Raw genomic sequence first — 40,597 nt, forward strand, 5'->3', positions numbered from 1 at the left:
CTGGCGATTCGGTGGTGGCCGTTATGCCGCCATCGCTGGCAAGCCAGCTCCTACAGGTCTTGGGCTGCAGGCGGATTGTTGGGTACGACACAAATCCGTAGGAGCCGGCTTGCTGGCGATGCGGTAGTGGCCGTTATGCCGCCATCGCGGCAAGTCAGACGGGGCCGGTCAAGCCGTATGGCCACCCAGGTTTTCGGTAACCCAGTCGGCGATGTACTGACCCGCGTTGATACTGTTGTCAAAGCTCGAATGCTGCACACCACCTTCGCGTTCGGTAAAGATCTTCAGTTCACGTTTGGGGCTGTTGACCAGTTGCTCGTAAGTACGTTGTGCCCACTTCAGCGGGATCTGCGAATCCTTTTCACCGTGGGTCACCAGGAACGGCACCTTGATCCGATCCAGCACGCCGTCCAGGTGGACGTTTTCGGCAATGGCCATGAACTCCTCCATATCTTTTGCACCCCACACCCACTGCACGTGCGCCCAATAGTGCGGTACGGGGAAGCTGCCTTCTTTTTCCAGGCGACGCTTTTGCACATCGCGCCAGTCATGGTTCGCCCCCCACACCACACCGCAGGCAAACCGTGGCTCGAAGGCCACGGCGCGCGGGCAGTAATAGCCGCCGAGGGAAACACCCTCCAGGCCGATACGCTTGGCATCCACGTCGCTGCGGGTTTCCAGCCAGTCGACCACGCGGCTGGCCCAGTGCTCGCTGTCGTAGCGGGCAATCAGATTGTGCAGGCGCAGTGCTTCACCGGTGCCGGGCTGGTCGATGATCAACGACGAGACGCCGCGTTTTGCCAGCCAGGCCGGCAGGCCGACGCGGTATTTCATTTCCTTGGTCGAATCCAGTCCGTTGACCTGCACCAGGATCGGCGCCGGGCCGCTCACACCTTCGGCACGCACCAGCAAGCCGGAAATATGTTTGCCCTCGTAGGGGATTTCAACGCGCTCGCAGTTCTCCCGCGACAGTTCGATACCGCGTTTGAAAGTCTGCAAAAAACGCTGGTACAACTCGGTACGGCCCGGCGCGCCATGGGCCTGCAAGCGTTCGCAGGTCAGGTAATAGGTGGCGGCACGGTTGTATTTCTCACCGGCGGACAGCAGCCGGCCATTGCCTTCGTCTTCCTCGGCCAGGCCGCAGAGTTTGTCGGCCATCTTTGCCCAGGTTTCGCGAAACGCCTTGGTGCCAGCGGCGTCGGGCTGCTGGGCGGCTTCCTGCAGTGGCGCGCACATCTCTTCGATTTCGCCGATGCGGGCGCCCATCTCGATGGCCAGGTTGACTGAGAGATTCCACACGTAATTGGTCGGGAAATAACGGAACATGATTGTTGTTGTCCTTGTGGTTGCCTTGAGCGTTCAAGGCACGTTAAGGACGCCCCGGCTAATTGACCAATCGTGACTCGGGATGCGAGGTATCGCGAGCGGCGATAGGATCCTGTTCCAGGTGCTGGATGAATTCGCTGATGCGCTCGCGCAGCCAGCGGTGCATCGGGTCACCGTCCACGCTGCGGTGCCAGAGCATGACTTCGCGCATGACCGGAATCTTCACCGGCGGATTGAGGATGCGCAGCGGCAGGTGCTGGGCATACAACCGAGCCAGGCGCTGGTGCATGGTGGCGATGCGTTGGGTGCCGACGACCAGTTGCGGCAGGGTGTTGAAGTCGTTGGTGATCACTTCGATGCGGCGGTTGAAACCGTACTGGTTCATGAACCACTCTTCGATGCTCAAGTGCCGGGTGCGACCAAAACCGACGGAAACGTGGCCCATGTCCATGTACTGCTCAAGGGTCAGGCTGTCGCCGACCTGGGTATTGCCAGCCCACACCACGCAGACGTGTTCTTCCTCGAACAGCAGCTTGTGGGGATGGCCGTCGATGATGTAGCGCTCAGGCACGATCATCAGGTCGACCTCGCCGCGAATCAGCAACTCGCCGGAGTTGTCGCCGGGGCCGAGCATCTCGAACGTGATGTTCGGCGCTTCCTGATGGATCTTCTGGATCACCTGGGCAAACAGCACGCTGATCAGGTAATCCGAGGTCACCAGGCGGAAGTGGCGCTTGCTGGTGGTGGGGTCGAACACCGGCTTGGCGGTGATCGAGGATTGAATCGTCAGCAGCACTTCGCGGATCGGTTTGGCCAGCTCCTGGGCGTAGGGCGTGGGCTGCATCTTGCGCCCCACCTGCACCAGCAGTTCGTCTTCGAAATAGCTGCGCAGACGCCCGAGCACGCCACTGGTTGCGGACTGCGTCATGTGCAGGCGTTCGGCGGCACGGGTGATGTTCTGCTCTTCGAGCAATACATCGAGTGCCACCAGGAGATTGAGATCCAGGTGGTTGAAACGCATCAGGCATGTCCGCTGTTGTATTTATTTTCACGATACATTCCGGTGAATTGATCGTCCCGTCAACCCCGTCTTCACGCCTTCATCCTGCGCCTTCAGGTATCGCGTTTGCCGATAGGTCGCATCCCCACTCGCGATTAGTCAGCTGCCAAACCGCACGTCACTCTTCGCCGCAGTCGGACCTCTGGCCGACACCACCACCGGATTCCATGCGCAGCTGAACGGCCTGGTCGAGCAGTCTCCGGATCATAATTTCAATGGAGTGGTAAGCCATGAACATCATTGGCCTTGATGCCCTGATCTTTGGCGTCGATGACATCCAAGCCTGTACCGATTGCCTGCGTGACTACGGCCTTGCGCCGGTTGACGTCGACAGCGATGGCGGGCGTTTTGAAGCACTCGACGGCACGGCCGTGATCATCCGCCGTGCGGACGATCCGACCCTGCCAGCGGCCATCGGCCCGGCGCCGTCGATTCGCGAAACCGTCTACGGCGTTGCCAGCGTGGCGGACCTCGACGCCATCGAGGACGAGTTGGCGCGGGATCGCCAGGTCTCCCGGGAGAACGGCGTGCTGCACAGCGTTGACGACATGGGCTTCGCGATCGCTTTCCAGGTCACCGTGCGCAAGGCGTACGACGCCCCGGACGACTTGACCAACGCCGCCGGCCATGCGCCGCAGCGCCCGCTGAACCAGCCTGGCATCACCCTCGACATGAGCGCGGTGCCCCGCACCTTGTCCCACGTGGTGTATTTCGTCCCCGACGCGGCCAAGGCCGAAGCGTTCTACGCCGAGCGGCTGGGCTTTCGGACCACCGACACCTTCATCGGCGCCGGGCCGTTCATGCGCCCGGCGGGTTCCGATGACCACCACTGTCTGTTCATGATCCAGACCCCACCGCACATGAAGGGCTGCGAGCACTTCACCTTTCACATGGGCAGCGGCACCGAAGTGCTGTTGGCCGGCACGCGTTTCGAGCAAAAGGGCTGGACCAGTTTCTGGGGCCCGGGCCGTCACCTCTTTGGCTCCAACTGGTTCTGGTACTTCAACAGTCCACTGGGTTGCCACATTGAATACGACGCCGACATGGACAAGCACGATGACGCCTGGGAGGCCCGTCGTGCGCCATTGTCGGCGGATAACTCGCAGCTGTTCCTGTTCAATTCGAAGGCGAAATGGGCACCCGGCGGCCCGCCACCCAAACAGGGTTGAACACGGGGGGCTGCCATGAGCCAACGGGATTTTTACCTGTGCCTGATTGACGAACTGGTGGAAGGGCAGGCGCGCGGATTCGATCCATTGCAGCGCGGCAAAGACAGTGTCTTTGCCTTGGTGCACGACGGCCAGGTGCGGATTTATCGCAACAGTTGCCCGCATCTGGACGTACGCCTGGAGTACCGCAAGGACCGTTTTTTATCCGCCGACGGCCAGTTGATCGTCTGTTACGCCCACGGTGCGCAGTTTCTGCCGAGTACCGGCGAATGCGTCTACGGCCCCTGTCTGGGCCAGAAGCTGGAGGCGCTGGCGTGGCGGGTGGAGGAGGGCTGGCTGGTGCTGCAAATGCCCGGCATTGAATGCGCGTCTCCCCGTTTTGAGGTATCGCGTTTGCAGATACATCGCATCCCTACTCGCGATTAGTCAAATCCCTGCTTTGCCGGGAAGCTGGACCCAACGACGCAGTGCCCGACGCTGCATCGAATCACAAGAATAACAAGTGAGAAAACCATGAGTGCAGTGAACAAAGTTCTGATCGTGGGCGGTGGCATTGGTGGTTTGTGCGCGGCCATCGCACTGCGGCGCAAGGGCATTGAGGTCGATCTGATCGAGCTCAAGTCAGAGTGGACGGTGTACGGCGTCGGGATCATCCAGCAAAGCAACGTGGTCCGCGAGATGGCCAAGCTGGGTGTGCTGGATGGGTATCTCGATGCGGCGTATGCCTTTGAAGACGTCGCCATCTATGGCCCGGCCGGCCAGCAACTGGCGCGCATCCCGGGACAACGACTGGCAGGGCCTGCGTACCCGGCCAACGTCGGCATTTCACGCCTGGCGCTGCACAAGGTCCTCAGCGAAACGGCGCTGGAACTGGGCGCGCAGGTACGCCTGGGTCTCAGCGTGGAGTCCTTGAACGACACGGGCGACAGCGTCGATGTGCTGTTCACCGATGGCACTGGCGCTGTGTACGACCTGGTGGTCGGCGCCGACGGTCTGTTCTCCAGGGTTCGCGACTTGATCTTCGGCGACACCTACACCCCGCGTTTCACCGGCCAGTCGGTGTGGCGCTACAACTTCCCGCGTGACCCGCAGATCGATCACCTCGCCAACTACCAGAGTGCCGAAGGCAACGCCGGCCTGGTGCCGCTGGCCGGTGACCTGATGTACCTGTTCCTCACGTCCCACGAACCGTCCAACCCATGGATGGACCCGGCGACGCTGGCCGAGCAGATGCGCCAGCGCCTGCAGGGTTTCACCGGCCTCATCGGCGAACTGCGTGAGCAAATCACCGACAGCAGCCAGGTGGTCTACAAGCCGATGGAAGTGGTCTTCGTCGACGAGTCCTGGTACCGCGGCCGCGTCCTGCTGATCGGCGACGCCGCCCACGCGACCACGCCGCACCTCGGCCAGGGCGCCGGCATGGCGATTGAAGATGCCATCGTGCTCAGCGAAGAACTGACCCGCGACGGCAGCGTCGAGCAACAGCTGCAGCGCTTCATGGCGCGCCGTTTCGAGCGCTGCAAGTTCATCAGCGAAAGCTCGGTGCTGGCCGGCGACAAGGAAATGCAGCACGACCGTGAGTTCGACCGCATCGGCCTGGTCAAGCAGATGCTCGCGCTGACGGCCGAGCCCATCTGATTCACCCACAGCAGTTACCACTATAAAAACAAGAGGTTAACGCGATGGTTAGTTCCACGACTGCGACGCCTGCGCGCCGCCCGGTCAGCACGTCTGCACCCTTTGGTTTCACCCTGGCCGCGGCCTTGGTGCTGTGCAGCCAGGCGGCCCATGCCTTTTCGGTGGATACCGGCAATCCGGATTTCAACCTGCGTTGGGATAACACCGTGAAATACAGCGCCGCCTGGCGCACGCAGAATCCGAGCAGCAAACTGAGTGAGGGCCAGGTGGCACTCAACCAGGACGACGGCGACCGGGCCTTCAAGAAGGGCCTGATCTCCAACCGCACGGACATCCTTTCCGAGCTGGACATGTCGTTCAAGGACGTCGGCGCGCGCCTCAGTGGCGCCGCCTGGTACGACACCGAATACCAGCAGGACAACGATAACGACGACCCGGCACGGGCCAACGCCCGTTCCGTGGCCTACGACGAGTTCACCGACGACACCCGCCATGTGCATGGCGGTAAAGGCGAATTGCTCGATGCGTTCGTGTACTGGAACGGCGCGCTGGCCGACCACGCCACGTCCGTGCGTGCCGGTCGCCACGGCTTGATCTGGGGCGAGAGCCTGTTCTTCGGGGCCAACGGCATTGCCGGTGGCATGGCGCCGGTCGACGTGGTGAAAGCGCAGTCGGTACCCAACACCCAGTTCAAGGAAATCACCCGCCCGGTCAATCAGCTGTCGGGCACCTTCCAACTGACCGACGACGTGTCCCTCGGCGCCTTCTACCAGCTGGAATGGGAAGAGACCCGCCTGCCCGGTGCCGGCAGTTACTTCTCCACCAGCGACACCATTGGTGAAGGCAACGAACGCCTGATCGTGGGTGCGCCGTTTCCTCCGTTCCTCGGTGGCAATCCCGCCAGCCCGGCGGCGTTCTTCCATGGCAATGACAAGGAAGCGAAAAGTTCGGGGCAGGGCGGCCTGCAGTTGAAGTACAGCGCGGAAACGGTCGAGTACGGCCTGTACGCGATCCAGTACCACGACAAGACCCCCAAGCTGTACCTCAAGCCGTCCACCGGCACACCGAACTTCAGTACCGGCCAGATCGGCGAGTACTACTGGGTGTACCCGGAAGACATTCGCGCCTTTGGTGCCAGTTTCTCCACCACCGTCGATGAGTACAGCTTCGCCGGTGAAGCCTCGATGCGCTGGAACATGCCGCTGGTTTCCAACGGCCAGACCGTCCTGCCCGGCGTGGTAGCCGACAACGATGACGACGCCCTCTACGCGGTTGGCCGTACCGCCCACGTCAACCTCAACGTGCTGGCTTCGTTCGGGCCGAACTTCCTGGCCAGGGAATCGGGGCTGGTCGGTGAGATCGCCTGGAACCGCCTGCTCAGCGTCACCAAAAACCGTGCCGCCCTCGACCCCAATGCCACCGACGACGGCCTCGGCTTCAAGGTGGTCTACACCCCGACCTACCGCCAGTTCTTCTCCGGCATCGACATCAGTATCCCGGTCGGCCTCAGCTACTTCCCCCTGGGCAAATCGGCGGTGGTCAGCTCCTTCGGCCCGGACAACGGCGGCGACATGAACATCGGCATCACCGCCACCTACCTGGATCGCGTCACCGCCGGCCTGACCTACACGCATTACTACGGCGCCGAGGACACCAACCTCAACGCCGCCAGCCAGTTCAATTACAAGCAATCGCTGAAAGACCGGGACTACCTGGCTTTCTCCGTCAAGACCACGTTTTAAGAGGACTTGCGCATGACCCACAACAAGAAAACCGCAGCCTTCACCCTCAAGGCCCTGGGCTTTGCACTGCTCGGTAGCCTGGCTCTGTGCAGCCAGCTGACGCTGGCGGCGACAGCGGAAGATGCCGCCAAACTGTCGAAAAACCTCACGCCTTTCGGCGCCGAGCGCGCCGGCAATGCCGACGGCTCCATCCCCGCCTGGGACGGTGGCTACACCAAGGTCGATCCTTCGTACAAGGAAGGCGGCAAGCGTTCCGATCCGTTCGCCGCGGACAAGCCGCTGTTCAGCATCACCTCGAAAAACCTCGCGCAATACGCCGGCAAACTCAGCGATGGCACCAAGGAAATGTTCAAGCGTTTCCCGGACTCCTATCGCATCGACGTCTACCCGACCCGGCGCACCGCCGCCGCGCCGCAGTGGGTGTATGACAACACCCTGAAAAACGCCACCCGCGCCAAACTGGTCGACAGCAGCGCCGGCCCCGTGCCCGAAGGCGCCTTTGGCGGCATCCCGTTCCCGATCCCGCAGAACGGTGCCGAAGCCATGTGGAACCACGTGCTCAACTGGCGCGGCACCTCGGTGTCGATGCATTTCCGTCACTACCTGATGACCGCCGATGGCAAGCAGGTCATGACCACCGACGGCCAGGCCATCCAGGAGATGCCGTATTACTACAAGGAAGGCACGCCTGAGTCGTTTGCCGGTGACTACTGGCTGTTCCGCCTGCTCAACGTCGGGCCACCGTTGCGTGCCGGCGAGCAGATCATGGGCCGCACCAACATCAACGGCGACCTGTCCCAGGCCCACGTTTACCTGACCGGGCAACGTCGTGTGCGCAAGCTGCCGAATGCCTGCTGCGATACGCCGACACCGGCGACCGCCGGGGTGATGTCGTTCGACGAATTGAGCGTGTTCCAGGGCCGCATGGACCGCTTCAACTGGAAGCTGGTGGGCAAGCAGGAGATGTACATCCCCTACAACACCAACAAAGTGCAAGCCGCCGCCAAACCTGAAGACCTGTTCCTGCCCCACCACATGAACCCCGATTACGTGCGTTGGGAATTGCACCGGGTCTGGGTGGTCGAGGCCGACCTGGCACCGGGCAAGCGTCATCAGTTGCCGAAGGGCCGTTACTACCTCGATGAAGACACCTGGCAAGCCATGCTGGGCGACCGCTGGGACGCCAACGGCCAACTGGCCAAGACCCTGTGGTCGTTGCCGGCGGTGATGCCGGATCTGCCCGCGCAAGCGCAATTGTCCTCGGGCTTCTACGACCTGACCTCCGGCGCCTGGTTCATCCAGAACGTCTACACCGGCCTGCCTGAGCAGTACGGCATGGTGGATCGCTACAGGGCCTCCGAGTTCTCGCCGGCGGCGATGGCGGGTGCCGGGGTTCGCTGAGTCAGACCGGATCACGGCTAGCCCGGCGTGATCCGGTTTCAAACGGTTTTTCGAGGTTGGTATGAACAGATTCTGTCAGGTGGTTGGTCGACTGATGTGGCTTGTGGCGCTGCCTCTGGCATTGCCGTTGAGCCTGGTGCAGGCCGCCGCGGTGGGCGATGCGCTCTCTACGCCGGCCATGCAGGCGCCGCAAGCCAAGTCCGCGGTGCTGCTGGACCTGGCCCGTGCGGGTGCGCGGCTGGTGGCGGTGGGGGAGCGGGGTATCGTGCTGCTGTCCGATGACAACGGCATGAGTTGGCGGCAGGCCGAGGTGCCGGTTTCGGTCAGCCTGACGTCGGTGCAATTTATCGATGCCAACACAGGCTGGGCCGTGGGTCATGGCGGTGTTGTGCTGGCCTCTCGTGACGGGGGCGAGCACTGGACCATGCAGCTGGACGGCCTGCGTGCGGCACAACTTGAGCTGGACGCCGCCAAAGCGCAATTGCCTTCGGCCAGCGACCAGGATGCCGCCGCCGCGCGGGTGCAAACGGCTGAACGGCTGGCCGGCGAGGGTGCCGACAAGCCGTTTCTCGCCCTGCAGTTCGTCGATGCCCGACATGGCCTGATCGTGGGAGCGTACGGCCTGGCCTTTCGCACCGACGACGGCGGCACCACCTGGCAATCCGTCATGGGGCAAATCGATAACCCGATGGGCGCGCACTTGTCTGCCATCGCGCAACAGGGAACGCACTGGTTCCTGGCCGGCGAGCAGGGTTACCTCGCTCGCTCGAACGATGCCGGCCAGTCATTCACCCAGCTGCAAAGCCCTTACGCGGGGAGTTTTTTCACCCTGCAAATGCGCGATGACGGTGTGCTGCTGGTGGCTGGCTTGAAGGGCAACGCGTTTGCCTCCAGCGACCTGGGCGAGAGCTTCCAGCCCGCGCCGGTGACTATGCCGGTGTCGTTCAGCGATGCGATCCGCACCGATGACGGCCAGTTGCTGCTGGTCAACCAGAGCGGCGCCCTGTTTCGCACCAACAGCCAGCCCGGCGCATTGCTCAAGCCCTATGGCAAACCGCTCGACAAGCCCGTTGCCAGTGTTGTCCAGGCCGCCGACGGCAGCCTGACGCTGGCGGGTTTCACCGGGTTGACGCGCATCTCGCCGTCAATCGCTACCGCTTCGGAGTGAGGTTATGAAGTCTTTCGACAACGCCACGGCCAGCCTGGCGAATTTCGATCCGCGCTCCGGTTCGGTGGTGGAACGCACGCTGTTCAACCACCGCCTGTGGGTGCTGCTGGTGTGTGTGCTGACCACCCTGGTGCTCGGCTATCAAGCCACCCGTATCGAGCTTAACGCCAGCTTTGAAAAGATGATCCCCACGCAGCAACCGTACATTGCCAACTACCTTGAGCACCAGAAACAGCTCACCGGCCTGGGCAATGCCTTGCGCATCGTGGTCGCCAACCGTCACGGCGATATCTACGACGCCGAATACCTGAAAACCCTGCAGGCCCTGAGCGACCAACTCTACCTGCTACCAGGCGTCGACCGCGCGTACATGAAGTCGCTGTGGACACCAGCCACCCGCTGGGTCGCCGTGACCGAAGACGGCCTCGACGGCGGCCCGGTGATCCCGGACGACTACAGCGGCAGCGCCGCCAACCTCGACGCACTGCGGCGCAATGTGCAGCGCTCCAATGAACTCGGGCAACTGGTGGCGTTCGACCAGACCTCGAGCATCATCTACGTGCCGTTGCTGGCCGCCACCACCGACGGCAAGCCGCTGGATTACGCGGTGCTTTCTGAACAGCTGGAGACCCTGCGCAGCACTTATCAAAACGCCAACATCGACATTCACATCACCGGTTTCGCGAAAAAAGTCGGCGACCTGATTGCCGGCCTGAAGCAGATCCTGCTGTTCTTTGCCGTCGCGATCCTGATCACCACCGCCGTGCTCTACTGGTACACCCGCTGCCTGCGCAGCACCGTGCTGGTGGTGCTGTGCTCGCTGGTGGCGGTGGTCTGGCAGCTCGGTTTGCTGCCCTTGCTGGACTACCAACTGGACCCGTACTCGGTGCTGGTGCCGTTCCTGGTGTTTGCCATCGGCATGAGCCACGGCGCGCAGAAAATGAACGGCATCATGCAGGACATCGGCCGGGGCATGCACCGGGTGGTGGCGGCGCGATTCACTTTCCGCCGGCTGTTCCTCGCCGGCCTCACGGCGCTGCTGTGCGATGCCGTGGGTTTTGCGGTGCTGATGCTGATCAAGATCCAGGTCATTCAAGACCTCGCGGTGATCGCCAGCATCGGCGTGGCAGTGTTGATCTTCACCAACCTGATCCTGCTGCCGGTGTTGCTCTCCTATGTCGGCGTGACACCGCGCGCGGCGCAACTGAGCCTGAAGAGCGAACAGGCCGAACAAAGCGGTCAGACGCGCCATGCCTTCTGGCGTTTTCTCGACCTGTTCACCCATCGTCGCTGGGCCAGCCTGTGCATCGCCATCAGCCTGGCGCTGGCGGCGCTGGGTTTTGTGGTCAGCCTGCAACTGAAAATCGGCGACCTCGACGCCGGTGCGCCGGAGCTGCGTGCGGACTCGCGCTACAACCAGGACGATGCCTACCTGACCCGTCATTACGGCGCCAGCAGCGACCTGTTCGCGGTGATGGTGAAAACCCCGGCCAGCAGCTGTGCGCGCTATGACATCCTGGCCAAGGTCGATGCCCTGGACTGGCAGCTGCGCGCCTTGCCGGGGGTGGACTCGACCAACTCGCTGGCGTTGCTCAACCGGCGCATGCTGGTCGGCCTCAGTGAAGGCAACCCCAAGTGGTACGAGCTGCAGAACAACCAAGCGATGCTCAACATGATCACCGCCAGTGCACCGCGCGGCTTGTACAACGAAGACTGCAGCCTGCTGACCCTGTACGCCTACCTCACCGACCACAAGGCCGAGACGCTGACCCGCCTGGTCGAGCACGTGGAAAAATTCGCCGCGGCGAATAATACCGACGAGGTGCAATTCCTCCTGGCCGCGGGTAACGCCGGCATCGAGGCGGCGACCAATATCGTGGTCAAGCAGGCCAACCGCGAGATGCTCGTCTGGGTCTACGGCGCAGTGATCCTGCTGTGCCTGATCACCTTCCGCTCCTGGCGCGCGACGTTGTGTGCGGTGATCCCTTTAATGCTGACGTCCATCCTCTGCGAAGCCTTGATGGTCTGGCTGAACATCGGTGTGAAAGTCGCCACGCTGCCGGTCATCGCCCTGGGCGTCGGCATCGGCGTCGACTATGCGCTGTACGTGATGAGCATCCTCCTGGGCCATCTGCGCCAGGGAGCGAGCCTGTCCGAAGCCTATTACCGCGCCCTGGTGTCCACCGGCAAGGTGGTGATGCTGACCGGCATCACCCTGGCCATCGGTGTCGCGACCTGGACGTTTTCACCGATCAAGTTCCAGGCCGACATGGGCGTGCTGCTGGCCTTCATGTTCGTCTGGAACATGGTTGGCGCCTTGGTATTGCTGCCTGCGCTGGCGTACTTCCTGCTGCCCGCGCGTAGCGAGGCGCAGGGGCCAGTGACGGTGCGTAATGTCGCGGGTTCCGAGACGGCGGTGGTAGCCAACGTTCCACACCTGCGCATCAAGGAGCAGTGCCATGGTCGCTAACGCCTTTGTAGAAAACTCCACCCTAAAGGCCGGATGGGCGCAGTCGCTGTTGTTGCTGCTGGGCAGTTGTCTGCCGGTGCTGGGCGCGGTACTGCTGGCCCCGGTACTGCCGCGGATGCAGGCGCATTTCGCCGACGTGCCCGGCAGCAGCGTACTGGTGCCTGTGGTGTTGACCTTGCCGGCCTTGGTGATTGCCCTGCTGGCGCCGTTCGCCGGGCTGATCGCCGATCGCCTGGGGCGCAAGCCGTTGCTGCTGGCCAGCATGTCGCTGTACGTGCTCTGCGGCGTGCTGCCGCTGTGGCTCGACTCGCTGCCGGCGATCGTGCTCAGCCGTGCTGGCATCGGTTTGGCCGAGGCGGGCATCATGACCTGCTGCACCACGCTGATGGGCGACTACTACAGCGGCGCCCGGCGTGAGCGCCTGTTTGCCTTGCAGATGGTCGCCACCTCGTTGTCGGCGGCGGTGTTTATCGCGCTGGGTGGCTTCCTCGGGCAAAACGACTGGCGCACGCCCTTTGCGCTGTACGCCGTGGGCCTGGTTTTCCTGCCGCTGATGGCCTGGAAACTGTGGGAGCCACAGGCCGCTGCGCAACCCGGACCAACCACCCAGCCGCTGCCCGCCGGCCAGTTTCCGTGGCGCGCGCTCACGCCCCTGTATGGGCTGTCGCTGTTGGCGGGTTTGAGCCTGTTTATCGTACCGGTGCAGGCCGGATACCTGCTCAACCTGCTGCACGTGGATGCCCCGCAACAGATCGGTATGACCATGGGCGCCAATCAACTGGGCGTGCTCATTGGCGCGTTGAGTTTTCGCCTGTTCAGCGGGATGCGTGGGCAGCACATGCTGCTGATCGCCTACGTGCTGGCGGGCAGCGGCGGGTTGCTGATGGCGGACGCCTTGACCCATGTGCAGGTCGTGGTCGCCGTGACCATCAATGGCCTGGGCATTGGCCTGATGCTGCCGACGTTGATTACCTGGATCATGGCGCAAATCAATTTTCATCAACGCGGGCGGGCGGCCGGGTGTTTTACCGCGGCCATCTTCGCCGGCGAATTCATCAGCCCCCTGGTGGTGCTCGGCGTGACCGGTGGCGTCGTCACTGCGCTACCCCATGCGTTGGCCATTGTCGGTGGCCTGCAACTGTTGGTGGCGGTGTTCTGCCTGGCCGTACCTCGGCTCGATGGCCTGTTGCCCCACGCGAATGTTGTTGTCGGTGGCACCACCACCGGCGACGGAAAGTGAACGAGGATTTCCCATGCAAACGCTTCCTGAATTCAAACGAGTGGTCACCGGGCACGATGAACATGGCCGGGCCATCGTCGCCAGCAACGGGCCGACGCCGAACGTGTTCCCGCTGGCGTCGGTACCGGGCACGGTGTTTCATGAACTGTGGAACAGCAGCACCAGCCCGGCGTTGCTCGACAACGCCAGTGATCCCAGCAGCAAACCCCTGCAACTGAGCCCCGGCCCCCTGGGTAGCGTGATTCGGGTGGTGGATATTCCACCGGACAGCGTGCAGGACCAGGTCAGCGCTGAAAGTGCCGCGGCAGTGTTCGCCGAAATTGGCCAATCCCACGCTGGCACGGGCAAAGCCGACTCCCGGCACAAGTTGATGCACCGCACCGAAACCCTCGACTACGGCATCGTCACCGAGGGTGAAGTGTGGCTGGTACTGGACGAGGAAGAAGTGCACCTCAAGCGCGGCGACGTCGTGGTGCAACGCGGCACCAACCATGCCTGGAGCAACCGCACCGAAGCGATGGCGCGCATGGTCTTCATCCTGCTCGACGGACGCTTCGCGGCTGAGTTGAGCCTTGCCCAAGGAGCATCCGCATGAAACTCGCCACCCTGAAAAACGCCAGTCGTGATGGACAGCTCGTCGTGGTCTCGCGGGATCTCGCCTGGGCACTGGACGCCAGTTCCGTGGCGCCGACCTTGCAGCAGGCCATCGAGAACTGGAGCAGCGTCGAGCCGCGCTTGCAGGCGCTGTCGAGTGAGTTGAATGCGGGCACAGCGGCAAACGCTTTCGCATTCGACCCCGCCCAAGCCATGGCGCCGTTGCCCCGCGCTTATCAGTGGTGCGACGGCTCCGCTTTCCTCAGCCACGGTGCGCTGATGCAGAAAGCGTTCAACCTCGACCCCATCGACGGCGTCGAGCACACACCGTTGATGTACCAGGGCGCCGGTGACGATTTCATCGGCCCGCGCGACGACATCGCGTTGCCGAGCGAGAGCCAGGGCATCGACTTCGAAGGCGAATTCGTCGTGCTGGTGGATGAGGTGTCGATGGGCTGCGACGCGCAACAGGCGCTGCAGCACATCAAGCTGATCCTGCAAATCAACGACGTCAGCTTGCGCGCCCTGGCCCCCCGGGAAATGCGCACGGGCTTCGGGTTCCTGCAGGCCAAACCCTCGTCCAGCTTCGCCCCGCTGGCCATTACCCCGGACGAATTGGGTGACGCCTGGCGCGACGGTCGCGTGCACCTGCCGTTGCAGGTGCACTGGAATGGCCAATGGTTCGGTCAGCCCCACGGCGGACAGATGAATTTCAACTTTGGCCAGTTGATCGCCCATGCCGCGCTGACTCGCCGGTTGGGTGCTGGCACGTTGATCGGCTCCGGCACCGTGTCGAATGCCGAACGCAGTGCCGGGTCGGCCTGCATCGCCGAGCGTCGCGCCATCGAGATGATCGAGCAGGGCGCCGCGCAAACCGGCTTCATGCGCTTTGGCGACCGCGTGCACATGGACGTCCTGGATAACGATGGCCAGTCGTTGTTCGGCGCGATCGATCAACGTGTCGTTCAGGCCCAGGGCTGAGGGGCGCTCTATGCGAGTGTTGATTACCGGAGCCAATGGTTTTGTCGGACGAGAGCTGGTGCGTTGCCTGCTGGCGCGGGGCAGTTTGCGCGGCCAGCACATTGGTTCGTTGTTGGTGCTGGACAGGGACTTGCAGGGTTTGCCGGATGACGCCCGTCTGCGCCGTCATTTCGGCAGCGTGACCGATCCCGCACTGATGCGCCGGGTGTTGGCCGACGGCATCGACGTGGTGTTCCATCTGGTCAGCATTCCCGGAGGCGCGGCTGAAGAGCAGTACGAACTGGGCTATCAGGTCAACCTGCTGGCCAGCCTGGAACTGCTCAACCAACTGCGCAACAAAAGCCAGCCACCGGTCCTGGTGTACGCCAGCAGCGTCGCGGTGTACGGCGGTCATCTGCCGGAACGCATGAGCGAGGCCGCCGAGTTGCGCCCGCAATTGTCCTATGGCACGCACAAGGCCATGGTCGAAAGCGCGGTGAGCGACCTGGCCCGGCGCGGTGATGTCGACGGTCGTGCGTTGCGCCTGCCGGGCATCGTCGCCCGGCCCCGTGAGCCCAATGGCTTGCGGTCGGCGTTCATGAGCGACCTGATGCGCGCGTTTGCCGAGGGTGAAGCCTATCAATGCCCGGTCTCGCCAGAGGCGACGGCCTGGTGGATGTCGGCGCGCTGCTGTGTGAACAACCTGATCCACGCGGCCGAGCTCGATGGCGCCGTGCTCGGGGCTCAGCGGGTCTGGCAATTGCCGGTGTTGCAGTTGTCCATCGCCCAGGTGATCGACGCACTGGCCGAGCGTTATGGACAGGAGCGCCGCAGGCTGATCAGTTTTTCCCCCGACGCCGGGCTGGAAGCCTTGTTCGGGCGCATGCCCCCCCTGAAAACCCCACAAGCCCGTGCCGCCGGCTTCAGCCATGACCGCAATGCTGCCGCGCTGGTGCGCAATGCCCTTAACCCCGCGGCCCCCCGACACCTGCCGCTGACCGGAGAGACCTTTCATGTCACAGCCAACCAAGCCTAAACGTCGTCTCGTCGACCTCTCGGTCACCCTCGACAACAACCCCTACACCGATCCGCCACCGTTGCTGCCGAAGATCGATTACATGGATCACCAGCAAGGCTGGCCGGAAATGGCGGCGATGTTCCCCGGCTTGCAGCTCGAACAGATGCCGGGCAATGAATCCTGGGCCGCCGAACGACTGCATATCACCACCCACAGCGGCACGCACATGGACGCGCCCTGGCATTACGCCTCGACCACCGATGGCGGTCAGCCGGCCTTTGGCATCGATGAGTTGCCGCTGGATTGGTGCCTGCAACCGGGGGTGAAGCTGGACTTTCGGCACATGGCGGACGGTCATGTGGTGACCGCCGACGAGATCGAAGCGGAGCTGGCGCGTATCGGCCACGTGTTGCGGCCGCTGGATATCGTGCTGATCAACACCCGTGCCGGCGCGTTGTTCGGCCAGCCGGGTTATCTGGATGCCGGCGTCGGCATCGGCCGTGAAGCCACGATGTACCTGCTGGAGCGTGGGGTACGGGTGGTCGGTACCGATGCCTGGAGCTGGGACGCGCCCTTCAAGTACACCCGCGAGCGTTTTGCCGCCGACGGCGATGCCTCGATCATCTGGGAAGGGCACAAGGCCGGGCGCGATATCGGTTATGGGCAAATGGAAAAGCTCGCCAACCTGGAATCCTTGCCGGCCAATGGATTTCTGGTGTCGTGTTTCCCCTACAAGATCAAGCATGCTTCGGCGGGGTTTGTTCGCGCGGTGGCGATCTTCGAAGAGTAAGCCGCGCTGGAATCCCTCCTCGATCAACACAATAAGAGAGAACACATGCCTCTTTTGCGTCTGCCTCAAACCTTACTGACGGCCGTGCTGGCAGTGAGTAGCAGCCTGGCCATGGCGGCCAGCGCCGACTCGGCAAAGCCCAATATCCTGCTGATCGTGGCCGATGACCTGGGGTATTCCGACCTGGGCAGCTATGGCGGCGAAATCAATACGCCCACCCTGGATCAACTGGCCAGGGATGGTTTGCAGTTCACCAACCTGTACGCCGCGCCGACCTGTTCGATCACCCGCTCGATGCTGATGTCCGGCACGGACAACCACCTCGCCGGACTCGGCACCATGGCGGAAGCCTTGCAACCCTTTCAACGGGGCAAGCCGGGTTACGAGGGCTATCTGAACCAGCGTTCCTATTCGATCGCCGAACTGCTGAAACAGGGCGGCTACAGCACCCTCATGGTCGGCAAATGGCACCTGGGTCTGGAGACGGACCAGGGACCGGATCAGCGCGGCTTCGAGCAGTCGTTTACCTTGCTGGAGGGCGGTTCGTCGCACTTCAAACCCGCCAGTGTCGACCCGGCCAGGATCGAACAAGTGCACTATCGGGAAAACGGCAAGGCCGTGGAGTTGCCGGAGAATTTCTATTCCTCGGATTTCTACACCGACAAACTGATCAGCTACCTGCAAAACAGCCAGAAGGACGGCAAGCCGTTTTTCGCCTACGCGGCGTTCACCTCGCCGCACTGGCCGCTGCAAGCACCGAAGGTGTACCTGGACAAGTACAAAGGTCGGTTTAACCAGGGCTATGACAGCGTACGCCTGGCGCGGATCGAACGGATGAAAAAACTCGGCCTGATGGCGGGCGATGCCCAACCGGCGAAGCCGCTACCGGTGAATCCCAAGCTGCCGGGCTGGGAGCAACTGAGCCCTGAGCAGCAAAAGGTCGAGGCGCGGAAGATGGAAATCTACGCCGCCATGGTCGACAACCTCGACCATAACATTGGCCGCCTGGTTGATTACCTGCGGCAAAGTGGACAGTACGACAACACGCTGATCGTGTTCATGTCGGACAACGGCGCGGCAGGGGAGAACCACGCCCAGTTCTATCCACCGGGCCCACACACCGACAATAGCTATGCCAACCTCGGGCAGAAGGGTTCGCAGATCGACTATGGCCTGCGCTGGGCTGAAGTCAGCGCGGCACCTTTCCACCTGTTCAAAGGCACCACCGCAGAAGGCGGCATCAGCGTGCCGGCGATCGTTCAACTGCCCAAGTCACTGCGTCGCCAGGGTGTGGAACGCGGGGTTGCGCGGGTGGATGACCTGGCGCCGACCTTCCTCGAGCTGGCGGGTATCGAAGCGCCAACGGACGCAGGTAAACACCCGATTACCGGCAAATCCATGCTGCCGATGCTTGCCGGCAAGGGCAGCCCGCACATTGACGATAGCCTGGCCGGCGAGCTGTTTGGCAATGCCTATTACCGCGAGGGAAACCTGAAACTGCTAGGCATGCGCCCCCAAGCAGGTTTTGGCGATAACGCGCAGCCGCCGCAATGGCAATTGTTCGATCTGGCCCAGGATCGCGGCGAAACCACCGACCTGGCGGCCGCCCAACCCGAGACGGTGCAACGGCTCAAGGCTGCCTGGTTGAAGTATGCCGAGCGGGTCGGCGTGGTGTTCCCACCGCATTGACCGGGTTGCCCTCATGCACCCGTACGGATGCATGAGGGCAGACGCTTTTCCTGACGGTCAGCCAAGCTGTTGCAAAACGGCACGCTGAAAACCTACTCGGGCTACCCCCCCACGGTATGCCGACCACCAACGCCGACTTGCTCGCTTTCGTCAGGAGTCAAGTAGCTGCAGGGGCAGATGCACACATCTGTAGGAGCCGGCTTGCCGGCGAAGGCGGTGGGTCAGGCGATGGAGATGTTGGCTGTGCCGGCCTCTTCGCTGGCAAGCCAGCTCCTACAGTTTTGTCGGGTGTTGCCGGGATTTGCGTCTGGCGGTGATCCCTTGTAGGAGCCGGCTTGCCGGCGAAGGCGGTGTGTCAGATGAAGGAGATGTTAGCTGTGCCGGCCTCTTCGCTGGCAAGCCAGCTCCTACAGTTTTGTCGGGTGTTGCCGGGAATTGAGTCTGGCGGTGATCCCCTGTAGGAGCCGGCTTGCCGGCGAAGGCGGTGTGTCAGATGAAGGAGATGTTGGCTGTGCCGGCCTCTTCGCTGGCAAGCCAGCTCACAGGTTTGTTGGCCCACTCACGGGCGGCCGAATACGCACTGGTACCCAGGCCGGTGACGCGCTGGGTGGCGCTGTAGATGCTTGGGGTCAGGGCATAGAGCCCGGCGACGCAGCCGTTCACAAAGATGCCGATCAGCAGGACCAGGGCGAAGGCCAGGTTCAGGTGGGTGGTGAATTTCACGAAGATTGCCAGCAGTACCGCGTTGATCACCAGGTAAGCCATCAGTACCCGGGACAGACGAAAGCGTGCCGCCAGCAGGCCGATCAGCGAAGTGCCGAGAATGCCGCCGACGTTGAGCAGCACGCCGCCAGTGATTCCCTGCGTATTCGACAGGCCGGCCGACACCAGCAGCCTCGGCGTCCAGCTCATGACGAAGTAGAAGCCGAACATCACCAGGAAGAAGGCGCACCAGACGAGCAAGGTCGAGCGCAGCAGGGCTGGCGAGAACAGTTCTGCAAAGGTCGCCCGTAGCGGTTTCCTGGCGTCCTGCAACACCTCGGGCAAACGCTCGAGCGAGGTGATCGCCACGCGTTTGAGCAGGATATTGATACGTTCCAGCGCACGCCGGGGTTGGCGAGACAGCAGGAAAGCCAGGGACTCGGGCAACCAGAATGCAAGGATGGGCAGGGTCAGCAGCGTCGCTACGCCACCGTAAAAGAACACCGAACGCCAGCCCAGGGACGGGATGATCTGCGCGGCGATGAGGCCGCCGATCGTGGCGCCCAGTGCATAGGCCGTGGATTGCAGGCTGATGGCCAGGCTGCGCCACTTCTTGTTGGCGTACTCCCCGGCGATGACGTAGCTGCTGGCCAGGATGCCACCGATGCCAAGTCCGGTGATCAGGCGCAATACGGCGAGCATTTCCGGTGAGGTTGCCCTGGATGACGCCAGCATGCCGAGGCCGGCAATGCCGACACACAGCAGGATCAACGGCCGTCGCCCGATGCGGTCGGCCCAGGGCGCGATAAACAGCGAGCCAATCGCCATGCCGACCAGCCCGGCGCTGAGCAGGTAGCCGAGGTGAGTGCCGCTCAGGCCCCAGTCGGCGGAAATGGAAGCGGCGGTGAACGCCATCACCAATACATCGAAGCCATCGAGCATGTTGATCAGAAAGCAGAGCGCAATCACGCCCCACTGGAAGCTGAGCATGGGTTTTTCGTCCAGCTGTTGCCCAATCGACTGGCTCATGGCGTCAGGCTCGAGGCTGTGGGTAGGCAGTAGGTGTGAACGACGGGCAGCCGAAACCACCCCGCCAAAGCAGGGATTGCAGTGAGTACATGTCGATACCTTCTTGTTTTTGTGGGTCAGTGGAGCATGCAAGGGCCCGGAAAATGCGCACGCACTCTTAATCGGTACGCGTGCGCTGGGTACTTCAGGAAGTGGATTGGCGCAGTTGCTCGATGATGCGGCGGGCGCGATTGGCACCGGCATCGACATGGATGTCGATCATCGGGCGCACGCCAAACCGGCACATGTTCCGGTACTGGTCTTCGATCACCACCTTGTCCTCATCGAAGGTCAATATCGTTTGCTCAACCACCTTGGCCTTGATGGCTTCCGGATCGCTTTCGGGGTTGGTGGCAATGGTCCAGAAGTAGTGACTGGTGGTTGCAGTCTCGGGTGTGACCCCGTGGAATCCGCGCATATGGAAACCACCGCGATCGGGGTTGTCCAGGTCCTCGGTGCCGGCATTTACCGCTCCGGTCCAGATGCGCAGATGGCTGACGTGAAATTCGATTTCCTGCCAGCGGTCCACGGTGCCTTTGAACGGGTAGGCGGCCGTGTACGTGGGCGGTGGAACGGAGTCCGGCATGTGGCGCACGACCCGCACCACATCGCCTTCACTTTCCACACTCATCCGCGCATTCATGTGGATGCTGGCGTTGCCGCCGATGGTGCGCAGGTGGACATAACCCAGATGGCTCAAGTCCATCAGGTTGTCGTGAATCAGCTGGTAAGGCGCGTCGTAGTGGTAAACGTTGCCGTCGAACAGGTACTTGCCGCTGCTGTGGACAGGGTAGGTCGGCGGCTCGCAGGTCGGCTCCGATTGTGACTCGCTGCCAAACCAGATCCAGACGATCTGGTCCTGCTCACGCACGTGGTAGGCGGGTACTTTGGCCTTGCTCGGAATCTTGTCCTGGCCAGGGATCTCGACGCATTTTCCGCGTTCATCGTACAGCAGGCCATGGTAGCCGCAACGAATGCCGGATTCTTCGAGTGTGCCGCTCGATAATGGCAGTGCCCTGTGGCAGCAGCGGTCTTCCAGCGCGGCGACCTCGCCACTGGGTTTGCGAAACAGCACGACAGGCTTGTTGAGCAGCGTGCGGCCCACGGGTTTGTCCTTCAACTCCCAACCCAGCGCAGCGACGTACCACTGGTTCAGGGGAAAGTCAGGCAAGGCCGGCGCTGCAATTTCTTCGGCAAGCGACTGGATGTTCATGGGTGTTCTCCAGGTTTCATGTTGTTGTTCGATTCAGAGATCCAGCACCAGGCGCGATGATCTGGCGCGAGAGCAGCAGGGGGTAAAGCGGTCGTTGGCGGCCTGTTCAGCCACTGTCAGAAACTGGTCCCGGTGCTCGGGTATGCCCTTCAGAACCCGGGTTACGCAGGTACCGCAGACGCCTTGCTCGCAGGATGACTCGATCTCGATACCGGCCTCGTCCAGCACTTCGAACACCGTACGTTCGGCAGGAATCTGAAAGACCCGGCCGCTGCGTGCCAGCTCGACTTCGAAGGGGGCATTGGCGCTTTGATCGACAGGTTCTGCGGCGAAGAACTCTTTGTGTACGCGGTCCTGCGACCAGCCCGCGTTCTGCGCAGCGTCGAGTATGTAGTTCATGAAACCGCCCGGTCCGCACACATAAAGGTGGGTGCCGGCGTCGGGTGTGGCGAGCAAGGCGGGTGCATCCAGCTTCTGGATGGGCGAGCCGCTGTCGTCGTGAAGCTTGATGCGATCGGCGAAAGGCGTCTGCGCCAGCAGCGCAACGAACGCCGCGCGGTCGCTGGATCGAAAGCAGTAATGCAACTCGAAGTCGGCGCCCTGGTGCGAAAGCTCATAGGCCATGGCCAGCATGGGCGTGATGCCGATGCCACCGCCAAACAGCAGGTGTCGGCGGGCTGAGTGCTCCAGCGGGAAAAGGTTGCGCGGAGCACTGATGGTCAGCGTTTGCCCTGACCGTATCTGCTCGTGCATGGCTTTGGAGCCGCCACGGGAGTTCGGGTCCTTGAGCACGCTGATCAGGTAGCGATGGCGCTCCTTCGGATCGTTGCACAAGGAGTACTGCCGGGTGAGGCCGTCGGCAATGTGAACGTCGATGTGGGCACCGGCTTCGAACACCGGTAGCGTGCTGCCGTCCGCGGCACATAATTCGAAACTGCAGATGCCTTCGGCTTCGTCGGCTTTGCGGGTGACGTTGACTTGAAGCATGACTTGTCCCTCCACACTGAAGTGGCTGCTGAAAAAAAACCTGGGTTAGAGCATTGGCCAGGGAGGCAGGTCAGCCGGGCGCTGGTGCGTGGAGGACGATCGTTTGCTTGGGCAACGCGAAGGCGATGAGAGTGAAGGGGTTCATGACCAGGACCTGATAATTATTTTTATGAGTCAGGGCGACGGCCTATCATGCGAATCATCGCCCGTGACGTTCGGTAGGGAAATCCTCCGATTATTTAGTTGCGGTGTCAACTAATATTCCAAGACCCGCCGATCCAAGGTGTTTGCTCAATGTCCGCAGAATCCCAGCTGAACCTGACGCGTTACGTCCCTGCACTGCTGAATTTCCTGTCCAACAAGCTCTCCTCGGGGGCGTCGCAGTGCTATCGCAAGCATTTCGGCATCGGTGTGGTCGAGTGGCGAATGCTCTCGATGCTCGCCGTGGAAAACGACATCACCGCCAATCGAATCTGTCAGACGATCGGCCTCGACAAGAGTGCGGTCAGCCGTTCACTGCAATCGCTGGAAGTGGCCGGGCACATTTGCAGCCAGGTCGATTCCAAGGATGCACGGCGCTACACCGTCAGCCTGACTGACAGTGGCAAAGCGCTGCATGAGCGGGTGCTCAAGGTTGCACTGGAACGCGAACGGCGGTTGCTCAGTGGGCTCTCAGCCTCGGAAGTGGACACGTTGATCGAGTTGCTGGGCCGCCTGCATGCCCAGGTCGCCAACGTGAACGATTACGATCCAGTCGACGCTTGAGTCCGCGTGAACGAATAGCGTTCTCTGGAAAAAACAAACTGTTTCCTTTGGCGATCGGAGGAGGGACTGAGTCGGGTCTATTGCGGTAGTTTGGCAATCACCTTGATCTCGAAGTCGAAGCCGGACAGCCAGGTCACGCCGATAGCGGTCGCCGTCGGGTAGGGCGCTTCGCCCCAGTACTCGGCCGCTACCTTCCAGATGGTTTCGAATGTCGAGTCGGGCTCGACCATGAAGATGGTCGTGTCGACCACATCCTCGAAACTACTGCCGGCCTCGGCCAGGATCGCGTTGAGATTGGTGAAGGCCAGGCGCACCTGCGCCGCGAGGTCCGGCTCGGCCGAGCCATCCTTGCGGCTGCCGACCTGACCGGATACGAACAGAAAACCGTTGGAGCGAATCGCCGGCGAGTAGCGGTGCAGTTCGTACAGTGCATGGCGATCAGGCGGGAAAACGACATCACGTTTAATGGTCATTGCATAGCTCCTTCGGGGCCATCGTGGCCCGTTGCTGATGATGGAACTACTGTAGAAAGTCGGCCGACCTGGATAAACAAGCAACTCTGGTCATGACTGTTTGTAGAATCCAAACTATCCAGACCCGAGTGAGGCGTGAAATGGACCGTTTCGATGCGATGCAGGCCTTCGCCCGAGTGGTGGAAACCGGCAGCTTCACCAAGGCGGCAGCCACCCTGCACATGAGCAAGACCAGCGTGACGCAGCTCGTCCAGCAACTGGAAGCGCGGCTGCGCGTGCGCCTGCTCAACCGCACCACACGCAAGGTCAACGTCACCGCCGATGGCGCGGCCTACTACGAGCGCGTCACCCGGCTGCTGGCCGATATGGACGACGCCGAGACCAGCCTGTCCAGCGCGTCGATGACACCGCGCGGGCGGCTGCGGGTGGATGTGCCCAGTCCGCTGGCGCGAATGCTGCTGATACCTGCCTTGCCCGGGTTCTTTGCACGCTACCCGGAAATCCAGCTGACCGTGGGCGTGAGCGATCGAATCGTCGACATCATCGGCGAAAACGTCGACTGCGTGTTGCGTGGCGGCGAGATCACCGATCAGTCCCTGGTGGCAAGGCATGTGGGCGATCTGCAACTCGGTATCTATGCCGCGCCGGGCTACCTGCAGCGCTGCGGTACGCCGACGCACCCACGTGAGCTGGAGGAGGGCGGGCACAGTACCGTCGGCTTTCTCTGGTTTCGTACAGGCAAAGCCTTGCCCTACGCGATGCAGCGGGGCGAGGAACGCATCGAGGCCCAGGGCCGCCCGCAGCTGACGGTCGACGACGGCAATGCCTACCTCGCCGCAGGTCTGGCGGGTCTGGGCATGCTCTGGCTACCGCAGTACATGGCCAAACCGCACGTGGTCAGCGGCGAGCTGCTGCCACTGTTTGAGGACTGGCACATGGCACCGATGCCGATGTACCTGGCATTCCCGCCCAATCGCCATGTCAGCGCCAAGGTGCGGGTATTCATCGACTGGGTGATGGAATTGATGGCCGAGCATGCGCCGGTGGATGGACGGGGTTGAGGGTGGAGGGGGCTTTTGGCCCTATGCAGGCTTTCAGGCTCATCAAGTGGCCACCTCTGTCCAGCTCAAGGTGGCTGTCTCACGCCATGTCACGTCACTGATCCCGTATTTCTCGGCTTGAGGCCTGGAGACGACTTTAAGCGGCGGCCTTCCCGGTTTGAAAATCAGGTTCCTTGACCCATTCCTTCAAAATCGCGACATGGCGCTTCTGGGGGCGCTGGTTTTTCCGCGCGATGTAGAGAGCGTTTGCGTTGTGTAAGTTTTGCTCAGCGAAGGATCGAGCGACGACTGGTGAAGTAAATGCCCGAGTGGCAGTACGCCGTGCCGCTCGTCGAATTTGAAGAATCTTTAGAAAATTTTCTCAGGCCCATCACCTTCAGATGAAATGGCCACCGTACCAACCGATCAGAGTGAAACCATCGTGCCGAAAATCCTGACCTCTCACATCGATCAAACCGAGCTGAGCGAGCACAACGCAAAGATGTTTGGCTCGCCCAAAGAGCGCTTGGATTTCTACCGAAGGGAGATTCAGTACGAGACCAGTATCCTCGCCAATCGGACGGACGCTTACCTGGCCGCACAGTCGTTTCTGGTGATTGCCTTTGCTTCCTGCATGGCCAATCTGAACCCCGAGTGGGGCAAGCTGTTCACGTTGGTGGTACCCCCGTTTCTGGCATTGTTTGGCGTGCTCAGTTCCCTGAATGCCTGGCCCGGCATTCGCGCGGCCTATGACATTATCGATCACTGGTATTTCAAGCAGAGCGAGCTGCTGCGCAGTGAGCCGCTGATGGGATTGGCCTACGACGAATCCCCTTTGTTTTCCGAACGAGAGTCCACGCATAAAGGCTACCGCAAAGCCTTGTTGTTTTCGGTGCGTACGCCATGGATCTTTACCACATTCTGGATACTGCTCGGGGCCTGGTCGATCTTCATTCAAGTTTCAAACCCAGGCGCCTGAGCGGGGAAGATTTCAATGCTCAAGATCATCAGTGCCCACGACTTGAAGATCGACCTGGACAGCGCCAATGAAAGGCCCCAAAACCGTCGAGGGTGTTATTCCTGCCATTGAGATCCATGAGGCAGGCCAGGGGGGGAATCCATGACAACACACAAGTTGACCATTCAAGATTTGCAGTTGAACGTTTCAATCCGCGGCCAAGGTTCACCGCTGCTCTTGCTCAACGGCCTGGGTGGTTTGATCCGTACCTTCGATCCCCTGCGCGATGAACTGGTGGGCTACAGGACCATTACGCTGGATGTGCCCGGGGTCGGAAAATCGCAAACGCCCCGCAGGCCGATGCGTCTGCCGCGCCATGCCGACCTGATCGCCGAGATGCTCAAGCAATTGGGGATCGAACAGGTCGATGTGTTCGGTGTGAGTTGGGGCGGTGCATTGGCGCAGGAATTCGCCCTGCGTTACCCGGGCATGGTGCGTCGGCTGATCCTTGCCGCGACCTCCGCCGGCCCGGCGATGCTGGTGAAGCCCGCCGATATCCTGGATTTTTTTCGCAGTAGCAAACGTGTCAAACCGGGCAAGCAGGAAGGCTCGAGCAATTCGCTACAGACGCTGCTGCGCTTCGGTGTGGTGAACGGCATGCTCACGGCCAACCCGCGGACCTATTACCACCAGCTAGCCGCCCTGATCGGCTGGACCAGCCTGCTGCGGCTGTTCCGTCTGCGCCAGCGCACGCTGATCCTCACCGGCGAACGCGACACCCTGGTACGGCTGTACAACGCGCACATCCTGCGCCGCGCCATCCGCCGTGCCGAATTGTACGTCCTGCAGGGCGAGGGGCATTTTTTCGTGGTGACCAGCGCCAGGCGAACCGCCGAAGCGATACGCGAATTCCTCAGCCAGCAGCACGACGATGAAGAGCCTGCGCTGATGATCGCCAACGGCATGTACAAGCCACGCCTGCAGCCATCCGAGCGCAATTGATTGCGATGCCGGCTAATTGACCGACGAGTCTTGGCCGTGAACGAATAGCTCGCCCGTGTCGAGATCAGACACGGAGGCGGCGTGATCAGGTAACTGATTTGGCGGAAAAGCCGGGTAAGGTGGCGCATCTTTTGCCGCGGTGCACACAATGACAAGCCCGAGTTCCAAGGATTCGAACGGCCAATTGGCGCAGGGCTTCAAGCCTCGTCACGTCACCATGCTTTCCATTGCCGGCATCATCGGCGCCGGATTGTTCGTAGGCTCGGGGCATGCCATTGCGGCGGCCGGTCCGGCCGTATTGCTGGCCTATCTGTTCTCCGGCCTGCTGGTGGTGCTGGTCATGCGCATGCTCGGGGAAATGGCGGTGGCCAATCCCGATACCGGGTCTTTTTCGACCTATGCCGACCAGGCCATCGGGCGCTGGGCCGGCTTCACCATCGGTTGGCTCTACTGGTGGTTCTGGGTGCTGGTGATCCCTATCGAAGCACTGGCCGCCGGCCATGTGCTGAACCAATGGTTTCCCCAGATCGATGCCTGGCTGTTTGCCCTGGCGTCGATCATTGCGTTGGTGATCACCAACCTGTTCAGTGTCTCCAAGTACGGCGAGTTCGAATTCTGGTTCGCCATGGCCAAGGTGGTGGCGATCATCGGTTTCATCGGCGTGGGATTTGCCGTGTTGATGGGCTGGGTGCCCGATCGGCAGGTCAGCGGCTTGAGCGGCCTGATGGCGGAACACGGCGGGTTCGCCCCCAATGGCCTGTCGGCGGTGGTGGGCGCCTTCATTACCATCATGTTCAGCTTCATCGGGACGGAGGCGGTGACCATCGCCGCCGCCGAATCCGATAATCCCTCGCAGAACATTGCCAAGGCCACCCGCTCGGTGATCTGGCGCATCGGCGTGTTCTACCTGTTGTCGATTTTCGTGGTCATCTCCGTGGTGCCCTGGAACGATCCGCTGCTGGCTTCCGTGGGCTCCTACCAGCGCGCACTGGAAATCATGAACATTCCCCACGCCAAGTTCATGGTGGACGTGGTGGTGCTGATCGCCGTGGCCAGTTGCATGAACTCCTCGATCTACATCGCCTCGCGCATGCTCTACTCGCTGGGTAAGCGTGGCGATGCGCCGAAGGCGCTGAAGGTGACCTCCAGCGAAGGCGTGCCGCGGGCAGCCGTCATCGCCAGCACCGTGCTGGGCGCGGGGATCACCGTGTGGAGCTACTTCATGCCTGCCGGCCTGTTCGAATTCCTGCTTGCCAGTTCAGGCGCCATCGCCTTGCTGGTGTACCTGGCCATTGCCGTGTCGCAGTTGCGCATGCGGCGGATGTTGCGTCGGCAGAAGGTCGAGCTGACCTTTCGCATGTGGCTGTTTCCCTGGCTGACCTGGCTGGTGATTGTGTTCATTTGCGCAGCGCTGGCGGTGATGATGATCACCCCCGAGCACCGCACCGAAGTGAGCACCACCATCGGCCTGGCGCTGGCGATTTCCTTTATCGGCCTGGTGACATCCCGGCACCCAACACAACCTGAAAGGGCGACTTCGTTGGGCTAGGTGGCATCAGCGGTTATTGCGCCAGATGGAAAAATTCAACGCGGCCGCTACACACAGCCAGGCAACGTAAGGAAAGAAGATCAGGCCAGTGATGACATCGAGCCGCACTGCCATTACCACCATTGCCACGGCCACCAGCCAGAGCAGTGCCAGGATCAGCATGGCGGCGAGAAGGTGGTGCGCGCCGAAGAACACCGGCGTCCACAGCGTATTCAGCGCAATCTGCGCCGCCCATAACGCCAGCACCACCTGGCTTCCCGGTATCAGGGTCATCCGGTATCCGCCCCAGGCGAGCAGCAGGTAGATGGTCGTCCAGGCGAGGGGAAACACCCAATTGGGCGGCGTGAAGCCGGGTTTGACCAGGGATTCGTACCACTGGCCCGGTTTGAACAGGATGCCAGTGCTGGCGGCAGCGGCGCAGGCGAGAAGGAAAATGAAAAAAGTCATCACAAGTCCTTGGCTGAGGGTCAGTTGTCCGGGGGAGACAGGCCATGTCGGCCTGTCTTAAACAAGGGACGCCCGGCGAAGGGAAAAGTTTGGATTGAGGCTGGAATATTCCAACTGAAGTTTGCCTTTCTCTACCGGGCTTACTGCGGACGCAGCCTTGGCCGGTTGACTTGCGGCAGCATCAGAGACTTTCAACGCTCACATTGAAGCGCAGACTCGACCGCACTCAGCAAAGCTTCGCCGCTGAAGGGTTTGCGCAAACATTCGATGGGCTCATAGCGGCTGGTTTCGGCCAGTGTCGCTTCATCCCAGTGTGCCGACATGCAAATCACTGGAAATCTACTGTCTTTGAGCGTCAGCGCGTGCATGACCTCGATCCCTGACAGTCCGTTCATCTTCAAATCCAGCAGCAGGCATGCGATCTCATCGAAGTTTTCGAGGGCCAGGAACTCCTCTCCCGAAGTGAATACCCGAGAGCGGTATCCCGCCGACCGCAGCAGATTGGCCAGGCTTTTGCGAACGGACGCATCGTCGTCCACGATACAGACGATGATCATGGCGCTGACCGATGACCCGGGTGCGGCGCAGTCATTGTGGGTAGTCATGCAGGACTCTGCGGGCCAGACGTCGGCTCTGCGCTAATCAACCCATACAGGCTGACCAGGCTCACCAGCGAGCGCGTTTGCATTTTCTCCATGATGTGTTTGCGATGGACCTTGGCGGTGATTTCGCTGGTACCCAGCCGATTGGCGATGTGTTTGTTGGACAGACCCTCCACGATCAGTGGCAGCACTTCGCACTCACGGGGGGTCAACAGAGCGGCTTTTTTACGGGCGGCCTGAATGCGCCGCCATAGCTCGAATGCCATCGCTGCACGCTGACGGGTGGTGCGCAGGGTATCGAGTAACTGCTCGTCGTTGAAAGGTTTGGTCATGAACTCGACCGCTCCCGCTTTCATGGCCTGCACCGACATCGGGATGGTGCCGAACCCTGTCATGAAAATCACCGGCCACGGATGTCCGCGTTGTCCGAGTGTCGATTGCAGTTCCAGGCCTGTCGCCTCGGGCAGGCTGATGTCCAGCAACAGGCAGGCGGGGCCAATGTCGAGGTCAGCATTGAGCAATTCTTCGGCCGAGGTGAATATCCGGTGTGCGATGCCTTCGGCCCGCAGCAAACGACTGAGTGCTGTGCGTACGGACGCTTCATCATCCACGATGTACACCGGCACGCTGTCAGGATCGATCTTCTCCTGATCCTCGGACGCATTGGTGACCGGAGATACCGGATGGAACAGGGGCAGGGGCGATTCACGTTCTTTCAATAATCGGTAACCTCGGCGCGGGACCGTCTGGATGAACTCTTTTTCTCCAAGCAACTTGCGCAGCGAGGAGATCTGCACCTGGAGATTGTTTTCCTCGACGACGGTGTCAGGCCAGACCTGTGTGATCAATTCATCCTTGCTGACGATTCGGCCATCGGCTTGCAACAGCACCGAGAGGATTTCGAATGCCCGGCCCCCGACACGCAGCGGCCGTCCATCAAGAAAGGCTTCACGCCGTTCCAGGGAAATAGTGGCCTGGCCGAGTCGGATCATAGGTACCTCTGCACTGCGTTGACGGGGAGTGACGCCGCAACGTCGTTTCATCAGGGCTACACGCTAGGGGACGGCCTCGCATAATGCAATTATCCCGAGGGATAACACGCAGCGATTCCGGTAGGCAAAGAACTACAGGCCGGGGGGGCCCTCGACTGCCATCCTGATGCCGATAACGGACAGGATCGCTCAAGCGCAGCCCCCGGGCCAGAGCCTTGCGTATACTCACCGGCTCAGCCCGAATCTTCAGCGGTGATTGTTCATGCCCAGCAGCTCTCTCTCAGCATCCGGTTTGCACATTCTTGATGTCGTACACGATGAAGCCTGGCTTGAGCATTGCACCTTCACCCTGGTGCGCAGGGAAAACGACCTGACCTGGTTCGCGCTCCAGGATCGTCCATCGGGCACACGCTGGCTCGCCGCCCGGGCGCCGATCCAGAGGCCTTCCCTATGTCAGCGGCTGGAACGCGAGTTTCACTTGCGTCTGGATCCGGCCTGGGCGATTGCCCCTGTCGCGTTCATCCGCTCGGCCGAGGGGCCTTTGTTGATCTATCCCGCGTCCGGGGTGCCGCTGATTGATTTGATCAGTGACACAGGGCTGCCACTGGCACGCTTGCTGGCTATCGCCGTAGCCGCGGCCAACGCACTGGCGGGCGCCCAGAAGAGGGGTGTGCGACATGCCAGCCTGCTACCCCACCACTTGGTGGTGGATGCGGCCGACTCGGTCAGGCTGCTGAGTGTTCACAACCATGCCGGGGAGGCGCCCGCCGTTGAACTTCCCGACCTGGAGCAATGGCCTTATTTGGCCCCCGAGCAGGTACGACGCGATGCCGCCAGTTTTGATGCGCGCAGCGATATCTACGCGCTGACCGCGATTCTTTATCAGGCACTGACCGGCCACCTGCCGCTCACTGCTCGCGACCCGTCCCAATGGCTGCACGTGCATGCCGCTGTCCAGCCTGAATCACCGGCGATTCATGTCACCGATCTGCCGGAAGGCATCTGCCGAGTGCTGCTCAAAGGCCTGGCGAAAGAACCGGGCGCCCGCTACCAGCGTGCCGAATCAATGGCCGTAGATCTGGCCTGGTGCCAACAGCAGTGGCTGGAACATGAGCGTATCGACGCGTTCCGCCTGGGCGCGATCGATGTGTTGCCTGCCTCGGCCCGCGGCGATGTGCTGTTCGGTCGAGAGGCCGAACGCACGCAGTTGGTCGAGCTGATGGATCAGGTGGGCCGCGATGGCGTGGCCCGGGTCCTGCTGGTCGGTGGAGCGCCGGGCGCCGGAAAGTCGACGCTGATACATCAGGGTGTCCGGCCCCTGGCGCCAGGCTACTGGGCCAGCGGCAAGAGCAATCTGTTGCAGCAGGAAATTCCATTTGCGCCCTTGGCAGAAATCCTCAAGTCGCTGATGACCCAGTTGCTGGGCAAGCCGTCTCTGGAGCTGCAGACGCTGGGCGAGCAACTGGTCGAACGGCTCAAGGGGCGGGGCAGGCTTCTGGTGGAACTGGCGCCCGAGGCCGAGCTGGTCATCGGGGTCACACCTGAGCTGCCGAACATGCCGGCCCGACATGCGCTCGATCGCGCCAACCGGACCCTGCTCGATGTATTGGAAGTCTTCGCTCAGCCGGGATGTCCCCTGGTGCTGTTCGTGGATGATGTGCAATGGGCGGATGATTCGACGCTGTCGTTTTTGCAGGCCTTCGTCGATCGGCGGCCCAGGCATCTGGTGCTGATACTGGCGTATCGCGAGGCGCAGACGCAGGCTCTCGAGCGCGAAGGGGGAGTGCTGGAGGTGCTGGGCCGCGAGCAATCTTTGCCTTGTGCAAGCGTCATGCTGGGGCCATTGTCGGTGGCCGCTGTCGCGCAGCTGATCGCCGCTGAACTGGACACCGAAACCAGGGAGATTGCGGCCCTGGCGCAAGTCGTGCATTACAAGACGGCCGGCAACCCTCTGTTCGTCAGCCAGGTGTTGCGCGCATTGATCGATGAGCATCTGGTGCGCTTTGACGTGCAGGGGCGCCGCTGGGTCTGGAATCAACAGGACGTGGACGGTTATCGCTACGCCGACAACGTCGCGGACTTGATGGTATTGCGACTCGAGCGCCTGTCACCGATGGAGCGCGAAGTGCTGCGCACGGCCGGTTACGTCGGCGGACGCTGTGATGTGTCACTGCTGCATCGGCTGTTGCCGTGTGAGCCGCAGCAAATCACCCGTGATGTGCAAAGCCTGGTCGATGCAGGTTTTCTGTTGCGTGAACGCGAGCAACTGGTGTTTCCCCATGACCGTGTGCTTGAGGCGGCCTGTCAGCTTGCGGCGTCAGCGGGACGCGCCGCCGAGCATGCGCGTATCGCTGGCGCCATGCTTGATCATTGGGGCGAGCAGATCCATGAGCGTGTGTTCGAAATCGCCAGTCAGGTCCAGCGCATTGAAGCCGATGAACTGCAGGCGCATCGCCGGGCGGCGTTCGTCGAGCTGTTGGTCGAAGCCGCTGAACGCGCCCGCGACACCGCCGCTGTCGAGCAGGCCGTGGGCTATCTTCGCACGGCCGAGAGTCTGCTCGGCCAGACAGGTTGGTCGAGCCTCTACAGGCAGGCGTTTGCCACCCAATGGCTGGCTGCCGAGTGCGACATGCTCCTGGCCGATCTGGAAGGCGCCCGGCGCCGCCTCGACGATTGCCTCACCCAGGCCACCACAGTGCTCGACCGCGCGAAGACCTACCGGTTACGGGCCACCTTGCGCACGCTGCACTCCGATTACGAGGGGGCGATCACCGAGGCGCTGAACGGTCTGGCCTTGCTCGATATTCCCCTTCAGCGCAGGCCCTCGCAGGACGATTTGACCCTGGCATTTACCCAGGTTCGTGAGTATGTAGGCGCACGCCGCATCGCCGATCTGGTGCATTTGCCCAAGGCCGATGACCCGTCAGTCGAAGCGGCCATGGAGTTGCTCAGTACGTTGATTTCTTCGTTCTTCGTCGACGACGACATTCGTTTTCTGCATTTGGCAAAAATGGTCGAACTCACACTGCTGCATGGCACCACGTCAGGCAGCGGTTACGGTTTTGCCTGGTTTGGCGTGATGATTGCCGAACGCTATGGCGAATATGTGGACGGGCAGGCCTTCGCCGAAGTGGCGCTTGAAATCACCGACAAGCAAGGCTACGAAGCCGGGCGCACAGGCACGCTGGTGGCGCTCGATCAAGTCAGCCCGTGGACCCGACCGATGGCGTACGCTCGACAGAAGGCGTTCGCCGCATTCGAGTGCGGCCAGGCCGGCGGCGACCTGGGCATGTCCTGTTACGCCTGCAACCACATCGGTTCCGACCTGCTGTTCATGGGCGAACCCTTGCAAGGGGTGTTGAACGAACTGGAGCATGGGTTGGCGTGGGTACGGCAATTTCATTACATCGATATCGAGCGTATCCTGCTGGCGCAACAGGCTTTCGCCACCGATCTGCGTGACGGGCGCCTCCATCGACCGTTGGCCGAACTGGATGGCATCGAGCATGACCGTTTCGGCCCCATCGACCGTGCCCGTGTGTCGCAGCCGACGTTGTTCTGGTCGTGGCTGTATTCAGGCATGTCGGCGTTTTATTTTGGCGATATCCCTTACGCATTAAGACGTTTCGAAGAAGCCGCCGCGCTCGCCTGGTCCATCCCGGCGCATATCAATCTCGCCGATTACTACCTGTTCTACAGCCTGTCCCTGGGTAGTGCGCAAGCGCCGGGCGAGGTGACGGAAAAACTGGAAAAACTCGAGCGGCAACGCCTGCGCTTCCTGCCCTGGGTCGAACTCAACCCGATAACCTTCCGCAACAAACTGCTGCTGATCGAGGGAGTCATCGCCCGTTTGCGTGGTCAGGAACTGGTCGCTATCCGTTGTTTCGATCAGTCGCAGATTGCTGCAGCGGCGGCAGGTTTCATCCATGAGCAGGCGCTGGCCCATGAACAGCTGGCCGATATCTGCCTACCCAACGGGCTGGTGTCGGGTGCCAATTACCACCTGCGTGTCGCGCGCGATTGCTACGACCTTTGGGGCGCCAACAGCAAGGCACGCCTATTGGAAACCTTGCACCCGTTTTTGAGTGCGCAGCCATCGTTCGAACCGGTCCGGCCAATGACCCAGGCCCGCCTCGATCTTGAAGTGGGGATCGAAGCGGCGCGTGCACTGTCGCAGGAGGTTCTGCACGAGCGACTGGTCGAAACCCTGATGAATCACTTGATGATTCAGGCCGGTGCCGACAATGGCGTGCTGATGATGGTCAACGGCGCCGAACTGCAACTGGCTGCGACGGCTTCGGTCGAAGCCGGCAGTGTGCGGGTCACTCTGGACTGCGCGCAACCGCTCGAAGCGATGGCGCCGGCCTCGGTGCTCAACGCCACGATGCGCACGCGCACGACCCTGCTGCTCGACGATGCCCGGGCCGATTGTCCCGAGGCCTACAGCAGCGATCTGCAACGGCGCCAGGTGCGGTCGGTGTTGTGCCTGCCGTTGCTCAAACAAGGCCTGTTGGTCGGCCTGGTCTATCTGGAAAATAGCCTGGTCCCCAAGCTGTTCAACGCCCAGCGCCTGACCATGCTGGAAATTCTCGCCTCTGCGGCCGCGGTGTCACTGCAAACCGCCAAGCTGTATGAACAGCTGGTCGAGGATAACCGGCTACACGCACAAATGGAGGCGGACTTGCGCAGTTCTCGCGCGGAACTGGCGCGTAGCTCGCACCTCAAGGTCATGGGCGAGCTTTCTGCTTCGATTGCCCATGAAATCAGCCAGCCGCTGCTGGGCATTGTGTCCAACGCCTCGGCCAGTCTGCGCTGGCTCAAGCGTGACCAGCCCGATCTGGAGGAGGCGATTCAGGGGCTGGAAGACATTCGCTCGGACAGCGCTCGCGCCGCGGACATAGTCCAGGCACTTCGTGCACTCGCCAAACAGGCTCCGTTGCAACGGTTACCGGTGCAAATCGATCACTTGATCGCAGAGGTCGTGCGCCTGACCGCCACCGACCCGGCGAACCGCAATGTGCGCCTGGAGACCCGGCTTGAGGCGCAATGCCCGGTGTCGGTCGACGAGGTGCAGATCCAGCAGGTGGTGTTCAACCTGATCACCAATGCGCTGGATGCCATCGCCGGAGCAGGGTTGCCCAATGGACGCATCATCATCGGCTCAGTGGTAAAGGACGCTCATGTCCAGGTCTGCTTCCAGGACAACGGCCCCGGAATTGACGCACACCAGCGCGAGCAGATCTTTGATGCCTTCTTCACCACCAAAGGTAGCGGCATGGGAATGGGCCTGGCCATCTGCAGGTCGGTGATCGGTGCGCATGGCGGGACATTGGTGGTTCAGGACAGCGAGCAGGGTGCGCGAATTTGCTTCAACTTGCCCCTGGCACCGGCCAGCGCCGGATGAAAAAAAGGCCGCATGAGCGGCCAAAGGGAGGAGTTCGTTTTGTCGGTCTCGATCATTTCACGCGTGTAGTTCTCGCGCGTGCGACTGTCCCACGCCTTCGACCAGGCTTTCGTGAATGCGCCAGTTGGGTATGTCCCGATCAATCACTGGCGTCTGGAGAGGGTGGCTCATTGCAGGAACAAAGGCCCGGCGCCATGCCTTGGGGGTCATTCCTTCCAGGCGGCTGAAGGTGCGGGTGAAATGCGAGTGGTCCGCGAAACCGCATTCATAGACGACATCGGTGATCGGCATCGAGGTGATCAGCAGGCTTTTGGCTTTTTCGATTTTCATCATCACCAGCCAGCCCTGCGGCGAGTGGCCGGTAACTTTTTTGAATGCTCGGGAAAAATGGCTACGGGACAGGTTGCAGTGTTCGGCAATCGCGCTGATGCGAACGCAGCTGCCCATGTCACGCAGCATCAGCTCCTTGGCACGGCGCTCCTGCCAGCCGGACAGGGCGCCCAACGGCCGTACAACAGGGCATGGATGGTTTGTATTCACCGATGGCGGGTTCATGGTGGCTCTCCTGATCGTTCAGGAAAGTCTGTCCGCCAGCGACATTTAAAGTCCTTAAGCAAACCTTAAGAGTTATGAAGTGGGCCTTGCCACAGGCGTTAATCAGCACATCGCTGCAATTTTCAGGGTGTCGGGCAGGTGCATGATCGAGTTTACCCGGCTGACGTGATCAGCCGTTTTCTGACTCGATCAAAGGTGAGGCATGAAGCATTCTCTGGTTTGCACACTGCGTGGATTAGGCCTGGCATTCGTGCTGACTTCGGTTGGCGCACAGGCTCAGGCGCCGATTCAGGCCACTCAGGTCCCCGGCTACTACCGGTTGGCGGTAGGGGATTACGAAGTGACGGCGCTGTTCGACGGTTACAACGATCTTTCACCGAAGCTGCTGCAGGGCATGAACCAGAGTCAGATCCGCGCGCTACTCGCCCGTCGCGCAATTGAAACACCGGGCGTGCAAACGGCGTTCAACGCTTTCCTGATCAACACTGGCAAACAACTGATTCTGGTCGACACCGGGGCAGGGCAGTGCATCGGTGCCACCGCCGGCCAGCTCTCGGCCAACATGCAAGCCGCCGGCTACAAGCCGGAGCAGGTCGATGCCATCCTGCTTACGCACTTGCATCTGGATCATGTCTGCGGTCTGGTGGATGGTCAGCAGCAGCCGATCTTCGCCAACGCCTCGGTGTATGCCGCCAAGGCCGAAGCCGATTACTGGCTGGACCCGCAGGCGCTGGCCAAAGCTGCGGAAGCGGCCAAAGGCTTCTTCAAGATCGCGCAGGACTCCACCGCACCTTACATCGCCGCGGGGCGCTTCAAAACCTTCTCTCCGGGTCAGTCGCCGTTGCCGGGTGTGGTCGAGGCCCAACTGGAGACCGGACACACGCCGGGCAGCAGCACTTACCGCTTTACCTCCCAGGGGCAAAGCATCCTGTTCATGGGGGACCTGGTGCACAACCTCGCCGTGCAATTCCTGCACCCGGAGGTGTCGATCGGGTTCGACGTCGACAATCAGCAAGCGATCAAGAGTCGCAATCAGGTGTTCAGCGCCGCTGCCACGAGCAAGACCTGGGTGACGGCCGCGCACTTGCCGTTCCCCGGTATCGGTCATATCAGCGCCGTGGACAAGCATTTCGAATGGGTGCCGTTGGAGTACGGGCCGTACAAACGAGCGGCCAACGTTCCGCTGATCGAGTAACGCCCGTGGCGCCCGCGTCTGACTCAACCTCTAACAACCAAAAAGGATTACCCATGAACATCCTCCAGAAAACCCTGGCCATCTCTCTCCTGGCTCTTTCCATAGACAATGCCATTGCCGCAGGCAGTCCGGGCGTCGAACACAACACCCAGGCCTTTCTTGAAGCCCTGGCGGCCGGTGGCGGAAAACCGCTGGAGCAAATGAGCCCGAAGGACGCCCGTGCGGTTCTAACCGGAGCACAGGCATCGGTGAAGGTTGATCTGTCCGGCGTCGAAGTCAGCGACCGCTCTATCTCGGTGGGAGAGCAAATCATAAAACTGAAAATCGTCCGCCCGGCCAAGGTCAAAGGTGAGTTGCCAGTGTTCATGTTTTTCCATGGCGGTGGCTGGGTCTTGGGCGACTTCCCAACTCACCAACGCCTGATTCGCGACCTGGTGGTGGGCTCCGGCGCCGTCGCAGTGTATGTCGATTACACGCCGTCGCCAGAAGCGCAGTTCCCGACCGCGATCAACCAGGCCTATGGCGCGACTCGCTGGGTGGCCGAGCATGGCAAGGACATCGGTGTCGACGGTAAGCGGCTGGCGGTTGCCGGCAACAGTGTCGGCGGTAACATGGCGGCGGTCGTGGCGTTGATGGCCAAGGAACAGAAAGCCCCGGCCCTGCGCTTTCAGTTACTGATGTGGCCGGTGACCAACGCCGGGTTCGACAGTGGCTCGTATCAGCAATTTGCCGAGGGCCACTTTCTGACGAAGGGCATGATGCAGTGGTTCTGGGACAACTACACCACCAACCCGGCCGAGCGCGCACAGATCCACGCCTCACCGCTCAACGCCAGCGCCGAACAGCTCAAAGGGCTGCCGGCAGCCCTGGTGCAAACAGCCGAGTTCGACGTGTTGCGTGATGAAGGCGAAGGTTACGCCCGCCACCTGGATGCGGCCGGTGTGCCGGTCACCTCTGTGCGCTACAACGGCATGATCCACGACTTCGGCTTGCTCAATCCGCTGAGCTCGATTCCCGAGGTCAAGGCTGCGGTGCGTCAGGCAGCACTGGAGCTCAAAACGCATTTGAACTGAGGCTCCAAAATGAAGCCTGCCTTGCGGCAGGCTTCTCATTGATCTTCGAGGTGTATTTCATCGCTGACGCTTGTGGTGACATCTCGGTCGAAGCTCATGAGATGGCCATTCAGCGCATGGTGCAACTTGGGGCACGTCCGATGACATCCCTGCAATACCTGCTTGAATTGCAACGTGACTGGGCCCGTACCGATAGTGAAAGACTCCTCGTAGACATCGAAATGGTACTCAATTGACTGCGCGCTTATTAAACCTCTTTACACCTGGTTTATTTACAAATAGGCAGTTCATCAATATCGGCCTCAAAAAACGGCTCATCAAGTTGCAACCTCCGTCCAGCTCAACGTTGCTGTCTCACGCCATGTCACGTCACTGATACCGTACTTCTCGGCTTGAGGCTTGGAAACGACCTTGAGCGGCGGCCTTCCCGGTTTGGGTATGGGCGCCACTCCTGCGTCACAACTTGCCCAGTGCCATGCATCAGCGCTGCTCTTTATCTTCGTCCTGATAATGAATGACCTTGGCTCCCCATGAAGCTTGTATTCAATGACGTAAAGACCGGTATTCATGAGATCCCCCTCCATTCGCTCATAGACAAAGGAGTGGCGGCGTCAGAAAAAATTCAAAGCAATTTTAGGGTATGGTAACTCATTGATTCTATTGATTTTATAAGCTTGGTTTGGTTGTCGTGCACGCAGCGCATTGGCTCGGAATAGGGAGATGAATGACCGGTGAGCAGAATTTGGAATGAACGAGCCTTGCAGGGGGCAACTGCGAAGACCTGCATCGCTTTTTCGACACTCGTTGCCAGGTGCAGCTCCAGGCCGCCGAATACGCGTTGAAGCATTTACCGCACTTCCACCGCCGCGCGCTGGCAGGTGAACGAGTGTAGGAGCACGTTTGCGGTCCTGGAACGAAACGGCAAGATGTCGCTCCTGGCGATAGGGCCGAACACGGCATCGGGCGGGGTATTGGATGCCATTTTAAAAGGGAGCGGGTTTCGGATTACGTTGATTATTTGCAATGGCCAGCCATGGTGGTCACGGTGATCTCGGCCTGGTTTGTCGGTTCCCAACGACCATTTCCGTGAAACCCTATCTCTGTGCAGTGCTCGCATGTAGATGTCGGCGGCAACGCATAATTCCTTGTTTTCGATGGCAGGCACATCGAGCGACCGCCCGTCAGTCGTCCTGATCAATTGTTTGAACATCCGCTGATTTTCCCCGGTTCGCCTATTCTCAAACTCCAGCCAAAAACATTGACCTTGAAGTTGCCTTCAGTCCCCAGGTGTTTTGGCGGCCAGGCGGTGCAACCTTTCATTGAGGAGACGCGAACATGGGGTATGTCACTACGCAGGACGGTGTCGAGATCTTTTACAAGGACTGGGGGCCGCGCGAGGCCCCGGTGATCTGGTTTCATCACGGATGGCCACTGAGTGCCGATGACTGGGATGCCCAGATGCTGTTTTTCCTGGCGAACGGCTACCGGGTGATTGCCCACGACCGGCGCGGCCACGGGCGCTCCAGTCAGGTCTGGGATGGGCACGACATGGATCACTATGCCGATGACGTCAGGGCCGTGGTCGACCATCTTGGCGTGCAGGGTGCCGTCCATGTAGGGCACTCCACCGGCGGTGGTGAAGTCATCCATTACATTGCCCGGCACGGCGAAAACCGCGTGTCGAAGGCCGCCATCATCAGCGCCGTGCCACCCTTGATGGTGCAGACCCCTGGCAATCCGGGCGGCTTGCCCAAGTCGGTGTTCGATGACTTGCAGGCGCAGCTCAAGGCCAACCGCGCCCAGTTCTACCGTGACGTTCCGGCGGGGCCTTTCTACGGGTATAACCGCCCGGGTGCAACACCGTCCGAGGGCAACATCCAGAACTGGTGGCGACAAGGCATGATGGGCTGTGCCATTGCCCATTACGACGGGATCGTGGCCTTTTCCCAGACCGACTTCACCGAAGATCTGAAGAAGATCACGATCCCGGTGCTGGTGATGCATGGCGATGACGACCAGATCGTGCCTTATGAAGACTCCGGACCGTTGTCAGCCAAACTGTTGCAAAACGGCACGCTGAAAACCTACCCGGGCTACCCCCACGGCATGCCGACCACCCACGCCGATACCATCAACGCCGACTTGCTGGCTTTCGTCAGAAGCTAAGCGACACACATCTGTAGGAGCCGGTTTGTTGGGTGTTGCCGGGAATTGCGTCTGGCGGTGATCACCTTGTAGGAGCTGGCTTGCCAGCGAAGGCGGTTTGTCAGGCGAGGAAGATGTTGGCTGTGCGGGCCTCTTCGCTGG

Annotated in this window: 34 protein-coding genes and 2 pseudogenes; 24 read left to right on the plus strand and 12 right to left on the minus strand. The window is 61.3% G+C overall.

Annotated features, from left to right (window positions below; all coding sequences use genetic code 11):
* Positions 1-168: 168 nt before the first annotated feature.
* Positions 169-1,326 carry an alpha/beta hydrolase family protein gene (locus SOP95_RS27885; protein WP_274077845.1) on the minus strand — a complete coding sequence of 386 codons (1,158 nt, stop codon included), beginning with the start codon at positions 1,324-1,326 and terminating at the stop codon, positions 169-171.
* A gap of 58 nt (positions 1,327-1,384) precedes the next feature.
* Positions 1,385-2,347 carry a LysR family transcriptional regulator gene (locus SOP95_RS27890; protein WP_274077844.1) on the minus strand — a complete coding sequence of 321 codons (963 nt, stop codon included), beginning with the start codon at positions 2,345-2,347 and terminating at the stop codon, positions 1,385-1,387.
* Positions 2,348-2,616: 269 nt separating this feature from the next.
* Here SOP95_RS27890 and SOP95_RS27895 point away from each other — a divergent pair, with 269 nt between their 5' ends.
* The 14 genes and pseudogenes from SOP95_RS27895 to SOP95_RS32300 form a co-directional block, all read left to right on the plus strand.
* Positions 2,617-3,555, plus strand: coding sequence for a VOC family protein (locus tag SOP95_RS27895; protein ID WP_274077843.1), 939 nt, complete (start codon positions 2,617-2,619; stop codon positions 3,553-3,555).
* 15 nt (positions 3,556-3,570) lie between these two features.
* On the plus strand, positions 3,571-3,981 hold the full coding sequence (locus SOP95_RS27900) for a Rieske (2Fe-2S) protein (protein ID WP_323609044.1): 411 nt from the start codon (positions 3,571-3,573) through the stop codon (positions 3,979-3,981).
* 87 nt (positions 3,982-4,068) lie between these two features.
* Positions 4,069-5,193, plus strand: coding sequence for an FAD-dependent oxidoreductase (locus SOP95_RS27905; RefSeq protein WP_323609046.1), 1,125 nt, complete (start codon positions 4,069-4,071; stop codon positions 5,191-5,193).
* 44 nt (positions 5,194-5,237) lie between these two features.
* Entirely contained in the window at positions 5,238-6,935 is a 1,698-nt protein-coding gene (locus SOP95_RS27910) for a DUF1302 domain-containing protein (protein WP_323609047.1), read from the plus strand.
* Between the two features lie 12 nt (positions 6,936-6,947).
* Complete coding sequence (locus SOP95_RS27915; protein WP_274077839.1) at positions 6,948-8,336, plus strand: DUF1329 domain-containing protein; 1,389 nt, start codon at positions 6,948-6,950, stop codon at positions 8,334-8,336.
* A 61-nt stretch (positions 8,337-8,397) separates the two neighbouring features.
* On the plus strand, positions 8,398-9,504 hold the full coding sequence (locus tag SOP95_RS27920) for a WD40/YVTN/BNR-like repeat-containing protein (RefSeq protein ID WP_323609048.1): 1,107 nt from the start codon (positions 8,398-8,400) through the stop codon (positions 9,502-9,504).
* A 4-nt stretch (positions 9,505-9,508) separates the two neighbouring features.
* Positions 9,509-11,974, plus strand: coding sequence for an efflux RND transporter permease subunit (locus SOP95_RS27925; RefSeq protein WP_323609049.1), 2,466 nt, complete (start codon positions 9,509-9,511; stop codon positions 11,972-11,974).
* Positions 11,964-13,214, plus strand: coding sequence for an MFS transporter (locus SOP95_RS27930; RefSeq protein ID WP_323609050.1), 1,251 nt, complete (start codon positions 11,964-11,966; stop codon positions 13,212-13,214). The genes SOP95_RS27925 and SOP95_RS27930 overlap by 11 nt, the downstream gene beginning before the upstream one ends.
* A gap of 13 nt (positions 13,215-13,227) precedes the next feature.
* Positions 13,228-13,809 (plus strand): cupin domain-containing protein, encoded by a 582-nt coding sequence (locus SOP95_RS27935; RefSeq protein WP_323609051.1) that lies wholly within the window; start codon positions 13,228-13,230, stop codon positions 13,807-13,809.
* Entirely contained in the window at positions 13,806-14,789 is a 984-nt protein-coding gene (locus SOP95_RS27940; protein ID WP_323609052.1) for a fumarylacetoacetate hydrolase family protein, read from the plus strand. Before SOP95_RS27935 ends, SOP95_RS27940 begins: the two co-directional genes overlap by 4 nt.
* Positions 14,790-14,799: 10 nt before the next feature.
* Complete coding sequence (locus SOP95_RS27945) at positions 14,800-15,804, plus strand: NAD-dependent epimerase/dehydratase family protein (RefSeq protein WP_274077833.1); 1,005 nt, start codon at positions 14,800-14,802, stop codon at positions 15,802-15,804.
* Entirely contained in the window at positions 15,782-16,576 is a 795-nt protein-coding gene (locus tag SOP95_RS27950) for a cyclase family protein (RefSeq protein ID WP_323609053.1), read from the plus strand. The genes SOP95_RS27945 and SOP95_RS27950 overlap by 23 nt, the downstream gene beginning before the upstream one ends.
* Before the next feature lie 45 nt (positions 16,577-16,621).
* Positions 16,622-18,265: an arylsulfatase gene (locus SOP95_RS27955; protein ID WP_323609054.1), complete on the plus strand. Its 1,644-nt coding sequence runs from the start codon at positions 16,622-16,624 to the stop codon at positions 18,263-18,265.
* Positions 18,266-18,322: 57 nt separating this feature from the next.
* Positions 18,323-18,420 (plus strand): annotated as a pseudogene (locus tag SOP95_RS32300) (alpha/beta fold hydrolase); the annotation flags it as partial.
* 334 nt (positions 18,421-18,754) lie between these two features.
* On the opposite strand, the gene SOP95_RS27960 reads toward SOP95_RS32300, so the two are convergent.
* The 3 genes from SOP95_RS27960 to SOP95_RS27970 form a co-directional block, all read right to left on the minus strand.
* Positions 18,755-19,996 carry an MFS transporter gene (locus SOP95_RS27960; RefSeq protein ID WP_323609055.1) on the minus strand — a complete coding sequence of 414 codons (1,242 nt, stop codon included), beginning with the start codon at positions 19,994-19,996 and terminating at the stop codon, positions 18,755-18,757.
* A 184-nt stretch (positions 19,997-20,180) separates the two neighbouring features.
* Positions 20,181-21,248, minus strand: coding sequence for an aromatic ring-hydroxylating dioxygenase subunit alpha (locus tag SOP95_RS27965; RefSeq protein WP_323609056.1), 1,068 nt, complete (start codon positions 21,246-21,248; stop codon positions 20,181-20,183).
* Between the two features lie 33 nt (positions 21,249-21,281).
* Complete coding sequence (locus SOP95_RS27970; protein WP_323609057.1) at positions 21,282-22,235, minus strand: PDR/VanB family oxidoreductase; 954 nt, start codon at positions 22,233-22,235, stop codon at positions 21,282-21,284.
* A gap of 294 nt (positions 22,236-22,529) precedes the next feature.
* Between SOP95_RS27970 and SOP95_RS27975 the strand changes: the two genes are divergently transcribed.
* Complete coding sequence (locus SOP95_RS27975; protein ID WP_274077828.1) at positions 22,530-23,000, plus strand: MarR family winged helix-turn-helix transcriptional regulator; 471 nt, start codon at positions 22,530-22,532, stop codon at positions 22,998-23,000.
* A gap of 77 nt (positions 23,001-23,077) precedes the next feature.
* Here SOP95_RS27975 and SOP95_RS27980 read toward each other — a convergent pair whose 3' ends face one another.
* Positions 23,078-23,473, minus strand: coding sequence for a RidA family protein (locus tag SOP95_RS27980; RefSeq protein WP_323609058.1), 396 nt, complete (start codon positions 23,471-23,473; stop codon positions 23,078-23,080).
* A 140-nt stretch (positions 23,474-23,613) separates the two neighbouring features.
* Between SOP95_RS27980 and SOP95_RS27985 the strand changes: the two genes are divergently transcribed.
* The 4 genes from SOP95_RS27985 to gabP all read left to right on the plus strand — a co-directional run bounded on the left by SOP95_RS27985 (position 23,614) and on the right by gabP (position 28,022).
* Complete coding sequence (locus SOP95_RS27985) at positions 23,614-24,534, plus strand: LysR family transcriptional regulator (RefSeq protein ID WP_274077826.1); 921 nt, start codon at positions 23,614-23,616, stop codon at positions 24,532-24,534.
* Between the two features lie 421 nt (positions 24,535-24,955).
* Positions 24,956-25,492, plus strand: a complete 537-nt coding sequence (locus SOP95_RS27990; RefSeq protein ID WP_414920315.1) for a hypothetical protein — start codon at positions 24,956-24,958, stop codon at positions 25,490-25,492.
* 141 nt (positions 25,493-25,633) lie between these two features.
* Positions 25,634-26,473, plus strand: coding sequence for an alpha/beta fold hydrolase (locus SOP95_RS27995; protein ID WP_274077825.1), 840 nt, complete (start codon positions 25,634-25,636; stop codon positions 26,471-26,473).
* Positions 26,474-26,621: 148 nt separating this feature from the next.
* Entirely contained in the window at positions 26,622-28,022 is a 1,401-nt protein-coding gene (gabP, locus tag SOP95_RS28000) for a GABA permease (protein ID WP_274077824.1), read from the plus strand.
* A gap of 6 nt (positions 28,023-28,028) precedes the next feature.
* On the opposite strand, the gene tspO is transcribed toward gabP, so the two are convergent.
* From tspO to SOP95_RS28015, 3 genes are all read right to left on the minus strand, one after another.
* Complete coding sequence (tspO, locus tag SOP95_RS28005) at positions 28,029-28,469, minus strand: tryptophan-rich sensory protein TspO (RefSeq protein ID WP_274077823.1); 441 nt, start codon at positions 28,467-28,469, stop codon at positions 28,029-28,031.
* A 191-nt stretch (positions 28,470-28,660) separates the two neighbouring features.
* Positions 28,661-29,026: a response regulator transcription factor gene (locus SOP95_RS28010; protein WP_274077822.1), complete on the minus strand. Its 366-nt coding sequence runs from the start codon at positions 29,024-29,026 to the stop codon at positions 28,661-28,663.
* Between the two features lie 44 nt (positions 29,027-29,070).
* Positions 29,071-30,063, minus strand: a complete 993-nt coding sequence (locus SOP95_RS28015; protein ID WP_323609059.1) for a response regulator — start codon at positions 30,061-30,063, stop codon at positions 29,071-29,073.
* A 349-nt stretch (positions 30,064-30,412) separates the two neighbouring features.
* Between SOP95_RS28015 and SOP95_RS28020 the strand changes: the two genes are divergently transcribed.
* Entirely contained in the window at positions 30,413-35,467 is a 5,055-nt protein-coding gene (locus SOP95_RS28020; protein ID WP_323609064.1) for a trifunctional serine/threonine-protein kinase/ATP-binding protein/sensor histidine kinase, read from the plus strand.
* A 57-nt stretch (positions 35,468-35,524) separates the two neighbouring features.
* On the opposite strand, the gene SOP95_RS28025 is transcribed toward SOP95_RS28020, so the two are convergent.
* Positions 35,525-36,022: a helix-turn-helix transcriptional regulator gene (locus tag SOP95_RS28025; protein ID WP_323609060.1), complete on the minus strand. Its 498-nt coding sequence runs from the start codon at positions 36,020-36,022 to the stop codon at positions 35,525-35,527.
* 202 nt (positions 36,023-36,224) lie between these two features.
* Here SOP95_RS28025 and SOP95_RS28030 point away from each other — a divergent pair, with 202 nt between their 5' ends.
* From SOP95_RS28030 to SOP95_RS28040, 3 genes and pseudogenes are all read left to right on the plus strand, one after another.
* Positions 36,225-37,217, plus strand: a complete 993-nt coding sequence (locus SOP95_RS28030; RefSeq protein WP_274077819.1) for an MBL fold metallo-hydrolase — start codon at positions 36,225-36,227, stop codon at positions 37,215-37,217.
* A 53-nt stretch (positions 37,218-37,270) separates the two neighbouring features.
* A complete protein-coding gene (locus SOP95_RS28035; protein ID WP_323609061.1) occupies positions 37,271-38,290 on the plus strand; it encodes an alpha/beta hydrolase in 1,020 nt (339 codons plus the stop codon).
* Between the two features lie 44 nt (positions 38,291-38,334).
* Positions 38,335-38,487 (plus strand): annotated as a pseudogene (locus SOP95_RS28040) (isochorismatase family protein); the annotation flags it as partial.
* A gap of 120 nt (positions 38,488-38,607) precedes the next feature.
* On the opposite strand, the gene SOP95_RS28045 reads toward SOP95_RS28040, so the two are convergent.
* Positions 38,608-38,859 (minus strand): DUF6555 family protein, encoded by a 252-nt coding sequence (locus SOP95_RS28045; RefSeq protein ID WP_274077817.1) that lies wholly within the window; start codon positions 38,857-38,859, stop codon positions 38,608-38,610.
* Positions 38,860-38,912: 53 nt separating this feature from the next.
* The gene (locus tag SOP95_RS32305; protein WP_414920313.1) at positions 38,913-39,137 is read right to left on the minus strand and encodes a hypothetical protein; all 225 of its coding nucleotides are present in this window, start codon (positions 39,135-39,137) and stop codon (positions 38,913-38,915) included.
* A 488-nt stretch (positions 39,138-39,625) separates the two neighbouring features.
* Here SOP95_RS32305 and SOP95_RS28055 point away from each other — a divergent pair, with 488 nt between their 5' ends.
* A complete protein-coding gene (locus SOP95_RS28055; protein ID WP_323609062.1) occupies positions 39,626-40,456 on the plus strand; it encodes an alpha/beta fold hydrolase in 831 nt (276 codons plus the stop codon).
* The last annotated feature ends 141 nt before the right edge of the window (positions 40,457-40,597 follow it).

The sequence above is a fragment of the Pseudomonas sp. YuFO8 genome (assembly GCF_035065025.1).
In the GTDB taxonomy this organism is placed as follows: Bacteria; Pseudomonadota; Gammaproteobacteria; order Pseudomonadales; family Pseudomonadaceae; genus Aquipseudomonas; species Aquipseudomonas putida_AE.

Bases quoted from the DNA above. Each gene is read 5' to 3' on its own strand.
- SOP95_RS27885 (WP_274077845.1), bottom strand. From the start codon at position 1,326: ATGTTCCGTTATTTCCCGACCAATTACGTGTGGAATCTCTCAGTCAAC.
- SOP95_RS27890 (WP_274077844.1), bottom strand. From the start codon at position 2,347: ATGCGTTTCAACCACCTGGATCTCAATCTCCTGGTGGCACTCGATGTA.
- SOP95_RS27895 (WP_274077843.1), top strand. From the start codon at position 2,617: ATGAACATCATTGGCCTTGATGCCCTGATCTTTGGCGTCGATGACATC.
- SOP95_RS27900 (WP_323609044.1), top strand. From the start codon at position 3,571: ATGAGCCAACGGGATTTTTACCTGTGCCTGATTGACGAACTGGTGGAA.
- SOP95_RS27905 (WP_323609046.1), top strand. From the start codon at position 4,069: ATGAGTGCAGTGAACAAAGTTCTGATCGTGGGCGGTGGCATTGGTGGT.
- SOP95_RS27910 (WP_323609047.1), top strand. From the start codon at position 5,238: ATGGTTAGTTCCACGACTGCGACGCCTGCGCGCCGCCCGGTCAGCACG.
- SOP95_RS27915 (WP_274077839.1), top strand. From the start codon at position 6,948: ATGACCCACAACAAGAAAACCGCAGCCTTCACCCTCAAGGCCCTGGGC.
- SOP95_RS27920 (WP_323609048.1), top strand. From the start codon at position 8,398: ATGAACAGATTCTGTCAGGTGGTTGGTCGACTGATGTGGCTTGTGGCG.
- SOP95_RS27925 (WP_323609049.1), top strand. From the start codon at position 9,509: ATGAAGTCTTTCGACAACGCCACGGCCAGCCTGGCGAATTTCGATCCG.
- SOP95_RS27930 (WP_323609050.1), top strand. From the start codon at position 11,964: ATGGTCGCTAACGCCTTTGTAGAAAACTCCACCCTAAAGGCCGGATGG.
- SOP95_RS27935 (WP_323609051.1), top strand. From the start codon at position 13,228: ATGCAAACGCTTCCTGAATTCAAACGAGTGGTCACCGGGCACGATGAA.
- SOP95_RS27940 (WP_323609052.1), top strand. From the start codon at position 13,806: ATGAAACTCGCCACCCTGAAAAACGCCAGTCGTGATGGACAGCTCGTC.
- SOP95_RS27945 (WP_274077833.1), top strand. From the start codon at position 14,800: ATGCGAGTGTTGATTACCGGAGCCAATGGTTTTGTCGGACGAGAGCTG.
- SOP95_RS27950 (WP_323609053.1), top strand. From the start codon at position 15,782: ATGTCACAGCCAACCAAGCCTAAACGTCGTCTCGTCGACCTCTCGGTC.
- SOP95_RS27955 (WP_323609054.1), top strand. From the start codon at position 16,622: ATGCCTCTTTTGCGTCTGCCTCAAACCTTACTGACGGCCGTGCTGGCA.
- SOP95_RS27960 (WP_323609055.1), bottom strand. From the start codon at position 19,996: ATGAGCCAGTCGATTGGGCAACAGCTGGACGAAAAACCCATGCTCAGC.
- SOP95_RS27965 (WP_323609056.1), bottom strand. From the start codon at position 21,248: ATGAACATCCAGTCGCTTGCCGAAGAAATTGCAGCGCCGGCCTTGCCT.
- SOP95_RS27970 (WP_323609057.1), bottom strand. From the start codon at position 22,235: ATGCTTCAAGTCAACGTCACCCGCAAAGCCGACGAAGCCGAAGGCATC.
- SOP95_RS27975 (WP_274077828.1), top strand. From the start codon at position 22,530: ATGTCCGCAGAATCCCAGCTGAACCTGACGCGTTACGTCCCTGCACTG.
- SOP95_RS27980 (WP_323609058.1), bottom strand. From the start codon at position 23,473: ATGACCATTAAACGTGATGTCGTTTTCCCGCCTGATCGCCATGCACTG.
- SOP95_RS27985 (WP_274077826.1), top strand. From the start codon at position 23,614: ATGGACCGTTTCGATGCGATGCAGGCCTTCGCCCGAGTGGTGGAAACC.
- SOP95_RS27995 (WP_274077825.1), top strand. From the start codon at position 25,634: ATGACAACACACAAGTTGACCATTCAAGATTTGCAGTTGAACGTTTCA.
- gabP (WP_274077824.1), top strand. From the start codon at position 26,622: ATGACAAGCCCGAGTTCCAAGGATTCGAACGGCCAATTGGCGCAGGGC.
- tspO (WP_274077823.1), bottom strand. From the start codon at position 28,469: ATGACTTTTTTCATTTTCCTTCTCGCCTGCGCCGCTGCCGCCAGCACT.
- SOP95_RS28010 (WP_274077822.1), bottom strand. From the start codon at position 29,026: ATGATCATCGTCTGTATCGTGGACGACGATGCGTCCGTTCGCAAAAGC.
- SOP95_RS28015 (WP_323609059.1), bottom strand. From the start codon at position 30,063: ATGATCCGACTCGGCCAGGCCACTATTTCCCTGGAACGGCGTGAAGCC.
- SOP95_RS28025 (WP_323609060.1), bottom strand. From the start codon at position 36,022: ATGAACCCGCCATCGGTGAATACAAACCATCCATGCCCTGTTGTACGG.
- SOP95_RS28030 (WP_274077819.1), top strand. From the start codon at position 36,225: ATGAAGCATTCTCTGGTTTGCACACTGCGTGGATTAGGCCTGGCATTC.
- SOP95_RS28035 (WP_323609061.1), top strand. From the start codon at position 37,271: ATGAACATCCTCCAGAAAACCCTGGCCATCTCTCTCCTGGCTCTTTCC.
- SOP95_RS28045 (WP_274077817.1), bottom strand. From the start codon at position 38,859: ATGAATACCGGTCTTTACGTCATTGAATACAAGCTTCATGGGGAGCCA.
- SOP95_RS32305 (WP_414920313.1), bottom strand. From the start codon at position 39,137: ATGCTTCAACGCGTATTCGGCGGCCTGGAGCTGCACCTGGCAACGAGT.
- SOP95_RS28055 (WP_323609062.1), top strand. From the start codon at position 39,626: ATGGGGTATGTCACTACGCAGGACGGTGTCGAGATCTTTTACAAGGAC.